The sequence below is a fragment of the Pseudomonas sp. EA_105y_Pfl2_R69 genome, assembly GCF_963970915.1.
Lineage (GTDB): Bacteria > Pseudomonadota > Gammaproteobacteria > Pseudomonadales > Pseudomonadaceae > Aquipseudomonas.
Genome location: NZ_CAXAOO010000002.1, coordinates 168,584 through 225,725 on the forward strand (window position 1 = coordinate 168,584; position 57,142 = coordinate 225,725).

47 protein-coding genes and 1 pseudogene (1 of these 48 only partly in view) are annotated in these 57,142 nt (G+C 63.6%); 28 read left to right on the forward strand and 20 right to left on the reverse strand.

Annotated features, from left to right (window positions below; all coding sequences use genetic code 11):
• The 4 genes from AACY13_RS06675 to AACY13_RS06690 all read left to right on the forward strand — a co-directional run.
• A protein-coding gene (locus AACY13_RS06675) for a D-hexose-6-phosphate mutarotase (protein ID WP_445262537.1) crosses the window boundary here: on the forward strand, nucleotides 1-161 show its end. The gene continues 745 nt to the left of window position 1, outside the view; 161 of the gene's 906 nt are visible here — the last part of the coding sequence; the start codon falls outside the window, past its left edge; it ends in the stop codon at nucleotides 159-161.
• A 277-nt stretch (nucleotides 162-438) separates the two neighbouring features.
• Complete coding sequence (pyk, locus tag AACY13_RS06680) at nucleotides 439-1,887, forward strand: pyruvate kinase (RefSeq protein WP_339460248.1); 1,449 nt, start codon at nucleotides 439-441, stop codon at nucleotides 1,885-1,887.
• A gap of 14 nt (nucleotides 1,888-1,901) precedes the next feature.
• Nucleotides 1,902-3,359, forward strand: a complete 1,458-nt coding sequence (gene eno, locus AACY13_RS06685; protein ID WP_445262538.1) for a phosphopyruvate hydratase — start codon at nucleotides 1,902-1,904, stop codon at nucleotides 3,357-3,359.
• Complete coding sequence (locus AACY13_RS06690; protein WP_339460250.1) at nucleotides 3,346-4,971, forward strand: NADP-dependent glyceraldehyde-3-phosphate dehydrogenase; 1,626 nt, start codon at nucleotides 3,346-3,348, stop codon at nucleotides 4,969-4,971. The genes eno and AACY13_RS06690 overlap by 14 nt, the downstream gene beginning before the upstream one ends.
• A gap of 301 nt (nucleotides 4,972-5,272) precedes the next feature.
• Here AACY13_RS06690 and AACY13_RS06695 read toward each other — a convergent pair whose 3' ends face one another.
• Complete coding sequence (locus AACY13_RS06695) at nucleotides 5,273-6,133, reverse strand: MurR/RpiR family transcriptional regulator (RefSeq protein WP_274087690.1); 861 nt, start codon at nucleotides 6,131-6,133, stop codon at nucleotides 5,273-5,275.
• A gap of 191 nt (nucleotides 6,134-6,324) precedes the next feature.
• Here AACY13_RS06695 and zwf point away from each other — a divergent pair, with 191 nt between their 5' ends.
• The 4 genes from zwf to AACY13_RS06715 are packed head-to-tail and all read left to right on the forward strand — an operon-like array spanning nucleotide 6,325 to nucleotide 10,048.
• On the forward strand, nucleotides 6,325-7,794 hold the full coding sequence (gene zwf / locus AACY13_RS06700; protein ID WP_339460252.1) for a glucose-6-phosphate dehydrogenase: 1,470 nt from the start codon (nucleotides 6,325-6,327) through the stop codon (nucleotides 7,792-7,794).
• Nucleotides 7,781-8,494, forward strand: a complete 714-nt coding sequence (pgl, locus tag AACY13_RS06705) for a 6-phosphogluconolactonase (RefSeq protein WP_339460253.1) — start codon at nucleotides 7,781-7,783, stop codon at nucleotides 8,492-8,494. Before zwf ends, pgl begins: the two co-directional genes overlap by 14 nt.
• Before the next feature lie 19 nt (nucleotides 8,495-8,513).
• The gene (locus AACY13_RS06710; RefSeq protein WP_339460255.1) at nucleotides 8,514-9,191 is read left to right on the forward strand and encodes a bifunctional 4-hydroxy-2-oxoglutarate aldolase/2-dehydro-3-deoxy-phosphogluconate aldolase; all 678 of its coding nucleotides are present in this window, start codon (nucleotides 8,514-8,516) and stop codon (nucleotides 9,189-9,191) included.
• A 32-nt stretch (nucleotides 9,192-9,223) separates the two neighbouring features.
• The gene (locus AACY13_RS06715) at nucleotides 9,224-10,048 is read left to right on the forward strand and encodes an aldo/keto reductase (RefSeq protein WP_339460948.1); all 825 of its coding nucleotides are present in this window, start codon (nucleotides 9,224-9,226) and stop codon (nucleotides 10,046-10,048) included.
• Between the two features lie 256 nt (nucleotides 10,049-10,304).
• Here AACY13_RS06715 and malE (AACY13_RS06720) read toward each other — a convergent pair whose 3' ends face one another.
• The 3 genes from malE (AACY13_RS06720) to AACY13_RS06730 form a co-directional block, all read right to left on the reverse strand.
• Nucleotides 10,305-11,537 (reverse strand): maltose/maltodextrin ABC transporter substrate-binding protein MalE, encoded by a 1,233-nt coding sequence (malE, locus tag AACY13_RS06720; RefSeq protein WP_339460256.1) that lies wholly within the window; start codon nucleotides 11,535-11,537, stop codon nucleotides 10,305-10,307.
• A gap of 230 nt (nucleotides 11,538-11,767) precedes the next feature.
• Nucleotides 11,768-12,691, reverse strand: coding sequence for a MalM family protein (locus tag AACY13_RS06725; protein ID WP_339460258.1), 924 nt, complete (start codon nucleotides 12,689-12,691; stop codon nucleotides 11,768-11,770).
• A 125-nt stretch (nucleotides 12,692-12,816) separates the two neighbouring features.
• The gene (locus tag AACY13_RS06730; RefSeq protein ID WP_339460259.1) at nucleotides 12,817-14,091 is read right to left on the reverse strand and encodes a maltoporin; all 1,275 of its coding nucleotides are present in this window, start codon (nucleotides 14,089-14,091) and stop codon (nucleotides 12,817-12,819) included.
• A gap of 457 nt (nucleotides 14,092-14,548) precedes the next feature.
• Between AACY13_RS06730 and AACY13_RS06735 the strand changes: the two genes are divergently transcribed.
• From AACY13_RS06735 to AACY13_RS06745, 4 genes and pseudogenes are all read left to right on the forward strand, one after another.
• The gene (locus AACY13_RS06735) at nucleotides 14,549-16,216 is read left to right on the forward strand and encodes a glucan 1,4-alpha-maltotetraohydrolase domain-containing protein (protein ID WP_339460261.1); all 1,668 of its coding nucleotides are present in this window, start codon (nucleotides 14,549-14,551) and stop codon (nucleotides 16,214-16,216) included.
• 1,086 nt (nucleotides 16,217-17,302) lie between these two features.
• Nucleotides 17,303-17,458: pseudogene (locus AACY13_RS22635) on the forward strand (HAMP domain-containing protein); the annotation flags it as partial.
• 24 nt (nucleotides 17,459-17,482) lie between these two features.
• On the forward strand, nucleotides 17,483-18,313 hold the full coding sequence (locus tag AACY13_RS22640) for a methyl-accepting chemotaxis protein (RefSeq protein ID WP_445262552.1): 831 nt from the start codon (nucleotides 17,483-17,485) through the stop codon (nucleotides 18,311-18,313).
• A 118-nt stretch (nucleotides 18,314-18,431) separates the two neighbouring features.
• Nucleotides 18,432-18,965, forward strand: coding sequence for an REP-associated tyrosine transposase (locus AACY13_RS06745; RefSeq protein ID WP_339460265.1), 534 nt, complete (start codon nucleotides 18,432-18,434; stop codon nucleotides 18,963-18,965).
• An 84-nt stretch (nucleotides 18,966-19,049) separates the two neighbouring features.
• On the opposite strand, the gene AACY13_RS06750 is transcribed toward AACY13_RS06745, so the two are convergent.
• Both AACY13_RS06750 and AACY13_RS06755 read right to left on the reverse strand, forming a co-directional pair.
• Complete coding sequence (locus AACY13_RS06750) at nucleotides 19,050-20,129, reverse strand: hypothetical protein (RefSeq protein ID WP_339460267.1); 1,080 nt, start codon at nucleotides 20,127-20,129, stop codon at nucleotides 19,050-19,052.
• Between the two features lie 54 nt (nucleotides 20,130-20,183).
• The gene (locus AACY13_RS06755) at nucleotides 20,184-22,244 is read right to left on the reverse strand and encodes an alpha-amylase (protein ID WP_339460269.1); all 2,061 of its coding nucleotides are present in this window, start codon (nucleotides 22,242-22,244) and stop codon (nucleotides 20,184-20,186) included.
• Between the two features lie 255 nt (nucleotides 22,245-22,499).
• On the opposite strand from AACY13_RS06755, the gene malE (AACY13_RS06760) reads away from it, so the two are divergent.
• The 6 genes from malE (AACY13_RS06760) (at nucleotide 22,500) to malK (ending at nucleotide 32,393) form a co-directional block, all read left to right on the forward strand.
• A complete protein-coding gene (gene malE, locus AACY13_RS06760; protein ID WP_339460270.1) occupies nucleotides 22,500-23,684 on the forward strand; it encodes a maltose/maltodextrin ABC transporter substrate-binding protein MalE in 1,185 nt (394 codons plus the stop codon).
• Nucleotides 23,685-23,784: 100 nt separating this feature from the next.
• Entirely contained in the window at nucleotides 23,785-25,308 is a 1,524-nt protein-coding gene (gene malF / locus AACY13_RS06765) for a maltose ABC transporter permease MalF (protein WP_445262539.1), read from the forward strand.
• An 11-nt stretch (nucleotides 25,309-25,319) separates the two neighbouring features.
• Nucleotides 25,320-26,210, forward strand: a complete 891-nt coding sequence (malG, locus tag AACY13_RS06770) for a maltose ABC transporter permease MalG (RefSeq protein WP_339460272.1) — start codon at nucleotides 25,320-25,322, stop codon at nucleotides 26,208-26,210.
• 299 nt (nucleotides 26,211-26,509) lie between these two features.
• Nucleotides 26,510-29,254, forward strand: coding sequence for an HTH-type transcriptional regulator MalT (malT, locus tag AACY13_RS06775; protein WP_339460274.1), 2,745 nt, complete (start codon nucleotides 26,510-26,512; stop codon nucleotides 29,252-29,254).
• A gap of 250 nt (nucleotides 29,255-29,504) precedes the next feature.
• A complete protein-coding gene (locus AACY13_RS06780) occupies nucleotides 29,505-31,133 on the forward strand; it encodes an alpha-glucosidase (RefSeq protein ID WP_339460275.1) in 1,629 nt (542 codons plus the stop codon).
• Nucleotides 31,134-31,277: 144 nt separating this feature from the next.
• A complete protein-coding gene (gene malK / locus AACY13_RS06785; RefSeq protein ID WP_339460276.1) occupies nucleotides 31,278-32,393 on the forward strand; it encodes a maltose/maltodextrin ABC transporter ATP-binding protein MalK in 1,116 nt (371 codons plus the stop codon).
• A 93-nt stretch (nucleotides 32,394-32,486) separates the two neighbouring features.
• Here the strand turns inward: malK and AACY13_RS06790 are convergent, their stop codons facing one another.
• The 6 genes from AACY13_RS06790 to AACY13_RS06815 all read right to left on the reverse strand — a co-directional run bounded on the left by AACY13_RS06790 (nucleotide 32,487) and on the right by AACY13_RS06815 (nucleotide 38,599).
• Nucleotides 32,487-32,975 (reverse strand): GlcG/HbpS family heme-binding protein, encoded by a 489-nt coding sequence (locus AACY13_RS06790; protein WP_339460278.1) that lies wholly within the window; start codon nucleotides 32,973-32,975, stop codon nucleotides 32,487-32,489.
• Nucleotides 32,976-33,073: 98 nt separating this feature from the next.
• Nucleotides 33,074-33,700 (reverse strand): response regulator transcription factor, encoded by a 627-nt coding sequence (locus AACY13_RS06795; protein WP_339460279.1) that lies wholly within the window; start codon nucleotides 33,698-33,700, stop codon nucleotides 33,074-33,076.
• Nucleotides 33,697-35,148, reverse strand: a complete 1,452-nt coding sequence (locus AACY13_RS06800) for a sensor histidine kinase (protein ID WP_339460280.1) — start codon at nucleotides 35,146-35,148, stop codon at nucleotides 33,697-33,699. Before AACY13_RS06800 ends, AACY13_RS06795 begins: the two co-directional genes overlap by 4 nt.
• Nucleotides 35,149-35,577: 429 nt before the next feature.
• Entirely contained in the window at nucleotides 35,578-36,579 is a 1,002-nt protein-coding gene (locus tag AACY13_RS06805; protein ID WP_339460282.1) for a lysylphosphatidylglycerol synthase domain-containing protein, read from the reverse strand.
• Nucleotides 36,576-37,802: a cardiolipin synthase ClsB gene (clsB, locus tag AACY13_RS06810; RefSeq protein WP_339460284.1), complete on the reverse strand. Its 1,227-nt coding sequence runs from the start codon at nucleotides 37,800-37,802 to the stop codon at nucleotides 36,576-36,578. Before clsB ends, AACY13_RS06805 begins: the two co-directional genes overlap by 4 nt.
• Entirely contained in the window at nucleotides 37,799-38,599 is an 801-nt protein-coding gene (locus AACY13_RS06815; RefSeq protein WP_339460285.1) for an endonuclease/exonuclease/phosphatase family protein, read from the reverse strand. The genes clsB and AACY13_RS06815 overlap by 4 nt, the downstream gene beginning before the upstream one ends.
• A 371-nt stretch (nucleotides 38,600-38,970) precedes the next feature.
• Here AACY13_RS06815 and AACY13_RS06820 point away from each other — a divergent pair, with 371 nt between their 5' ends.
• The 3 genes from AACY13_RS06820 to AACY13_RS06830 all read left to right on the forward strand — a co-directional run bounded on the left by AACY13_RS06820 (nucleotide 38,971) and on the right by AACY13_RS06830 (nucleotide 42,099).
• The gene (locus AACY13_RS06820; protein WP_339460286.1) at nucleotides 38,971-39,606 is read left to right on the forward strand and encodes a glutathione S-transferase; all 636 of its coding nucleotides are present in this window, start codon (nucleotides 38,971-38,973) and stop codon (nucleotides 39,604-39,606) included.
• 349 nt (nucleotides 39,607-39,955) lie between these two features.
• A complete protein-coding gene (locus tag AACY13_RS06825; protein ID WP_339460287.1) occupies nucleotides 39,956-41,005 on the forward strand; it encodes an NAD(P)-dependent alcohol dehydrogenase in 1,050 nt (349 codons plus the stop codon).
• 65 nt (nucleotides 41,006-41,070) lie between these two features.
• Nucleotides 41,071-42,099, forward strand: coding sequence for an alpha/beta hydrolase (locus AACY13_RS06830; RefSeq protein ID WP_339460288.1), 1,029 nt, complete (start codon nucleotides 41,071-41,073; stop codon nucleotides 42,097-42,099).
• An 83-nt stretch (nucleotides 42,100-42,182) separates the two neighbouring features.
• On the opposite strand, the gene AACY13_RS06835 is transcribed toward AACY13_RS06830, so the two are convergent.
• Genes AACY13_RS06835 through AACY13_RS06845 form a run of 3 tightly spaced genes read right to left on the reverse strand, consistent with a single transcriptional unit; the run spans nucleotide 42,183 to nucleotide 44,731 of the window.
• Nucleotides 42,183-42,746 (reverse strand): nucleotidyltransferase family protein, encoded by a 564-nt coding sequence (locus AACY13_RS06835; protein WP_339460290.1) that lies wholly within the window; start codon nucleotides 42,744-42,746, stop codon nucleotides 42,183-42,185.
• Between the two features lie 7 nt (nucleotides 42,747-42,753).
• Nucleotides 42,754-43,761, reverse strand: a complete 1,008-nt coding sequence (locus tag AACY13_RS06840; protein ID WP_339460291.1) for a GTP 3',8-cyclase MoaA — start codon at nucleotides 43,759-43,761, stop codon at nucleotides 42,754-42,756.
• Nucleotides 43,751-44,731 carry an XdhC family protein gene (locus AACY13_RS06845; RefSeq protein ID WP_339460292.1) on the reverse strand — a complete coding sequence of 327 codons (981 nt, stop codon included), beginning with the start codon at nucleotides 44,729-44,731 and terminating at the stop codon, nucleotides 43,751-43,753. The genes AACY13_RS06840 and AACY13_RS06845 overlap by 11 nt, the downstream gene beginning before the upstream one ends.
• Nucleotides 44,732-45,344: 613 nt before the next feature.
• On the opposite strand from AACY13_RS06845, the gene AACY13_RS06850 reads away from it, so the two are divergent.
• From AACY13_RS06850 to AACY13_RS06870, 5 genes are all read left to right on the forward strand, one after another.
• Nucleotides 45,345-45,791, forward strand: coding sequence for a (2Fe-2S)-binding protein (locus tag AACY13_RS06850; RefSeq protein ID WP_339460294.1), 447 nt, complete (start codon nucleotides 45,345-45,347; stop codon nucleotides 45,789-45,791).
• Nucleotides 45,792-45,795: 4 nt separating this feature from the next.
• The gene (locus AACY13_RS06855; protein WP_445262540.1) at nucleotides 45,796-48,036 is read left to right on the forward strand and encodes a molybdopterin cofactor-binding domain-containing protein; all 2,241 of its coding nucleotides are present in this window, start codon (nucleotides 45,796-45,798) and stop codon (nucleotides 48,034-48,036) included.
• Between the two features lie 91 nt (nucleotides 48,037-48,127).
• Nucleotides 48,128-48,559, forward strand: coding sequence for a (R)-mandelonitrile lyase (locus AACY13_RS06860; RefSeq protein WP_339460952.1), 432 nt, complete (start codon nucleotides 48,128-48,130; stop codon nucleotides 48,557-48,559).
• Nucleotides 48,560-48,583: 24 nt separating this feature from the next.
• Entirely contained in the window at nucleotides 48,584-49,399 is an 816-nt protein-coding gene (locus AACY13_RS06865; protein ID WP_339460296.1) for a carboxymuconolactone decarboxylase family protein, read from the forward strand.
• 77 nt (nucleotides 49,400-49,476) lie between these two features.
• Nucleotides 49,477-49,890, forward strand: coding sequence for a cyclophilin-like fold protein (locus AACY13_RS06870; protein WP_339460297.1), 414 nt, complete (start codon nucleotides 49,477-49,479; stop codon nucleotides 49,888-49,890).
• Nucleotides 49,891-50,091: 201 nt separating this feature from the next.
• Here the strand turns inward: AACY13_RS06870 and AACY13_RS06875 are convergent, their stop codons facing one another.
• The 3 genes from AACY13_RS06875 to AACY13_RS06885 form a co-directional block, all read right to left on the reverse strand.
• The gene (locus tag AACY13_RS06875; protein ID WP_339460298.1) at nucleotides 50,092-51,285 is read right to left on the reverse strand and encodes an MFS transporter; all 1,194 of its coding nucleotides are present in this window, start codon (nucleotides 51,283-51,285) and stop codon (nucleotides 50,092-50,094) included.
• Between the two features lie 323 nt (nucleotides 51,286-51,608).
• Entirely contained in the window at nucleotides 51,609-52,502 is an 894-nt protein-coding gene (locus AACY13_RS06880; protein ID WP_339460300.1) for a LysR family transcriptional regulator, read from the reverse strand.
• A 110-nt stretch (nucleotides 52,503-52,612) separates the two neighbouring features.
• The gene (locus AACY13_RS06885; protein ID WP_339460302.1) at nucleotides 52,613-52,966 is read right to left on the reverse strand and encodes a cyclophilin-like fold protein; all 354 of its coding nucleotides are present in this window, start codon (nucleotides 52,964-52,966) and stop codon (nucleotides 52,613-52,615) included.
• Between the two features lie 440 nt (nucleotides 52,967-53,406).
• On the opposite strand from AACY13_RS06885, the gene AACY13_RS06890 reads away from it, so the two are divergent.
• Complete coding sequence (locus AACY13_RS06890) at nucleotides 53,407-54,078, forward strand: NADPH-dependent F420 reductase (protein ID WP_445262541.1); 672 nt, start codon at nucleotides 53,407-53,409, stop codon at nucleotides 54,076-54,078.
• Nucleotides 54,079-54,084: 6 nt separating this feature from the next.
• On the opposite strand, the gene AACY13_RS06895 is transcribed toward AACY13_RS06890, so the two are convergent.
• Nucleotides 54,085-54,993, reverse strand: coding sequence for a LysR family transcriptional regulator (locus AACY13_RS06895; RefSeq protein WP_445262542.1), 909 nt, complete (start codon nucleotides 54,991-54,993; stop codon nucleotides 54,085-54,087).
• Nucleotides 54,994-55,241: 248 nt separating this feature from the next.
• Between AACY13_RS06895 and AACY13_RS06900 the strand changes: the two genes are divergently transcribed.
• A complete protein-coding gene (locus AACY13_RS06900) occupies nucleotides 55,242-56,360 on the forward strand; it encodes an MBL fold metallo-hydrolase (RefSeq protein WP_339460303.1) in 1,119 nt (372 codons plus the stop codon).
• A gap of 264 nt (nucleotides 56,361-56,624) precedes the next feature.
• Here AACY13_RS06900 and AACY13_RS06905 read toward each other — a convergent pair whose 3' ends face one another.
• A complete protein-coding gene (locus AACY13_RS06905; RefSeq protein ID WP_339460305.1) occupies nucleotides 56,625-57,104 on the reverse strand; it encodes a VOC family protein in 480 nt (159 codons plus the stop codon).
• Nucleotides 57,105-57,142 lie beyond the last annotated feature (38 nt).

Here is a 57,142-nt window from a genome sequence, read left to right on the forward strand (position 1 = left end):
ACAGCGTGGTCTGGCATCCCGGCAGCCGCCCCCTGACCGATGTCGGCTGGAGCGAGGCGCTGGGCTTTCTCAGTGTCCAGGCCGCCTGTTGCGCCGCCGACAGCCTGACCCTGCAGCCCGGGCAAGAGGCGCTGCTGGAGCTGAGCGCGCAACTGGTCTGACGGCCCGCTAGCCCCGGCGCTGCGACTGTTTATCCCTTCGACAAGGCCCCGTCCGGCGTGGGGGGTGAGTTTTTGCGTATTGACTCGTCAGGGCAAGGTTAAATGTTGTTTTTATTACAACATTTTGCCTTGATGTATCTGTTTTATCAGAGTAAAAATAGCGCAATTGCTTAAAGCAACAAGCTTTTCGCCCGCCAGCACGGGTTTTCAGGCTGGTGGGTGGGGTTTGTCGCTTGTCCTGTCGTTATCCAACATCCGCCCTCGAGGAACCTGAGTTATGCGCCGAAGAACGAAAATCGTGGCCACCCTGGGCCCGGCTACCGAAAGCCCTGAGGCGATCGAGGCCCTGGTGCAGGCGGGGGTGGATGTGGTGCGCTTGAACTTCTCCCACGGCAGCGCCGCCGAGCACATCGCCCGGGCCGCGCTGGTACGGGAGATGGCGCGCAAGCACGGGCGTTTCGTCGCGGTGCTGGCGGACCTGCAGGGGCCGAAGATTCGTATCGCCCGCTTCGCCCGGGGCAAGGTGCAGCTGCTCAAGGGGCAGTCCTTCTGCCTCGATGCGCGGCTGGACAAGAATGCCGGCGACGAGCAGGCGGTGGGCATCGATTACGCGGCCCTGGTCGACGACAGTCGCCCGGGCGATATCCTGCTGCTGGACGACGGCCGTATCGAGCTCGAGGTGCGGACGGTGGAGGGCAATCGCCTGCGCTGCGAGGTGCTGGTGGGCGGGCCGCTGTCCAACAACAAGGGCATCAACCGCAAGGGCGGCGGCCTGTCGGCGGCGGCCCTGACCGAGAAGGACTGCGAGGACATCAAGACCGCCGCGGCCATGCAGGTCGATTACCTGGCGGTGTCCTTTCCGCGCGATGCCGAGGATATCCATCAGGCCCGTCGCCTGCTGCGCGAGGCAGGTGGCGAGGCCGGTCTGATCGCCAAGATCGAGCGGGCGGAAACGGTCAATGACCTGCAGATTCTGGATGCCATCATCCTGGCGTCCGAAGGGGTGATGGTGGCCCGTGGCGATCTCGGCGTGGAGATCGGCGATGCCGAGCTGGTGGCGGTGCAGAAGCTGATTATCGAGCGCGCCCGCAGTTGCAATCGGCTGGTGATCACCGCCACGCAGATGATGGAGTCGATGATCAGCCAGTCGATGCCGACTCGTGCCGAGGTGTTCGATGTGGCCAACGCCGTGCTCGATGGCACCGATGCGGTGATGCTCTCGGCCGAGACTGCCGCCGGGGCCTATCCGGTGGAGACCGTGCAGGCCATGCGCCGGGTCATAGTCGGGGCGGAGAAGCATCCCCTGGCTCATCGCTCCAAGCATCGCATGGATGAGCAGTTTCAGCGGATCGACGAGTCGATCGCCATGGCCGCCATGTACACCGCCAATCACCTGCACGGGGTCAAGGCGATCATCTGCATGACCGAGAGCGGCGACACGCCGCGACTGATGTCGCGGATCCGTTCGCACCTGCCGATCTACGCCTTCTCGCGCAACCCGCGCACGCAGAACCGTGTGGCGCTGTTTCGCGGGGTGCAGACCATTCCGTTCGACAGCGACAGCTATCCGATCGCCGAGGTCAACGGCCGCGCGGTCGACGAGCTGCTGCGCCGCGGCGTGGTGGTCGAGGGCGATCACGTATTGATTTCCCGTGGCGATCACGCCAATGCCCAAGGTGGCACCAACTGCCTGCGGGTGATCCGCGTGGGCGACAGCATTTGTTAAGCGAGGAGGCATTCATGAACGATTCCAGCAATCCTGGCGCGCCGCAGTGGCCGCGGGACTTCGATTTCCGCGAGTCCCATGCCGAACAGCGCGAGCTGCTCGCAGGTACGGCCGGCGCAGTGCAGCCAGGCGGCTTTCCAGGGGCGACCCGGGCCGTGGGCGAGAGCCTGATCCGGCAGGTCAGTGCCCGGGAAATTCTCGATTCGCGGGGCAATCCGACCGTCGAGGCGGTGGTGACGCTGGGCGGTGGCGCAGTGGGCGTCGCCAGCGTGCCCTCGGGGGCCTCCACCGGCAGTCGCGAGGCGCTGGAGTTGCGTGACGGCGGCGAGCGCTACAAGGGCAAGGGCGTGCTGCGCGCGGTGGCCAATGTCAACGGTGCGATCCGCGACGCCGTGCTGGGCCTCGATGCGCTGCAGCAAGGTGCGGTCGACGCAGCGATGATCGAACTGGACGGCAGCGAGAGCAAAAGCGCTCTGGGGGCCAATGCGATTCTCGCGGTCTCCCTGGCCTGCGCCAAGGCCGCCGCCGCTGTGCAGAACCTGCCGCTGTACGAGCACCTGGCGGCGCTGTATGGCCAGCCCGGGCGCTTCAGCCTGCCGCTGCCGATGATGAATATCCTCAATGGCGGTGAGCACGCCGACAATAACGTCGATATCCAGGAGTTTATGATCCAGCCGGTGGGGGCTACCTCGTTCGGCGAGGCGCTGCGCATGGGTGCGGAGGTGTTCCATAGCCTCAAGCAGGTGCTGCGCGAGCGCGGCCTGAACACGGCGGTGGGCGATGAAGGTGGTTTCGCCCCCTCGCTGGCCAGTAACGAAGAGGCGCTGGTGGTGATCGAGGAAGCGGTGCTGCGCGCCGGCTACCGCCTCGGCCAGGATTTTGTCCTGGCGCTGGATTGCGCGGCCTCGGAGTTCTACCGCGACGGCCGCTATGTGCTGGCCGGGGAGAACAAGTCCTTCGATTCCCGCGGCTTCGCCGATTACCTGGCGGGGTTGTGTGAGCGTTACCCGATCAGCTCCATCGAGGACGGCATGGACGAAAGCGACTGGGAGGGCTGGGCCTACCTGACCGAGCGCCTGGGGCGGCAGGTGCAGCTGGTCGGTGATGATCTGTTCGTCACCAACAGCAAGATCCTCCAGGAGGGGATCGAGCGCGGCATCGGCAATGCGATCCTGATCAAGTTCAATCAGATCGGCAGCCTCAGCGAAACCTTCGCCGCTATTCGCATGGCCCAGGATGCGGGCTACCGGGCGGTGATCTCCCATCGCTCCGGGGAAACCGAAGACACCACCATTGCCGATCTGGCAGTGGCCACCTGCGCCGGGCAGATCAAGACTGGCTCCTTGTGCCGCTCCGACCGGGTGGGCAAGTACAACCAGTTGTTGCGCATCGAAGAGGCCCTGCAGGGGCGCGCTGCCTACTGCGCCGATGCCGTATCCCTTGAGAGGAGTGAACGCCATGACTGCGCCTAAACGTCTCGATACGCTATTCCCCACCCTGGCCGAGATTCCCGAGGCCTACCGCCCCGACGCGCCCATCGAGCAGCGCGAGTACCTGGTCGATGGCCAGTTGCGCAGCTGGGATGGCCCCTTGGCGGCGGTGCGCAGCCCGGTATTCCTGGCGAGCGAGGAGGGCGATAAGCAGGTGATTCTCGGCAGCACGCCGCGCCTGGATGCCGAGGCGGCGCTGGCGGCCCTGGATGCCGCGGTGCGCGCCTATGCCAATGGCCAGGGGCAGTGGCCGAATATGCGCGTGGCCGAGCGCATCCAGCATGTGGAGGCCTTTCTCGGGCGCATGCGCGAGCAGCGCGGCGCGGTGGTCAAGCTGCTGATGTGGGAGATTGGCAAGAACCTCAAGGACTCGGAGAAGGAGTTCGATCGCACCTGCGATTACATCGTCGACACCATCGAGGCGCTGAAGGAACTGGATCGCCGCAGCAGCCGCTTCGAGCTGGAGCAGGACTGCCTCGGCCAGATCCGCCGCGTGCCCCTGGGTGTGACCCTGTGCATGGGGCCGTACAACTACCCGCTGAACGAGACCTTCACCACCCTGATCCCGGCGTTGATCATGGGCAATACCGTGGTGTTCAAGCCGGCGAAATTCGGCGTGCTGCTGATCCGTCCGCTGCTGGAGGCATTCCGCGACAGCTTTCCGGTCGGGGTGATCAATGTGATCTACGGCAGCGGCCGCGAGACCGTCAGCGCCTTGATGGCCAGTGGCAAGGTCGACGTGTTCGCCTTTATAGGCACCCACAAGGGGGCCAGCGACCTGAAGAAGTTGCACCCGCGTCCGCACCGCCTGCGCGCAGCCCTGGGCCTGGATGCGAAGAACCCGGGCATCGTGCTGCCCCAGGTCGATCTGGATAACGCGGTGAGCGAAGCGGTCACTGGCGCACTGTCGTTCAACGGCCAGCGCTGCACGGCGCTGAAGATCCTCTTCGTGCATGAGGATGTGGTCGACAGCTTTCTCGACAAGTTCGCCGCCAAGGTCGCCGCGCTCAGGCCGGGCATGCCGTGGGAGCCGGGCGTGAGCCTGACGCCGCTGCCGGAGCCGGGCAAGAGTGAGTTCCTCGGCGGCCTGCTGGCCGATGCGGTGGCCAAGGGCGCGCGGGTGGTCAATGCCGGCGGCGGCGAGTCGCGTGAGTCGTTCTTCTACCCGGCGCTGCTCTATCCGGTGAATGCGCAGATGCGCGTCTATCAGGAGGAGCAGTTCGGTCCGCTGGTGCCGGTGGTGCCTTACCGCGACCTGCAGACGGTGATCGACTATGTGCTCGACTCCGACTTCGGTCAGCAGCTGAGCATCTTCGGTAACGATTCGGCCCAGGTCGGTCGGCTGGTGGATGCCTTCGCCAATCAGGTGGGGCGGATCAATATCAACAGTCAGTGCCAGCGCGGCCCGGACAGCTTTCCCTTCAACGGGCGCAAGAACTCGGCCGAGGGCACCCTGTCGGTGCATGACGCGCTGCGGGTATTTTCCATCCGCACCCTGGTGGCGACCAAGTTCCAGGAAAGCAACAAGGCATTGGTCAGCGAGATCATCCGCAACCGCGAATCGAGCTTTCTGACCACCGATTACATCTTCTAACCTGTTGCGCCAAACCGGCCCGTAGGGTGTGCCGTGCGCACCAGGCAGGCCGGTTTTCGGTGGTGCGTGCGGGCGCTTAGAGCGTGTTTACGATCTCGCGAGCTAGAGCCATACAAGGCGCTACGTTAGTAACAGCCTCCGGCTGGTCAAGCAGGCGAGGAAGCGGAGTTTACTGGTGTAAATGAGCATTACTCGTTTCACTCGCCCTTCGGGCCGCGCTGAAGCGCGTTAGCCGCAAGCGGCTTACCGAGCCTGTTTTTAACGCAGTAGGGCCGACGCGCAGCAGATCGTAAGCAGGTCCTTAGATAGGCTCTTCGTCGGCCGGATAGCGGCTGGCGTTGAGGCTTTCCTTGATCTTGCGCAGATGCGGCTGGAAGTCCACGCCGCGGCGCAGGGTCATGCCGGTGGCCAGCACGTCGAGCACGGTGAGCTGGATGATCCGCGAGGTCATCGGCATATAGATGTCGGTGTCCTCCGGCAGCGGGATGTCCAGGCTCAGAGTGCTGGCCTGGGCCAGGGGCGAGCCGGCGGCCGTGAGGCCGAGCACCGATGCGCCGTTTTCCCGGGCCAGGCGCGCCACTTCGACCAGCTCGCGGGTGCGTCCGGTGTAGGAGATGATCACGAACAGGTCGCCGGTGTGGGCCACCGAGGCCAGCATGCGCTGCATCAGCACGTCGGAATGGGCGGTGACCGCGAGGTTGAAGCGGAAGAACTTGTGCTGCGCATCCAGGGCTACCGAGGCCGAGGCACCGAGGCCGAAGAAGTGGATCTGCCGGGCCTGGATCAGCAGGTCGACGGCACGGCTGATCAGCTGCGGGTCGATGGTCTGGCAGGCGCTGTCAAGGGAGGCGATGGCGCTGCCGAAGATCTTGCGGGTATAGGCTTCCGGGGCGTCGTCGGCTTCCACCGCGCGGCTGACATAGGCCGCACCGCTGGCCAGGCTCTGCGCCAGTTGCATCTTCAGTTCCGGGTAGCCGCTGACGCCGAAGGAGCGGCAGAAGCGGTTGACCGTGGGTTCGCTGACCAGGGCGGCCTGGGCCAGCGCGGCAATGCTCAGGCGGGTGGCCTGTTGCGGGTTGAGCAGGATCACCTCGGCGACCTTGCGTTCGGCCTTGTTCAGGCTGTCGAGTCGGCCCTGGATCTGCTCCAGTAGATTGCGCACGCGATCCATGTTGATTCCTTAACCTGCACTGAATTTGCTGGCCTATCGTACTGATGGGGCCAGGCGACGACCACTGCAAAGTGGATTTTGTGAAAATGTTGTTTTTATTACTACATTCAGCCTTGATTAATCCGGTGCAACCGAGTATTTCTAGCCGTACTTCATAGAAGATTGATAAAAGAACATACATCATGCCTTCGATAATCGTTGAACCCTGTACTTTTGCCTTATTCGGTGCGCTCGGTGACCTGGCCCTGCGCAAGTTGTTTCCGGCGCTCTATCAGCTCGATCGGGCCGGGCTGCTGCACGCCGATACGCAGATTCTCGCCCTGGCCCGCGACGCCGGCGATGCGCAGCTGTATCTGCAGCAGATCGAGCAGCACCTGCGCCGCCATGTGCCGGCCGCCGAGGTGGACGCCGCCGTGCTGCAACGCTTCCAGGCGCGCCTGAGCTACCTGAGCATGGATTTCCTCGAGGCCGATGACTACCTGCTGCTGGCCGAACAGGTCGGCAGCAGCGAGCGGCTGATCGCCTATTTCGCCACTCCGGCCTCGGTCTACGGCGGCATCTGCGCCAACCTGGCGGCGGTCGGCCTGGCCGAGCGCACCCGCGCCGTGCTGGAAAAGCCCATCGGTCACGACCTGGAGTCCTCGCGGGCGGTCAACGATGCGGTGGCGCAGTATTTCCCGGAAACCCGCATCTATCGCATCGACCATTACCTGGGCAAGGAGACGGTGCAGAACCTGATCGCCCTGCGTTTCGCCAACAGCCTGTTCGAAACCCAGTGGAACCAGAACCACATCTCCCACGTGGAAATCACCGTGGCGGAGAAGGTCGGTATCGAAGGCCGCTGGGGTTACTTCGACCAGGCCGGGCAGCTGCGCGACATGATCCAGAATCACCTGCTGCAGCTGCTCTGCCTGATAGCCATGGACCCGCCCAGCGACCTCTCCGCCGACAGCATTCGCGACGAGAAGGTCAAGGTGCTCAGGGCCCTGGCCCCGATCACCGGCGAACAGCTCAGCCAGCAGGTGGTGCGCGGCCAGTACGTGGCCGGCAGCAGCGATGGCAAGGCGGTACCGGGCTATCTGGAAGAAGAGAATTCCAACACCCGCAGCGACACCGAGACCTTCGTCGCCCTGCGTGCCGATATCCGCAACTGGCGCTGGGCCGGCGTGCCGTTCTACCTGCGCACCGGCAAGCGCATGGCGGAAAAGATGTCGCAGATCGTTATCCATTTCAAAGTGCCGCCGCACTACATCTTCGATCCGGAGCAGCGCCAGCTGATCGGCAACAAGCTGATCATCCGCCTGCAGCCGGACGAGGGCATCGCCCTGCAGGTGATGACCAAGGACCAGGGGCTGGACAAGGGCATGCAGTTGCGCAGCGGCCCGCTGCAACTGAATTTCTCCGACACCTACCGCAGCGCCCGGGTACCCGACGCCTACGAGCGGCTGCTGCTGGAAGTGATGCGCGGCAACCAGAACCTGTTCGTGCGCAAGGATGAAATCGAGCACGCCTGGCAGTGGTGCGACCAGCTGATCGCCGGCTGGAAGCGCCAGGGCGATGCGCCCAAACCCTATGCCGCCGGCACCTGGGGCCCCATGGGCTCGATTGCCCTGATCACCCGCGATGGTAGGAGCTGGTATGGCGATCTCTGATCTCGAACTGCCGCCGGGGGTGGTTGCCCACCGCCATGCCGATCCCCGGGCCCTGGCCGAGGCGCAGGCCGTGGCCGTGGCCGCGGCATTGCGGCTAGCCATTGAACAGCGCGGCCAGGCGACCCTGGTGGTGTCCGGCGGGCGCAGCCCGATTGCCTTTTTCGAGGCCCTGGCGCAGCAGCCGCTGCACTGGCAGCAGGTGCTGATCAGCCTGGCGGACGAACGCTGGGTGCCGATCAATCACGCCAGCAGCAACGAGGCGCTGGTGCGCCGTCATCTGCTCCGCGGCGCGGCCGCCGAAGCGCGTTTTCTCAGCCTGTACCGGGTGGCGAGCAGCCTGGAGCAGGCCGCCGAACTGGCCGATGCGGCCTTGGCCGAGCTGCCGCCGATCGATGTGCTGGTGCTCGGCATGGGCGACGACGGCCATACCGCCTCGCTGTTCCCGGCCAGCCCCAATCTGGACCTGGCGCTGCAGGCCGATTGCCCGCGCCGGGTGTTGCCGATGCAGGCCCCCAGTGCGCCGGCCCAGCGCCTGAGCCTGACCCTGCCGCTGCTGGCGGCGGCGCGTCTGCCGCTGCTGGCAATTCAGGGCCCGGACAAGCTGGCCACGCTGCGTGCGGCCCTGGCCGGAGACGATGTGGCAGATATGCCGATCCGCGCCTTGCTGCATTCCCCCCTTGAGATTTACTGGTGCCCCTAGGGCCGAAGGACCAGCCGATATGACTAACAACGAAAATACCCCGCAGGCCCGCATGGCCGAGAAGATCGCTCAGATCGACAGCATCTGCGCCCGGGCGCGGATCATGCCGGTGATCACCATCGCCCGCGAGGCGGATATCCTGCCGCTGGCCGATGCCCTGGCTGCCGGTGGCCTGACGGTACTGGAAGTGACCCTGCGCTCCGAGCACGGCCTCAACGCCATCCGCCTGCTGCGCGAGCAGCGCCCCGAGCTGTGCGTCGGTGCCGGCACCGTGCTGGATCTGTCGATGCTGGATGCGGCGCTCGAGGCCGGTGCGCAGTTTATCGTCACCCCGGGTTCGACCCGGGAACTGCTCCAGGCCAGCCTGGAAAGCCCGGTGCCGCTGCTGCCCGGCGTCAGCAGTGCCTCCGACATCATGCTCGGTTATGCCCTGGGCTACCGCCGCTTCAAGCTGTTCCCCGCGGAAGTCTGCGGCGGCAGCGCGGCGCTCAAGGCCCTGGGCGGTCCCTTTGCCGGGGTGAAGTTCTGTCCCACCGGCGGCATCAACCCGGGCAATGTGCAGCGCTATATGGCCCTGGCCAACGTGATGTGCGTCGGCGGTACCTGGATGTTCGACAGCGAGTGGGTGAAGAACGGCGACTGGGCGCGCATTCAGCAATGCAGCAGCGACGCCCTGCAGTTGCTGGAAAGCCTGTGACCCAGGCACTGCGGCAACCCTTGCTGCTGGGCATGATGCGCCTGCTCGACTACCCCGAGCTGGCCGCGCCCCAGGCCTTGCTGGGGTTTGTCGAACGCTGCGTGGAGCGTGGCCTGAACGGCTTCGATCACGCCAATATCTACGGCCTGGGCGAGTGCGAAACGCGTTTCGGCGCGGCCCTGAGGCTGCGCCCGCAGCTGCGCCAGGGCCTCGAACTGATCAGCAAGGCCGATATCGTGCCGGCCAGCCAGGACCTGTCGTGTTGGCGGGTCAAGCACTACAACAGCGCGGCGAGCTATCTGACCCAAGCGGTGGAGGCCTCGATGCAACGCCTGGGCGTCGAGCGTCTGGACGGCTTTCTGCTGCATCGACCCGACCCGCTGTTGCAGGTCGAGGAGGTGACGCGCGCGCTGCAGGGCATGCTGGCCAGCGGCAAGGTGGGCTGGATCGGCCTGTCCAATGCCGAGCCCCTGCACTGGCAGGTGCTGGCCAGGGAACTGCCGCTGCGCTGCAACCAGATCGAGCTATCGCTGCTGGCCCAGCAGCCGGCCTGGGATGGCCAGTTGCAGGCCATGCAGGCCGCCGGATTGCAGGTGCTGGCCTGGTCGCCGCTGGCCGGCGGGCAGTTTGCGCCGGCCTTGCAGCAGGCCCTGGGCGAAGTCGCCACGGCCCTGCAGGCGACCCCGACCCAGGTCGCCCTGGCCTGGTTGCGCCGTCTGCCCGGCAGCCCGCTACCGATTCTCGGCAGCCTGCGCCAAACGCGTATCGACGAGGCATTGGCCGGTATAGGGCTGCAGCTGGATGCGCCGACCTGGTTCTACCTGGCCGAAGCTGCACGGGGCATCAAGGCTCCCTGAGTTCGCAAGCGATAGGGTCTCCATCTGTGCGCGCAGCGCACCCTACGAACGGCGGATCGCCGCGCGTACCACCGGCTGCAATGCATATTCAACTCCCTCTCCCCTCAGGGGGAGAGGGACGGGGTGAGGGGAAAAGTCGGCAGCCGATATCTGTAGGGTGCGCCGTGCGCACCGCGGGTAACGGTTTTCTTATGGATGAACGGGCTTTCGCCTCCCGCATTGAAGTCCCTGCCACCGCTTTCAACCCCCACTTACCTCAGAAACCGTCCGCGGACGGGTAGTGCAGGCGGCGTTGGCCCTGCATACGTCCGGCGGCGTGCAGGCGACGGGCGATTTCCGCGAGGGTCTCGGGGATCGGCCGTTGCCCCAGCAGCATGGGTTCCAGGCGCGCCTCGAACAGGCTCCAGAAGCGTTTCATCTCCGGGATGTCCGGCATGATCTCGCCGCGCTCGGCCGCCTGGTAGGTGGCGGCGATCAGCGGGTCGCCCTGCATCTGCGCCATCAGCTCGAGGTTGGCCGGTGCGCCCAGGGGTTTGTCCGCGTCGATCGTACGGAGCCCTTCGGCGCTGCTCAGGTAGTCCTCGAGAAAGCGCTGGGCCTGCGCCTTGTGCCGGCTGTGGCGGTTCAGCGCGGCGGCCTGCACGCCGATAAAGGGCCGTCCCGGCTGTTCGGCGCTGGGGCCGGGAACCGCGGCCAGGGCGATGGGGATCCTGGCGTCGCGCAACTCGTTCCAGGCCCAGGGGCCGTTGACGATCATCGCCACCTCGCCGCGCTTGAAGTCTTCCATCATCGAGCCGTAATCGCTGTCGCGGACCAGCACGCCGCTGTCGAGCAGGGCCTTTATGCGCTGCACGCCGGCAATCGCCGCGGGCCCGGCGATGCCCAGGTCGCCGAGGTCGTAGAGGCCGCGATGCTTGCCGATGCTGTAGGCACCGCCGGCGTTGATAAAGGGCCAGGAGAAATACAGGTTGCGGTAGTCCCAGGCGATGGCGCGCTTGCCTTGGGCGCGCAGCTGGCGATCCAGCGCCGCCAGTTGTTCCAGGTCGCGCGGCGGCTGCGTGACCAGTTGCTGGTTGTAGATCAGGCTGATGGTCTCGACGGCCAGGGGGTAGCCATAGAAGTCGGCACCGACCCGTAGCGCCTCCCAGGCGAAGGCCGGTGCCCGCTGCAGGGCGGCGGCAGTGGGGGCGAGGGGCTGCAGCAGGCCGGCGTTGATCCAGGAACCGAGGCGGTCATGGGCGAAGATCACGATGTCCGGCCCCTGGGCGGTAGCACCGAGGCGGTCGAAGCGGCTGGCCAGGTCGTCCGGGGCCAGCACCTTGACCGGCATGCCGGTGTCGCGGGTGAAGCGTTCGCCGACCCGGCGCAGGCCGTCGTGGCCCTTGTCCGGATTGATCCAGATGGTCAGCGTGCCTTTCTCGAAGCCATGGACGCCGGGGGGCAGGGCGGGCAGAAGCAGCAGGAGTGCGAGGATTATTGTTGTTTTCATCCTGAGGGTCTCGTGTGGGGGATGGGGTGTCTCGTGTGGCAGGTGAAAGATTTTTAACGTCGCCTAGCGGCGGTTAGCAGGGTGGCCGCCAGGGGTGGCAGGCCATAAAAAATTGCCTGGAGCAATTTTTAACGTCGCGCAGCGACGGCCCGAAGGGTGGCCGCCAGGGATGGCAGGCCATAAAAAAAGCGGCCAGAGGCCGCCCGAAAACATCCCTGGAGGGATTGATGTCACTTGATCTGGATACGCTCGAGCAGGTGGGCCTTGGCGCTGTCGTCGCCGACCCGGGCGGCTTCATCGGCCAGGCGCAGGGCGCGTTCCAGGTCCTGGCCGGCCAGGGCGGCGTCGATGCCCTGGCGATAGTAAGCCTGGGTCTCCGGCAGCACCGCAGGCGCTGGGGTGCTGGGCAGGCGGTTGCCCATTTCCATGCCGATGCTGCGCGGCGGCACATAGCTGTTGGCCTGCTGGCTGGCGCTGCCGTCTTCGATCAGGACCATCTTGATCACCCCCACCGGGGCATGCCGGGCGACCGGATCGGGAATATTTGGCGGCTCATTGCCGTGGGCCTTGGCATGGGCCTTGGCCGGGTGTTGCAGAACGGTCTGACCGGCCAGCTGACGCTCGCTGGTGAACAGGATCAGGTACTGCTCGTTGCCGGGGTTGTCGTGATAGAGGCGGTCGATACGCAGGCGCGCATCCAGGCTGTCGCCCTTGAGGCCGGCGGCCGGTTCGTAGACGAAATCCTCGCTGCCGAGCAGGCGGGTCAGGCGGAACTGGCTGTCGAGCAGCATGGCGCTGGGGGCCAGCACGGTGTTGCCGGCCTGGCTGTACAGGCGGATTTCGAACGAGCGGCTGTCGCTCGGCAGGGCGAAGGCACGCAGAAAGCTCTTGCCGCTCTGGAATTCGAAGGCCGGGGCGCTGGGGTCGATGACCACGTCGTCGGAAAAATTGGCCGGGATCGGCATATAGGGCAGTTGTTGCAGGCTGCTGCAGCAGGGTTTGGCAGCGGCCAGCGCACGCTGGCCATCCTGCTGGGAGGTCTGCAGCGGTGCGGGCGTCTGGGTCAGTACGTCGATGCGGCGCAGCGGTTCGCCAGCGCAGCCGGTCAGCAGCAGGCCGAGCAGGGCAAGGCCGGTGAGTCGATGATACGGCATGTGTTATTCCTCTTATTGTTCACGCCTGTAAAAGGGCCCCGGCCTGTTGCAGGTCCGGGGCAAATAACCACAGGAGCAGCGTTACAACTTCGTTCGGGGCCCGGATGCAACGGGCCCCGATTGGCTTACCACCAGGCTTCGGCCTGTACGCCAAAGGTCAGGCCGTTGTCGTCGCCGGGCTCGATGGATTCGCTGGCGGCGTTGTAGCGGCCACCGTCCCACATGGCGTAGGTGGCGAAGGCGCGGATTTGCGGACGGGCCCAGAAGCTGCGGCCGGCGGACCATTGCTGGGCCAGGGTGATCTTCTTCAGGTCGCGGGATTTTTCACCATCGGCCTGGGGGTCGACGTAGTCGTAGCCGAACTCCAGGGCGGTGCTCATGGTGTCGTTCCACTTGTACACCGGGCGCACGCCGAAGGAGCTCCAGGCCTGCCCGGAGTCGTTGTCGAAGTCTTTGTCTTCGTGGATCTGCACGTACATCATTTCGATGTTGTCGGAGAGGCTGACCACACCCTGGTTGACCAGGCGGATCATGCTGCCGTCGCTGTTGCCGGTGCTATTGCGCCCGGTGCTGCCGACGATGCCGTCGGTGCCGTACTGCAGGGCCAGCTTGTTGAAGCCGCCGAACCAGTTGCCCTGGACATGCTCGACGGTGACCAGGTGGCCTTTCTGGTCGGTATAGCCAGGGTCTTTTTCCTGGATATCGGAGAGGTTGGCCTTGCCGTAGTTGTAACCGAACTCCAGCTTGCCGTCGGTATTGAACTCGATGTCGTTGAGGCGAAAGTCCAGGGTGTCGTTGGCCACGTTGGTGCCGGTGCCCGCGCCGTTATAGGTCCAGTCGCCGTCGGTGTTGCGCATCCAGGCCACGTGCGCCTTGGCGAAGCCCAGGTCGATGTCCTCTATGCCGGCACCCGGCCCGGAAACGTCCCAGTAGTAGTAATCGTTGATATGCACGTCATGGCGCTTGTAGTAGCGCTTGCCGGCCCACAGGGTGGCACCTGGCAGGGTGTCGGGCAGGAAGTTCTTGGCCTGCACGTTGAACTGGCGTATCGAGCTGGTGCCGTTGGCGTAGGGGTTGCTGTCGCTGTCGGTGGCTTCCCAGTCGTTGGCCTGGTCGGACTTGTAGGCAATCATGCTGTCGACGTAGAAGCTCTGCTCGCCTTCCTTCCACACTTCCTTGCCCAGGCCGATCTCGGCGTAGGTTTCGCATTCGTTGCCCAGACGGTACTTGGCCGATGCGCCGGCCGCCTGGAAGCAGGCCTGGTCGCCGCCGCCGGCAGTCGCGCCGATGCCGGAACGCAGGTAGCCATGAAAGTCCACGGCCAGGGCCGGGCTGGCCAGCAGCATGGCGGCGAGCAGGGCGCTGGGACGAAACAGCTGTGCAGGTTGGATCTTGTTCATCGTGGGACCTTTTTTTGTTTTTGGATTCAGGGCTGCCGGAGCCTTGCGCACTGCCCGTTCGGGCATTTGCCAGCGGGGCAGGCGAGCTCGTTGGCGTGCCGACACTCGCCCCGCAGGCTCGACCGCACCGGGAAAATACCGAGGGCGGCGGCTGGGCTAAGCGTCATGGATCGGCTACTGCGCCACATCCTCCCCGGCAGTTTTTTTCAAGGCTGAGTGCCCGGGGCGTAGCGCCGGGCAGGCGGGTAGGGGTGGATGAGGTGGCGGCTACGCCTGCCAGCTACGCCGTAAAAAAATCCCCAGGGGAGGTATGGCGCTGGCGCGCCCCCCGCCAAGCTGGCGCGGCGGAGAGGTTGTGAAAAAACTCCCGCCTACTGCGAACGTCCCCAGGCGTCCGCCCGCGCAACACATCCCCTGTAGTCGGATGCTCTCTACAACAACAAAATGGAGCTCTACGATGAAACGATACCTGCGACTTGCCGGGCTGGTCCTGGCATTGACGCCCCTGGCGTACCCCTACGGCAGCCTGCTCGAGGCGGCCGAAGCCGCGGGCAAATCGCCCAATGGCGTGCGCTACCACGGCGGCGACGAAATCATCCTGCAAGGCTTTCACTGGAACGTCGTGCGCACCGCCCCCAACAACTGGTACAGCACCCTCGCCGGCATGGCACCGAGCATCGCCGCGGACGGCTTCAGCGCCATCTGGATGCCGGTACCCTGGCGCGACTTCTCCAGCTGGAGCGATTCCAGCAACGGCACCTCGGGCGGTGGCGAGGGCTACTTCTGGCACGACTTCAACAAGAACGGCCGCTACGGCAGCGACAGCCAGCTCAAGCAGGCCGCCAATGCGCTGAACGGTGCCGGGGTCAAACCGATCTACGACGTGGTGCCCAACCACATGAACCGCGGCTATCCGAACAAGGAAATCAACCTGCCGGCGGGCCAGGGCCTGTGGCGCAACGATTGCTCTGATCCCGGCAACTACGCCAACGACTGCGACGACGGCGACCGCTTTGTCGGCGGCGATGCCGACCTCAACACCGGCCACCCGCAGAACCTGGCGATGTTCCAGCAGGAGTTCGCCAACTTGCGCAACAACTACGGCGGCGCGGGGCTGCGCTTCGATTTCGTTCGCGGCTACGCTGGCGAACGGGTCGACAGCTGGATGGACCAGGCCCACGACGACGGCTTCTGCGTCGGCGAGCTGTGGAAGGCTCCGGGCGAGTACCCGAGCTGGGACTGGCGCAACGGCGCGAGCTGGCAGCAGATCCTCAAGGACTGGTCGGACCGGGCCCAGTGCACCATCTTCGACTTCGCCCTCAAGGAGCGCATGCAGAACGGCAGCGTCAGCGACTGGCGCAATGGCCTGAACGGCAACCCCGACCCGCGCTGGCGCGAGGTGGCGGTGACCTTCGTCGACAACCATGACACCGGCTATTCGCCTGGCCAGAACGGCGGCCAGCACCACTGGCCGTTGCCCGATCACCTGCTCAAGCGGGCCTATGCCTATATCCTCTCCAGCCCCGGCACACCGGTGGTCTACTGGTCGCACATGTACGACTGGGGCTACGGCGACTTTATCCGCCAGCTGATCCAGATCCGCCGTACGGCGGGGATCAAGGCCGACTCGGCGATCGAGTTCCACACGGGTTTCAGCGGCCTGGTGGCGACCGTCAGCGGCAGTGATCAGCAGTTGCTGATCGCCCTCGACTCCAACCTGGGTTCCCCCGGCCAGGTGGCCAGCGGCAACTTCACCCAGGCGCTGACCAGCGACAACGGTCAGGTGCGCATCTGGCGCACGGACAGCGCTGGCGATGGCGGTGGCGATCTGGTCAGCGTGAATTTTCGCTGCGACAACGGCACCACCCAGTGGGGCGACAGCGTCTACGCGGTGGGCAATGTCAGCCAGCTGGGCAACTGGAGCGCGGCAGCGGCCGTGCGCCTGACCGATACCAGCGCCTACCCGACCTGGAAGGGCAGCATCAGCCTGCCGGCCCAGCAACAGGTGGAGTGGAAGTGCATCATCCGCAACGAGAGCAATCCGACCCAGGTCAAGACCTGGCAAGCCGGTGCCAACAACAGCCTGACCGTCAGCGCTGGAGCCAGCACCTCGGGCAGCTTCTGAGCCTGCCGGGCCGCCGGGGTAACCCGCCGGCCCGGCCTTTATCGATTGGAGAGAAGGATGTTGTCCTCCATTACCAACAGGTTCGCCGCGCCCGAGTTCGGCTTCCTGTCCCGGCTCTACCTACTTATCGCGGCACTGGCGCTGTTGCTGGTGTTGTTGGGCGGCAGCAGCCTGGCCGCCATCGCCGACCTGCAGGGCAACAGTGAGCGCCTCGCGCACACCGCTGCGCGGCTGCAGGCCAGCCAGAACTTTTTCAGCGCCCTGCAGGGCCTGACCCAGAATATTTCCAATGCCCTCGGTGCCGAGCGCGCCGAGGATCTCGAGGCGTTCGCCGCCGAGCACCGGCAGCGCGCCGAGCAGGTCGCCACGCGCCTAGAGCGCATGCACGACAGTGACAGCAGCCCGGACCAGCCGGCCCTGGCGCTGCTGGTGCAGCTGCTGCCGCAGCTGGATGCGCAGAGCCTGGCGCTGCTGCAGGCGCAGCGCCAGTTGCTGGAGCGGGTCGACAAGACTGCGGTGGCGCTGCGCGACCTGCAGTTGCAGCTGTCGCGCTTCAAGCAGGACCTGCTCCGGGTGCAGGCCGACACCAAGGACGACTACGTTGCCTACTCGCTCAAGCAGTTCATCATTCCCCTGGAACAGGTCGAGGCCCTGGTCTTCGATGCCGTCGGCAGCGCATCGTCGCAGCGCCTGGCGCAGGCCGAGGTCAAGGTCCGGGAGCGCCTGCCGAACCTGCACAAGAAGTTGGCCAGCGTGCTCGACGACCTCAAGCCGCATCAGGACAGCCGCACCGACTACGCCCACACCTACCTGGGCGAATTTGCCGAGATCGAGCGCAACATCCTCCTCGACGGCCAGGGCACCCTGGCCCAATACGCCGGCTGGCTCGCCGACAAGCAGCGCAACCTCGAGCGCAAGGGCCTACTGCAGGGGTTGCAGGGGCAGATGGGCGAGCAGGTCGAGCGGCTGATCGAGGCGGGCGAGGGGGACGCCCAGGCCCAGCTTGAGCAGGCGCGGGCGACCTATCGCAGCGGTTTCGACCGCCTGCTGTGGCTGGCCGCGCTGTCGCTCGGCATCGCCCTGAGCATGGGCCTGTGGCTCAGCCGCACCATGCGTCGGGCTTTGGGTGCGGTTTCCGGTGCGTTGAACCGGCTGGCCGAGGGTGACCTGCGCGGCCAGTGCGATTATCGCCGCGCGGATGAGTTCGGCCGGGTCGCGGCGGACGTCAACCGGGTCGCCGGCAACCTGCGTGATGCCCTGGCCCGGTTGGGCCGTGCTGCCAACCAACAGGACGCCATCGCCCGCAGCAATACCGGTTCCTGCGCCGAGGCGCGTCAGGGCCTGGAGCAGCAGCGCTCGAGCATCGGTGCGCTGGCGACCAGCCTGACCCAGCTGGAGTCAAGCTTCGCCGAGGTCGCCCGGCATGCCGAAGACACGGCCGAACGGGTTGGCAACGTCGAGGATCGTGTCAGCGACGGCAGCCGCATCATGACCGGCACCATCGGCAGCACCCGCGAACTGGCCGAGCAGCTGCAGGGCAGCGTGGACGAAATCGCCAAGGTCGAAGCCTTCAGTGCCCAGATCGGGCAGATCCTCGAGGTGATTCGCGGCATCGCCGAGCAGACCAACCTGCTCGCCCTGAACGCCGCGATCGAGGCCGCCCGCGCCGGCGAACAGGGCCGAGGCTTTGCCGTGGTCGCCGATGAGGTGCGCAACTTGGCCCTGCGCACGGCCAGCTCGACCGGGGAGATCCAGTCGCGTATCGAGCGTCTGGTCCAGGGTATCCAGCTGGCGGTGCAGTCGGTGGAGCTGAGCCGCCAGCGCATGCAGGCCAACCTCGTCCAGGTCGGTCAGGCCGACGGCGTGATGCAACAGATTCGCGAGCAGGTCGGTGATATCGCCGGCATGTCGCGACAGATCAGCCAGGCCACCGCCCAGCAGCAACAGGCGGCCGAGGAGGTGACGCGCAGCATGCATGCCATTCACTCGGTGGCCGAGTGCAATATGCAGCGCCTCGTCGGCATCAGCGAAACCAGCGTGCGCCAGGCGGCAATGGTCGCCGAACAGCAGGCGCTGTGCGGCCGTTACCTGACCTGAGGTGCAACGCCCGGTGCGCACGGCGCACCCTACGGCATCCGGCGCGATCCATATGGAGGGTGCGCCGTGCGCACCATGGCCTATCCTTGCGGGGCGATCAACGTCGAGGAGACAGGGAATGTCCGACTACCGCCGTGCCCGGGATCCGGGTGCCTGCTATTTCTTTACCCTGACGACCGAGCAGCGCCAGCCCGTGCTGACCCAGCCGAGGCTGCGCGAAGCCCTGCACCTGGCCATCGTCCAGGTGCGTCAGCGTTATCCCTTCACTATTGCCGGCTGGGTGTTATTGCCCGATCACCTGCATTGCCTGTGGCAGCTGCCCGCGGGCGATGCCGACTTCGGCCTGCGCTGGTCGCTGATCAAACGCCTTACCAGCCCGGCGCTGCCCCGCGCGCCGGGGGCGATCAGCCTGAGCCGCTGCCTGCGCCGCGAGTCCAGGCTATGGCAACGGCGCTTCTGGGAGCACCGTATTCGCGACGAGGAGGATTGCCGCCGGCACCTGGATTACCTGCACTGGAACCCGGTGCGCCATGGCCTGGTCGAGCGGGTGGCCGACTGGCCCTGGTCGAGCTATCACCGTCTGGTGCGCGAAGGCGTTTACCCGGCGGATTGGGGCGGAACCGGGGACGCGGAGGGCGCGTTCGGCGAATGACCGCGCAAGTCGCGGTGCGCGACGCGCACCCTACGCAATGCGCTGTCGGGGTGGCTTCCGTAGGGTGCGCTGCGCGCACCGGGGTTAACCGCCGACCTGCCAGGCCATGGCCTGTTGCCGTGCCTGTTCAAGTTGTTGTCGCCAGGCCGCCACAGGCCTGCCTTGCAGCAGGTCCAGGCGTTGCAAGTCCCTAGCCTGAGCGTCGAGGCAATCGGTCAGCCAATCCAGGCGTTGCAGGGTCAGGGGCGTGCAGGTCTGGCCTTGCAGGTCGTCGTCCAGGTCGCTCCAGTGTGAGCGCCAGGCTTCGCGCAGGTAGAGGCGGGCGAGGTCGTGGCGCAGGGCCTGCTGCCAGTCGCCGATAATGCCATCCAGCCAGGTCAATACGTCGCTGCTTGCCCCGCGCCGGGCCAGGGTCTGGCGCAGGTGTTGGTAGCACTCCAGGGCGATGCGTTTTTCCAGCGCCAGGGCGCTGAGGGCGGCGGCGCTACCCTGGCGCTGTTCCAGGTCGAGCAGGTAGGCGTAGTAGCTGCGGGTTTCGAAGCGTTCGGCAGCGTGGCATTGCGGGGTCAGCAGGCCGTTGCTGTTGCAGGCGCGCAAGGGGTCGAAGCGGTACATATAGCCGAAATCGAACAGGCGGATCCGGCCGTCGTCGAGCAGGTTGCCCGGGCACAGGTCCCAGTCGAAGAAGCCCAGTTGCAGCAGCGCCGAGAGGCTGGCGAACAGCTGCAGCAGACGGCGCTCGTCCCACTCCTGAACGGCCTCGCCGGCGATCCAGGGCGACAGCAGCAGGCCCTGGCGGTAGCTGGCGTACTGGGTGGCGACTATCCCGCTCAATGCTGCGCCCCAGGCCGGCTGCTGTTTCAGGGCCTGTAGCTCGGCGCGGCGCTGCACCTCGTTGAGAAAGGAGGTCTGGCCGTTGAGGTTCTGCACCTTGCATTGCGCCCGCGCGCGCTTGAGGGTCCAGAGCCTGCCGCCAGCCTCGATCTGGTAGACCTCGGCGGTCAGGCCGCTGGCGAAGTGGCGACGCACCCAGGGGCTGGCGGCGGTGGTGGCCAGCAGTTGTTCGATGGGCAGCGGACAGTCGGCGGCCTGGCCGACCTGGATGTCGGCGTGGCTGTTGGCGAAGGTCAGTTGGGCTTGTTGGCGTTGTTGTTCCGGGGTCATGGTAATACCGAGTAGAAAGTGGTGCGCACGGCGCACCCTACGGGTTGTGGTGCATCACGGGCCTTGGACGATCACCACCTTGTCCTCGCCGAGGCGACGGACGAAGGCGTAGGGCTGGCTGGACAGCCGTTGGTGGCTGCCGGCCCCGATGGCCGGGTGGCGCGCGCGGAACTGGCCGAGGATGCGCCAGTGCTCGAGCAGGGCAGCGATGGGCGGCTGCTGGTGCGCCGCCCAGTTCATCGGCGAGCGGGTGCCCTGCTGTGGGTCGGAGCCGCTGGGGCCGAGGGGGCGGGCGCTTTCGTCGCCGTAGTAGATCTGCACCGCGCCGGGGCTGAGCAGCAGGGCCGCGGCCAGACCCTGCTGGCGCGCCAGGTCGTTGTTCTGTTCGGCGAAGAACAGCGAGGTGTCGTGGGAGGAGGCGTAGCTCATAAAATTGTGCCCGGGATCGTTCTGCAGCAGTCCGGCGTATTCGTCGTAGCCGCGATCGGCCTGGCTCAGGCAGTCGCTGGCCTTGGCCGCCAGCTCGCCCTGGAAGGCGAAGTTGATCAGGGCGTCGAAGCCGTTGTTCTGGTAGACGTTGCTCTGCGGGCCGTGGCCGAACACTTCGCCGACCATCCAGAACGGGCTGCCGCTCATGGGATCAAGGGGGTTGGCGGCCGACCACTCGGCACGGGCCTGGTCGGCCGCCCGGCGCAGCGCCGCCCAGGTGTCCAGCTCGACATGCTTGACGGTGTCGGCGCGAAAGCCGTCGACGCCGAATTCGCGCACCCAGAAGGTCAGCCATTCCACCAGGTAGTCGCGCACCCGATAGCCCTCACGCGGCACCGCGCGGGTGTCGGCCTTGCGCAGCAGAAAGGGCGGCAGTGCCACGGCCTGTTCGCTCTCGGTCTTGAAGTCGGGCAGAAACGCCAGCGAGCCCTTGAGCGGATCGACCAGCACGCTGGGCGGCTGATCGTAGTCGGCGATGCCGGCGCGCAGCCAGTCCTTGCCCCACCACTGGTTCCAGTCCGGATGCTGGTAGTCGAGCAGGTTGTGGTAGGCGTGCAGGTTCTCGTAGCTCGAAGGTTGCCAGTCGCTCCAGCGCGGCGGCAGGTATTGGCTCATGCCGCCCCGCAGGGCACCGAGGCCGAATTCCTGCATATCGGCCAGGGTCGAGTAGCCGGGGTGGTTGAGCACCACATCGAACAGCACGCGGATGCCGCGGGCGTGGGCTTGGGCGATCAGTTCGCGCAGCTCGTTCTCGCTGCCCATATTGGCGTCCAGGCGGGTGAAATCCAGGGCGTAGTAGCCGTGATAGGCGTAGTGACGAAAGTCGCCCTGGTCGCCGCCGCCGACCCAACCGTGGATCTGCTCATAGGGCGCGCTGAGCCACAGGGCGTTGACGCCCAGCTGCTGCAGGTAGTCGAGCTGGCCGGTGAGGCCCTTGAGGTCGCCGCCGTGGAAGGTGCCGATTTCCTGCTCGCCGTCGGGCTGGCGACCGTAGCTGCGGTCGTTGCTCGGGTCGCCGTTGGCGAAGCGGTCGGTGAGGGCGAAATACACCGTGGCGTTGCGCCAGTCGTGGGCCGGCTTGGTTTGCGCCGCGGCGGCTTCGAGCAACAGCAGGCCGCCGCTGTGGGGAGCCGGAGTCATCCGCACCTGGCCGTCTTCGACCGTCGCCAGTTGCCCGCTATAGGCATCGCGCAGCTGCTGGCCGTCGGCAAATACCCGGCTGACGTCGACGCCCAGGGCCTGGCCCTGCCAAGCTGTACAGGCCACCTGGCGGGTGGCCTGCGCTTTGACCGGGAGCAGGCGCAGGTGGGCGTCGTCGCCGTCCTGGAACAGCAGGCGATAGCGTCCGGCCGTCGGCACCTGCAAGCTCAGGTGGCTGTCGGCCTGCCAGGCCTGACGCTGATAGAGCGCCAGGGCCTGCGCCGGCTCGGCACTGGCGGGGCCACGCAAAGCCAACAGGCCTGGCTGCAGTTCCAGTTCGCTGCTGTAACGCTGTCCGGCCTCGCTTTGCCAGCGCAGTGGCAGGGGCTGTTGCTCGAGCCAGGCCTGCAGCTGCGGGGCAGCCAGGGCGAGAGGACTGAGCAGGGCGATAAGCAGGCTGGCGAGCAGCAGTGACGAGCGGCGCATAAACTTCTCCCGGTGCGGTTGAGCCGCCATTGGAGTCGCTTTTTGCCGCCTGCGGCAGGCGGGGACAGGGCCGGCGCGCATACTTTTTTTCGCCTGCGGCTGGCAGACTACGCCCCCGTCTCTACGCCCTCGCGAGCTGCACCGGGGGAGGATGTGGCGCCTGTGTTTCTGCCCGAGGATGCAAGGGCTGCGCGACTATCCACCGGCCTGCAGCGGTTGTGGATCAACAATAAGAAGCCACGAGGACTCTCACCTATGAAGAAGAAATTGCTTACTGCTGCCATCGGCCTGGCCGTCACCCTGGGCCTGCCGCTAGCGGCCCAGGCGGCCATCGAAGAAGGCAAGCTGGTTATCTGGATCAACGGCGACAAGGGCTACAAGGGCCTGGCCCAGGTTGGCGAGAAGTTCACCGCCGACACCGGGATCAAGGTCGAGGTGGCGCATCCCGACAGCGCCACCGACAAGTTCCAGCAGGCCGCCGCCACCGGCAACGGCCCGGATATCTTTATCTGGGCCCACGATCGCCTCGGCGAGTGGGCGCAGAGCGGGCTGATCGCACCGATCAACCCGAGTGCCAAGAACAAGGCCGAGATCGAGGACTTCGCCTGGGACGCGGTGACCTACCAGGGCAAGCTGTGGGGCTACCCCATGGCGGTCGAAGCCACCGGCCTGATCTACAACAAGGCGCTGGTGCCGACCCCGCCGAAAACCTTCGACGAGGTGCTGGCGCTCAACGTCGAGCTGGCCAAAGACGGCAAGCGCGCAATTCTCTGGGACTACAACAACACCTACTTCACCTGGCCACTGCTGGCGGCCAACGGCGGTTATGCCTTCGCCGAAGTGGACGGCGGTTACGACGTCAGCCAGACCGGGGTCAATAGCGCCGGAGCCAAGCAGGGTGCGGCCGTGCTCAAGCAACTGATCGATGCCGGAGTGATGCCCAAGGGCGCGGATTACAGTGCGGCCGAGGCAGCCTTCAACAAAGGCGAGTCGGCGATGTTTATCAGCGGGCCCTGGGCCTGGTCGAATATCCAGAAGAGCGGTATCGACTTCGGCGTCGCGCCGATCCCCGCCGTGGGCGAGGCCGCCAGCCGGCCGTTCACCGGCGTGATGGCCGCGACCCTGAACGCCGCCAGCCCCAACCAGGCCCTGGCCGTGGAGTTCCTCGAGAGCTACCTGCTACAGGTCGAGGGGCTGAAGACGGTCAATGCCGATGTGCCCCTGGGCGCGGTGCCGAACAAGGCCTATATGGCCGAGCTGGCCAAGGATCCGTTGATCAAGGCCACCTTCGACAACGCCGCCATGGGCCGGCCGATGCCCAATGTCCCGGAAATGGGCAGCTTCTGGTCGGCCATGGCCCCGGCGCTGACCAATATCACCTCCGGTCGCCAGACCGTGGACGCTGCGCTGGATGACGCTGCCAAGCGTATCGCCAAGTGACAACCGGCGGTTGCCGACGTGGAACGTCGGCAACCGCCTTGCTTGAGGCTATAACAAGATGTCAGCCCTGGAATTTCCAATCGCACCGGTCAGCCCTGCCATGACCCGACCCTCCGCTTTTGCCCGCCTGCGTCAGCCCCTGCGCTGGTCTGTCTGGGGGCTGTTCAACGCCCTGGCGCTGTACCTGGTGGTGGCGCTCTACGCCCAGCAGCAGGTCGCCTTCGCCCTGCTCGGGTTGGTGGTCACCGGTATCGCCAGTTACGTGTTTATCAGCAAGAAAGCCTATGCCCACCGCTATATCTACCCGGCGGTGGCGGGCATGCTGGTGTTCGTGATCTTTCCGCTGCTGTACACGGTGGGCATCGGCTTTACCAATTACAGCGCGACCAACCTGCTGAGTTTCGAGCAGGTGCAGCGCTATCACCTCAATCAGACCTACCTGGCCGGCGAGCGCTTCGCCTTCAGCCTGCATCCCGATGAGACCGGCGCGCTGCGCCTGCGGGTGGACCAGGGCGAGCAGGGCGTATTCGTCTCGCCGCCGCTGCAGGGCGATCCGCTGCTCAGCGAACCGCTGGAGCTGCTGCCGGAAAGTGCCGTGAGCCTGGCCGAAGCCTTGCCGTTGCGCGAGGTGATCCAGCGCCGTGGCGAACTGGAACAGTGGGTGTTGCGCGGTACCGAGGGCGAGCTGCTGCGCCTCTATGGCCTGCGCGAGGTGGCGGCGGTCAAGCCGCTGTACCGCCTGCTGGAAAACGGCGACCTGCTCAATACCCGCAGCAGTGAACGCCTGGAAGTGGATCGCAGCAGCGGTTTCTATGTCGACAGCCACGGCAGCAAGGTAGCCCCCGGTTTCACCGTGTACGCCGGCTGGAGCAACTTCGCCCGGGTGCTGAGCGAGCCGAGCATCCGCGACCCCTTCCTCGAGATCTTCGTCTGGACCGTGGCCTTCGCCGGCCTCACCGTGCTCTTCACCCTGGCCCTGGGTCTGGTCCTGGCCAGCCTGCTGCAGTGGGACCTGGTGCGTGGCAAGGCGTTCTACCGGGTCATGCTGATCCTGCCCTATGCGGTGCCGGCCTTTATCTCGATCCTGGTGTTTCGCGGCCTGTTCAACCAGAACTTCGGCGAGATCAACCTGATGCTCGACAGCCTGTTCGGCGTGCGCCCGGACTGGTTCAGCGACCCGACCCTGGCGCGCAGCATGATCCTGCTGGTCAACACCTGGCTCGGCTACCCCTACATGCTGCTGCTGTGCATGGGCCTGCTGCAGGCCATTCCGCGCGACCTCTACGAGGCCTCCGCGATGGACGGCGCGACGCCCCTGGACAACCTGCTGAAGATCACCCTGCCGCTGCTGATCAAGCCGCTGGCACCGCTGCTGATCGCCAGCTTCGCCTTCAACTTCAACAACTTCGTGCTGATTACCCTGCTGACCCGCGGCGGTCCGGACATCATCGGCGCGACCACCCCGGCCGGCACCACCGACCTGCTGGTGAGCTACACCTACCGCATCGCCTTCCAGGATTCCGGGCAGAACTTCGCCCTGGCGGCGGCCATCGCCACCCTGATCTTCCTGGTGGTCGGCGGCATGGCCTGGCTCAACCTGAAACTGTCGAAAGTCAAAGTCTGAGGAATCCGTCCATGGCAATGGTGCAACCCAAATCCGTGAAATACCGCCTGTGGCTGACCCACGCCGGGCTGCTCGGGTTTATCGCCCTGATCGTGTTTCCGCTGCTGATGGTGGTGTCGATCAGTTTCCGCGAGGGCAATTTCGCCACCGGCAGCCTGCTGCCGGACCAGCCGACCCTGGAGCACTGGTCCCTGGCCCTGGGCATTCCCTACACCCTGGACAACGGCACGGTGCTCAACCCGCCGTTCCCGGTGCTGACCTGGCTGTGGAACTCGCTGAAGATCGCCCTGATCAGCTCGCTGCTGATCCTTATGCTGTCGACCACCAGCGCCTACGCCTTCGCGCGCATGCGCTTCGCCGGCAAGGGACCGATCCTCAAGGGCATGCTGATCTTCCAGATGTTCCCGCCGGTGCTGTCGCTGGTGGCCATCTATGCCCTGTTCGACCAGCTCGGCAAGCATGCCGGCTGGCTCGGGGTGAACAGCCACGGCGCGGTAATCGTCGCCTCGCTGGGCGGCATGGCCCTGCATATCTGGACCATCAAGGGCTACTTCGAGAGCATCGACGCCTCCCTGGAGGAGGCCGCCATCGTCGACGGCGCGACCACCTGGCAGGCCTTCGTGCATATCCTCCTGCCGATGAGCGTGCCGATTCTCGCCGTGGTGTTTATCCTCGCCTTTATCACCAGCATCACCGAATACCCGATCGCCTCGGTGCTGCTGATGGACGTGGACAAGCTGACCCTGTCGGTCGGTGCCCAGCAGTACCTCTACGAGCAGAACTACCTGTGGGGCGACTTCGCCGCCGCCGCGGTGCTCTCCGGCCTGCCGATCACCGCGGTATTCCTCTACTGCCAGAAGTGGATAGTCGGTGGCCTGACCGCGGGTGGGGTGAAAGGGTAGGGTGCGCACGGTGTACGGTTTGAACCTGTTTCGTAGGGTGCGCCGTGCGCACCATCGGGATTGGCATCGTGGCCATGCTTGCACTCGGATTATGGTGTCGCGGCTCTAATTGGTGCGCACGGCGCACCCTACGGGTTGTGGCCTCACGGTCATTGGTGCGCACGGTGTACGGGCTTGACCCACCGGCATGGCTTCTATCTGGGCATGCCGTTTTTTGCCGTTTATAACGCAGGCTTGAGCCTGCAATTTGCGTAAGATTCGCACTACCCGATACAAAGACAATTAACGGGAGTGATTGTATGAATGCTGTATCAGCTCAACCACTGCCGCTGATTCCGGCCAAGCTCTGTGCGCCGGCCCTGCATCCCGGGCTGCTCGCCCGACCGCGTTTCGACGAGTGGCTGCAACGCCTGCCCCAGGTGCGCCTGGCCGTGCTGCAGGCCCCCAGCGGTTTCGGCAAGACGGTACTGGCCAGCCAGTGGGCGGCGGCCTTCGCCGGCGCGGTGGCCTGGGTCAACCTGGATGACAAGGACAATAACCCGCGGCAGTTCGGCCGCTACCTGCTCAATGCCCTGCATGCCCGCCTCGACGGTGGCTGTGCGCAAAGCCTGGCCCGCGCCGAGCGGGGCGAGGAAGACCTCGACGGTCTGCTCACCCGCCTGCTCGCCGAGTTGCCGGCCGAACACCCATCGCTGCTGCTGGTACTCGACGAGTTCGAGGTGCTGCGCAACCCTGAGCTGATCGCCGCGCTGCGCTTCTTTCTGCGCAACAGCCCGGCGTGGCTGACCCTGCTGGTGTGCAGCCGCGGTCTGCCGGAGCTTGGTGTCGCCGAGCTGCGGGTCAAGCGCCAGCTGCTGGCGCTGGATGCCGGCCTGCTGGCCTTCGAGCACGACGAAGTGCAGCAACTGCTGGCGCTGGGCCTGCCGATCGCGATCAACCGCGAGCAGGTCGAGCGCCTCAACCGGCGTATCGGCGGCTGGCCCTGCGCCCTGCAACTGGCCCAGCAGGAGGTGCAGACCGGGCGCGGCATGGACCTGTTTCTCGAGAGCCTGCAGCTCGGCCATCCCTATATCCGCGATTACCTGCGCGAGCAGGTGCTCGATGGGCTGGACGCGCCGACCCAGGAATTCCTCCAGGCCACCTGCCTGCTCGAGCGCTTCAGCGCGGCCCTGGCCGACCGTCTGACCGAGAGCTGCAACGGCCGTGAGATGCTCGAGGCGCTGGAGCGTGCGGGCCTGTTTATCCAGCCCGTCGACAGCCTGCGCCAGTGGTTCGCCTACCACCCGCTGTTCGCCTGCTTTCTGCAGAACGAGCTGAGCACCCATCAGCCGCAGCGCGTCGCCGAACTGCACCTGCGCGCCGCCGAGGCGCTGCTGGAGGAGAAGATGCCGGAGGAGGCGGCGCGCCACGCGGTACTGGCCCGTGACCCGCAGCGCATCACCCAGGTGCTGCAGAGTCACGGCCGCCAGTTCTATCGCCAGGGCCGCCTGGCCCTGCTGCAGCGTTGCCTGGCGGTGTTGCCGGAAAGCGCCATCGCCGAGTCGCCGCTGTTCACCCTGCTGCAGGCCTGGGCCTCGCAGAACCAGTATCAGAGCGATCAGGTCGAGCGCTGGCTGCAGGCCGGCGAAGCGGCGCAGAAGGACCTGCATACCCCGGAGCAGTGGCAGCGCATCGAGGCCGATTTCAAGGCGGTGCGGGCCCAGGTGGCGATCAACCAGGGCGATCTGCAGCAGGCCGTGGTCTTCGCCCGCGAGGCCCTGGCCTTCGAACCGCTGACCATGCGCACCTCGCGGGTGGCGGCGATGTCGGTGCTGGCCGAGGTGCACTTCGTCCAGGGCGAGCTGCAACAGGCCCAGCAGCAGCATGAGGAAACCGTGCGCCGCGCCCAGCAGATCGATGCCACCCACCCGGTGCTGTGGAGCCTCGGCCAGTTGTCGGAGATCGCCATCGCCCAGGGCCATCTGCAGAAGGCCTACAACCTGCAGGAGCGGGCGCTGCAGTACATCGAGCAGGAACAGCTGCCGGTGACCCCGATCATGGAATTTATCCACCGCGTGCGCGGCCAGGTGCTGCTCGAATGGCACCACCTGGACGCGGTGGAACAGTGCGCCCTGCAGGGCCTGGAGATCCTCGATGCGGTGGGCGACCACTGGTTTCTGCAGTGCTATGTGCTGCTCGCCCGGGTTGCCCACGCCCGCGGCCAGCAGAGCGTGTGCGCCGACTATATCGGCAAGATCCAGAGCCTGCTGGCCGGCGACAACTACCATATCGACTGGCTGGCCAATGCCCATGCGGTGATGCTCACCTACTGGGACTCGACCCAGGACAAGGACAGCATCCAGCAGTGGCTGAGTACCGCACCGCCGCTCAAACCCGGGGCCAACCACTTCGCCCAGGGCAATGCGCGCAACCATGTGCGCGCCTACCTGGCGTTGAATCAGGGCGAGCGTGCGCTGCCGATCCTGCGCCAGCTGCAGGTCGACGCCGAGCGCCACCAGCTGGTGATGGACCAGAACCGCAACCATATTCTCCAGGCCCAGCTGTTCTGGCAGCGCGAGGAGCGTCAGGCGGCCCTCGACCACCTGCACCAGGCCCTGCGCCTGGCCAGCAGCACCGGGGTGATCGGCAGCTTCCTGCGCCTGGGCAAGCCGCTGATCGGCATGCTCAAGGCGCTGCAGCACGAACGCCAGCTCGACGAGCTGGAAAGCCAGCGCGCCGACCGCCTGATCCAGCTGGCCCAGCAGCAGCGCGACTTCAGCCGGGCGATCCGCATCACCCTCGACGAGGCGGTGATCCAGGACATCATCAACCGCCCCGACGTGCCCGAGCTGATCCGCCATTCGCCGCTGACCCGGCGCGAATGGCAGGTGCTCAGCCTGATCCACGCCGGGCTGTCCAACGAGCAGATCTCCGAGCACCTGAATGTCGCCCCGACCACCATCAAGACCCATATCCGCAGCCTCTACCAGAAGCTCAATATCACCCAGCGCAGCGAGGCGGTGCAGCTGGCACGCAGTTTGTTGAGCAAGATTCAGGGCGAGTAGGGCGGGGTACGCCTGCGCGATTTCCCCCGCCCCCGGTGCGCGTGGCCTGGGCGGCCCCGCGCACCCTACGCGGTCCGCTGTGTAGGGTGCGCCGCGCGCACCAGGGCCCACCGCGCATGATCGTTGGCAAAAACTCCTCCCCCTAGGCGCATGCAAGCTACGCCCGCGAAAAGCCCGGCGGGGAGGATGTTACGGATGCCGCCCTTGCCTAGAGTGAAGCCGTCATTACGAACTTATAAGGCTTTGATGTATGGCTGTTATCCGCAAGGACTGGTGGCGCGGTGGCGTCATCTATCAGGTTTACCCGCGCAGTTTCTTCGACAGCAACGACGACGGTGTCGGCGATCTGCCCGGCGTGCTGCTCAAGCTCGACTACATCGCCAGCCTGAATGTCGATGCCATCTGGCTGTCGCCGTTCTTCACCTCGCCGATGAAGGATTTCGGTTACGACGTCAGCGACTACCGCGGGGTCGATCCGCTGTTCGGTACCCTGGAGGACTTCCAGACGCTGGTCGCCGCCGCCCACGAGCGCGGCCTGCGCGTCATCATCGATCAGGTGCTCAACCACTGCTCGGATCAGCATGAGTGGTTCAAGGAGAGCCGCAGCAGCCGTAACAACGCCAAGGCCGACTGGTTCGTCTGGGCCGAACCCAACCCGGACGGCACGCCGCCGAACAACTGGCTGTCGGTGTTCGGCGGTTCCGCCTGGAGCTGGGACGGCCGGCGCAAGCAGTATTACCTGCACAACTTCCTGGCCAGCCAGCCGGACCTGAACTTCCATTGCGAGGCGGTGCAGCAGCAGTTGCTCGAGGACATGCGCTTCTGGCTCGAACTGGGGGTCGACGGCTTCCGCCTGGATGCCGCCAACTTCTACTTCCATGACCTGCAGCTGCGTAACAATCCGCCGAACCCGGATATCCGCGAAGGCGGCATCGGCGTGCGCGCCGACAACCCTTACGCCTACCAGCGCCACCTGTACGACAAGACCCAGCCGGAAAACCTCGCCTTCCTGCGCCGCCTGCGCGCGCTGATGGATGCTTTTCCAGGCACGGCCACGGTGGCGGAGATCGGCTGCGACAACTCCCTGCGCACCATGGCCGCCTACACTGGCGGCGGCAACACCCTGCACATGGCCTATTCCTTCGACCTGCTGACCGCGCAGTGCAGCCCGGCCTTTATCCGCCACACGGTGGAGAATATCGAGCGTGAACTGGGTGACGGCTGGCCCTGCTGGTCGGTGGGCAACCACGACGTGGTGCGGGTGATCAGCCGCTGGGCGCTGGCCGGCGAGGAAAGCCCGGCGCGCGCGCGCATGCTGATGGCCCTGCTGTTGTCGTTGCGCGGCAGCGTCTGCCTGTACCAGGGCGAGGAGCTGGGCCTGGGCGAAGCCGAGCTGGCCTATGAAGACCTGGTCGATCCCTATGGCATCCGCTTCTGGCCGGACTTCAAGGGCCGCGACGGCTGCCGCACGCCAATGCCCTGGACCCGCGAGGGCGATTATGCCGGCTTCTCCGCGCAGCAGCCCTGGCTGCCGCTGGCCGAGCGCCATCGAGCGCTGGCGGTGGATGTGCAGGAGCAGGATGCGCAGTCGATGCTCAACAGCTACCGGCAGTTTCTTGCCTGGCGTCAGCAGCAGCCGTTGTTGATCGAAGGCGAGATCGCCATGCGCTATCACGACGACGGCCTGCTGGTGTTCGAGCGACGCCTGGGCGAGCAAGCCTGGCTGTGCCTGTTCAATATGAGTGCCGCGCCGCGCCGTTACGACCTGCCGCTGATGGTCGAGCCGCTCGACGGCGTACCGGCCAGCACTGCCGAGTTCCTCGGCAGCTGGGTAAACTTGCCGGCCCACGGTTTCGGTTTCGCCCGCCTGCTGGGGTGACGGCGATTGCTTTTGTAGGAGCCAGGGGGACGCCTAGTCCTGGCTGGCGATGTTTTTGATCTGCAAGGATCGCCAGCAAGCTGGCTCCTACGAGTTCCGGCTTGGTCGATTCTATTCGGCCCGGCCCTGTTGGAGAGAAATCATATGGCTAGTCTCACCCTGCGCAATATCTGCAAGAGCTACGACGGCACCGCGATTACCCGCGATATCAACCTGGACATCGAGGACGGCGAGTTCGTGGTCTTCGTCGGTCCGTCCGGTTGCGGCAAGTCGACCCTGCTGCGGCTGATCGCCGGACTCGAGGACATCAGCTCCGGCGATCTGCTGATCGACGGCCAGCGGGTCAACGAGCTGCCGCCGATGGACAGGTCGGTGGGCATGGTGTTCCAGTCCTACGCGCTTTATCCGCATATGACGGTCGCCGAGAACATGGCCTTCGGCCTCAAGCTGGCCAAGGTCGACAAGGGCGCGATCCAGCGCAAGGTCGAGGAAGTATCGCGCATTCTGCAGCTCGACCAGTTGCTCGAGCGCCGGCCCAAGGACCTCTCCGGTGGCCAGCGTCAGCGCGTGGCCATCGGCCGCACCCTGGTGCGCGAGCCCAAGGTGTTCCTGTTCGACGAGCCGCTGTCGAACCTCGACGCCTCCCTGCGGGTGCAGATGCGCATCGAGATCTCGCGCCTGCACCAGCGCCTCAAGGCCACCATGGTCTACGTCACCCACGACCAGGTCGAAGCCATGACCATGGCCGACAAGATCGTGGTGCTCAACGCCGGGGAGATCGTCCAGATCGGCCAACCGCTGCAGCTCTACCATTATCCGCAGAGCCAGTTCGTCGCCGGCTTCCTCGGCTCGCCGCAGATGAACTTCCTCAAGGTCAGGGCGCTCAGGGCCAGCAGCGAGGCGGTGGAGATCGAGATGCCCGGCGGCTACCGCATGCCGGTGCTGGTCGACGGCAGCGCCGTGGAAATCGGCGAGGAGCTGACCTTGGGCGTGCGTCCGGAGCACTTCGTGGCTCCCGAACAGGCCGATTTTGCCTTCCACGGCGAGGTCGCCGTGGCCGAGCGTCTGGGCGACCACAACCTGATCTACCTGACCCTGGAGGGGGTCGGTGAGATGGTTACGGTGCGCGGCGACGGCAACCTGCGGGTCGCGGTCGGGCAGACCTTCGCCGCCGGCCTGATGGCCAGCAAATGCCACCTGTTCCGCGCCAACGGCCAGGCCTGCCCACGGCATTACCGCGAGCCGGCGATCTACGGCTGAGAGGGGAGCTGCAGCAGAACCCAGCACTTTCTGTCGGCAGTACAACGCAGCCTGTCGGAGTCGTTGGACAGGCTGCGCTAAGACCGCAATCTCTTACTTGAACAGTGCAGCGTTGGCGGCCAGAACTTCGTCGGCGCACTGTGCGTCCAGGTGGCCGCCAGGGGCACCGGCCACGCCGATCGCGCCGATCACGCTATCGCCGGCCTTGACGGGTACGCCACCGCCCAGCAGTAGGAAGCCCGGGATATCGGTCAGGTTGGCAGCCCCTGGGTTCTTCTGCGCGTTTTCCATGATGGTCAGGGTCGGCGTCTTGGCAGAGGCGGCGGTGAAGGCCTTGGCGCGGCTGGCTTCGATGCTGTGCGGGCCTGCGTTGTCAGCGCGTGCGAAGGCTTTGAGCAGGCCGGCGCGGTCCACCACTGCGGCACTGACGTTGTAGCCCTTGGCCTGGCAGGCCGCGACTGTGGCGACCGCCAGTTTCTGGGCGTCGGCGCTGGAGAGGTTGTTTTCTTGCAGTACGGCGGCATTGGCGGCACCGGCGCAAGTCAGGGCGCAGAACAGGGCGGCGAGCGAGTAACGAGGCATGGCTATGTCCTTTTCGTGAATCGAGTTGAGGAGTAGCCAGTGTGAGCAGTGCGCATCTTTCAGGGTATTCGCCCGACTACGCCCGGGACTCCGTAGTACTACGGAGGTGGCGCGTCCAGCAGGCCGGCGTACTGGCGGATAAGCTGCGCCAGCGAGTCGGCTGCGAGTTTGTCGAAGACGTTGGCCCGATAGGTCTCCACGGTGCGCGGCGATAGATTGAGTTCGCGGGCAATTTCCTTATTGCTCATGCCCTGGACGATACGCACCAGGACCTCGTGCTCGCGCCCGGAGAGTCGCGCCAACCGCTCGGCGGCGGCCTGGGTCACTGCCTGGCGTTCACGGCTGGCGACATGGCTGCGCACGGCTGCCTGAACGGCATCCAAGAAGACGTCAGCGTCTACTGGCTTCTGCAGGAACTCCATGGCCCCGCCCTTGAAGGCGCGGCGGCACAGGTCGACGTTGGCGTGACCGGTGAGCATCACCACCGGCAGGTCGGAAATCTCCGCCAGTCTGGCCAGCACGTCCAGCCCGCCGATACCCGGCATGCGGATGTCCAGCACCACGCAGCCGATCGAGTGTGGCGACAACGACGCGAGGAAGGCTTGGGGATCGCCATGCCCCTCGCTGAGCAACCCGACGCTGCGCAGCAACAGCGCAAGGCCATCGCGTACGGCTTCATCATCATCGACCAGGTAAACCAGCGGGGAGTGTGCGGGCAGGCTCATACGTCGGCTCCGGCGAGGGGCAGGTGCAGCGTGAAGCAGGCACCCACAGGGTCGAGATTGTCCGCCGTGAGGCGGCCGTCCATGGCACCGGCAAGGGTTTCGCACAGCGCCAGGCCCAGTCCCATGCCTTGCGCGCGGGTGGTGTAGAAGGGTTCGAACAGCCGCGGCAAGGCCTCGCCAGGGATGCCGGGGCCGTTGTCGCTGACGCTGAATTGATAGCCCGCGCCGTCGCAGCCGCCGCTCAGGGCGATGCTGCGGGGCGGCGGCACATCGGCCAGCGCGTCGGCTGCGTTCTGTACCAGGTTATGCAGGATCTGCTCGAGCGCCACCCGATCTCCCAGCGGGCTGGCACCGGGGCTTGCATTGCGCCAGCTCAGGCGGATGCCGCGGCGTGTCAGCTCCCTTTCACGCAGGAACAACAACGAAGCCGCCAAGGCATCCGGATCCACCGCCACGCGTGGCGAGGGCGCGCTGGGCTGCACCAGCTCGCGCATGCGGCTGATGATGTCCGCCGCCCGGCGGGCCTGGCCGGCGCTGGCGAGCAATGCCTGGCGCACTGCGGGCCGCTCCTCCTCGTCATCCAACAGGCGTTCGGCGGCACGCACCTGCGCGAGGATGGCCGTCAGCGGCTGGTTCAATTCGTGGGCGATGCCTGCGGCCATTTCTCCCAGGGTGTTCAGACGTGTCATCGCCGCCAGACGCATCTCTTCCTGGCGTCGTCGCGCCTCGGCGCGCGAGTGCCGCCAGGCCGCGCTGCTGGCGGCCAGCAGATAGCTGGCTAACGCCCAGGCCAGCCACTCGGTCCAGGGCCAGTCGCTGGGCGTGAGTCGGTACCAGCTGTGCACGGGGAACGGTTGGCTGAGCGCCCCCAAGGTTTTTTGCAGGCTCATGTCCCAGCCCATTGAGCCAACCGCGGACTGGCGCGCCAGCAGCGTCAATGGTTCGGCCCCCACATCCAATGTCAGGGTGCCAAGTGTGGGGGGGAAGTCGGCAGCGGCTATCAATAGCCGGGCGTCCAGCAACAGGCTCCAGTTCGATGGGGAGACCAGCCAGTAGCGTGACTGGTCCAGTGCGAGGGTGACGGGCCGCCCCACCTGGCGGGCCTGTTCGACCGCGGCCAGCATGCCGGGTGGCGAGGCGCTGCTGCCCACCCAAGTCCCATCGCGCAGGTAGCCAAGGCCCTGCAGCTGCGGCATGGCCGGCTGCAGGCTGAGCAGCAGCTGTTCGGGACTGGGCGGATGCTCTAGCGCGGCCAGCGTGGCCAGCACCGCCTCGTGCTGCACGACCTTCTGGCTGAGCATGCGCTGCGCGATGCTGGTGCTCTGGAAGAAGCGCTCGTAGCGCTCGGCATGCTCCTGCCAGCCGATCCAGGTCGCAACGGGGCAGAACAGAACCAACCAGAGAGTCAGGGTGCGGATGTTCGTCAGGGGCTTCACGGCGAATATCATGCCTGCCACCTCGGACTCCAGCCATCCGTAGGGCTACGGAGGGCTGGAGCAGTCAGCTGGCGGAACAGGTGTGAGGGAGAAAGAGCATGCATCCGTTCGGCCTGATCGCGGGAGGTGGGGCGGTACGGTCAGCTTCAGTTCAGCGGGTATGCGAGTCAAGCTGATGCGGCCTTTGTCCGCACGGACGCCAGGTTTGCTTGCAGCCGTCCTGCTGTCAGGCCGTGCATGGGCGCGGCGTAGCCTACGGATTTCGGTTTGGTGCTTGGTTTCGATGATCCGCAAGGGACTTCTCTATGCCTACCCCGTCGTCTTTATCCAGGGTCTGATCGGTACCCTGCGCCGGGTGTTGTCGCCGCACCGGCTGGCACGTGCTGGCCTGGGGCAGGGACGTCTACCCATGGGCGTACCCCGCTCGGCGCACGGCCTTGCTCAAGGCTTGTCGAGTGTCGCCTGCTTGTGCTGGTTGCTCTGCCGCATGCGTTTGGCCTGTATTTCGAGCAGCGCATAGCCAAGCCCGGCCAGCGCCAGCGGCAGCAGGTAATAGACCACCCGGTAACCGATCAACCCCGCCAGTAGCACGCCGATCGAGGCCTGCTGCTGCAGCAGGGCGATAAACACCACCTCCATTACGCCGAGCCCGGCCGGGATATGGGTGATTACCCCGGCGAAGGCGCTGACCAGCAGGGCACCCAGCACGGCCGGGTAGCCGAGTTGGGCCGGCAGCAGGATGTTCAGCACCAGGGCCATCAGCGCCCAGTTGCTGGCACCGAGGGCGACCTGCAGCAGGCCCATGCCCAGCGAGGGCAGATAGATTTCGTGGCCGCGGATCGTCCAGTAGCGCCGGCGCGAGAAGGCACAGAGCAGCAGATAGCCCAGCAGCAGGACCAGCAGCCCGCCACCGAGCAGGCGCAAGCCGGGGATGCCGAGCTCCCAGCCCGCCGGCGGCACGATCAGGCCGAAGGCCAGGACCACCCCGAGCAGGCCGCTGTAACCCAGCCAGTTGGTCATCAGGCTGAGGGTGAGGACCTTGGTGATCTCGGACGGACGCAGGCCAAGCTGCGAGTAGAGGCGAAAGCGCAGGCCGATACTGCCGATCCAGGCACCGAGATTGAGGCCGAACGCGTAACAGACGAAGGTGACCGGCAGGACCTGCCGGAGCGGCAGGTGATGGCGGGTATAGGCGCGGCCGATCAGGTCGAAGCCGCTGTACAGCGCGTAGCTGGCGAAGGCGGTGGCCGCGGCCAGGAGCAAGGTGCTGGTGCGGTAGCCGCGCAGCGCCGCGAGCAGTTCCTGCCAGTCCAGGCGGCGGGTGAGGGCGACCAACAGGCCCAGCACCAGGATAAAGAACCCCAGGCCCAGCAGGCGTTTGCCGAGCGCCCGCCAGTCGCGTCTGGCGCTAGATACGGGGGCCTGGCGGCGTTGCTTGCTCATTGGCGTTCGCGCCGCAGGGTGTCGTTGCGCGCCGCCTTGGCCGGCCCATGGGGCTGCAGCAGGGCGAGCTTCGGGGTGTGCGCCGGCAGCCAGCCGATCCAGGCCGGAAAGTGGCGCAGCAAGTGGAAACCGAGGAACACCAGCGGCATCCGCCAGAAGGTCCAGCGCGCCAACTGCGCCTGACTGATCGCCTGGCAATGCTCGCTGGCCAATGCCTGCAGGTGCTCGAACAACTGCCGATTGAAGGTGCGGTCGCGGATGATCAGGTTGGCCTCCAGGTTCAGCGACAGGCTCAGCGGATCTAGATTGCTGGAACCGACGGTGGCCCACTGGTCATCGACCAGAGCCACCTTGCCGTGCAGCGGCCGGCTGTCGTACTCGAGGATGCGTACGCCGCCGCGCAGCAGGTAGTCGTAGAGGATCCGGGCACTGAAGCGGGCGATTGGCATGTCCGGCTGGCCCTGCAGGATCAGCTCGACCCTGACCCCGCGCAGCGCCGCGCGGCGAATCTCGCGCAGCAGCCGGTAGCCGGGAAAGAAGTAAGCGTTGGCGATCAGCAGGCGCTGGCGCGCGCTGCGGATGGCCAGCAGATACTGCCGCTCGATGTCGTTGCGGTGTTTGCGGTTGTCGCGGATGGTCAACTGCGCCTGGCCCGCGGCCTGGCTATCTGGCTTGGTTCTGGCCCAGCGCGGCCCGCCGCGGCGCAGGCGCTCGGGCGGCACCAGCATGGCCTGGACGTATTGCTGGATATCCTGCACCACCGGGCCTTCGACCTCGACGGCGTAATCCTGTTTGGCCTCTGGGCCGTAATCGGCCAGGTGATCGGCGGAAAAGTTGATCCCGCCGACGAAGGCCTGGCGGCCATCGATCACTACCAGTTTGCGGTGCATGCGGCGGAACAGGTTGGTGCGCATGCCCAGCAGGCGCGGTTGTGGGTCGAACATGTGCACGCGCACGCCGACCTCGCACAGGGCCGTGACGAACGCGCCGCTGAGGTCGGCGGAGCCATAGCCATCCACCGTCAATTCGACGCTGACCCCGCGTTCGGCGGCGGCAATCAGTTCGGCCTGCAGCTGGCTGCCGACCTTGTCCTCGAAGAGGATAAAGGTCTCGATCAGCACCTCCCGTTCGGCCGTGCGGATGGCCGCGAACACCCGCGGAAAAAACGCCTCGCCGTTGATCAGCAGGTTCAGGCGGTTGCCTGCGCGCCAGGGAAACCTCATAGGCGGATCTCCACCGCCAGCGGCAGGTGGTCGGACAGGTGCGACCAGGGCCGGGTCGAGAGTATCCGCGGCTCATGGCTGCTGGCGTTGCGCACGTAGATGCGGTCCAGGCGCAGCAACGGCCAGCGTGCCGGAAAACTCCGGGCGAACCTGCCATGGGCCCGCTCGAATACTTCGTGCAACCCAACCTCGCTCGCCAGCAGGCGCGTGGCGCGCAGCCGCCAGTCGTTGAAGTCCCCGGCCACCACCACCGGCACCTTGGCTGGCAAGCTGTCGAGCAACTCGCAGAGCAGCTGCAGCTGCTGCTGGCGGTGCTGCTCGCGCAGCCCCAGGTGCACGCAGATGGCATGCAGCTGGCGTTGCGCGGGCAACTGCAGGACGCAGTGGAGCAGGCCGCGGCACTCCGGCCCGGCGATCGAGATGTCGATGTTGCGCTCGCTGACGATGGGGAACTTCGACAGCAGGGCGTTGCCGTGGTCGCCGTCCGGGTAGACCGCATTGCGGCCATAGGCGAAGTCGTTCCACATGCTGTCGGCGAGAAACTCGTACTGCGGCGTCGGCGGCCAGTTGTGCAAGCGCCGCGAGTGGCGTGCATGGGCCCCCTGCACCTCTTGCAGGAACACCACTTCCGCCGAGACCTTGCGCACCGCATCGCGCAGCTCATGGAGGATGAAGCGGCGGTTGAACAGGGCGAAGCCCTTGTGCGTGTTCACCGTCAGGATCCGCAGGCTGTGCACCGGCTCGGCGTGTTCCAGGGGTTGTCCGCCACTGCTTGGCCTTGCGCTATCGGTTTTCACATCTCTGCTCCTGGTTGCGCGTCCGGCGGGCGCTCCGTTCGAACAGCAACAGCGTCCGCTCGCCGGCCTGGCCATCGCGCCACTGCTCGATGCTCATCTGCTCGCCGCTGGGCACCTGTCAGGCCACGTCCTTGCCCCCAGTGCTTCATTGTAGGTGCCGGTCGGCCAGCCCGCTCGGCTCATCAGACCTTGGACGTGTTGTACCCGCGTCAGCGGCCAGGCCGGCCCACGGCATTACCGCGAGCCGGCGATCTACGGCCGAGACCAGCGGGCCTGCAGACCGCGTGTGCCAGGGCAAAGCGCAGTGGTGCGCAAGGCATACCTTGCGCGCTAAGCTGCGGCGCTAGCGTAATTGTGCGCAAGGAGCCGCCATGCAATTGATCGGAATGCTCGACTCGCCCTACGTCCGCCGTGTGGCGATCTCCCTGCAGTTGCTTGAGCTGCGCTTCGAACACCGGGCTCTCTCGGTGTTCAGTACCTTCGCTGAGTTCCAGCGGATCAACCCGCTGGTCAAGGCACCGACGCTGATCTGCGACGACAGCACCGTGCTGATGGAATCCGGGTTGATTCTCGACTACGCCGAAACCCTGGCCGCGCCCCGAAGCCTGATGCCAAGTGGGCTGGCGGAAAGAGTGCGGGCGCTGCGCATCATCGGCCTGGCGCTGGCTGCCTGCGAGAAAAGCGTGCAGGTGGTCTACGAGCACAATTTGCGACCGCAGGAGAAACGCCACCAGCCCTGGCTGGACAGGGTGGTCGGCCAGCTGCGAGCGGCCTGCCAGGCGCTGCAGGATGAGTGGGCGGGGCGGGTGCCCGAGCTGAGCGAGGCGACTATCGACCAGGCCGCAGTGACCACGGCGGTGGCCTGGCAGTTCGCCGTGCAGATGCTGCCCGAGCTGATCGAGCCGGCGCAGTATCCGGCGTTGGCCGAGCTCTCGGCCCGCGCCGAGCGCCTGCCGTCCTTTCGCGCCGCCCCCCATGGCCTCGGCACCTGCAGCGCCTCGGTCTGATCGGCGCGATGGACGAGGTGCTGCTTAGATACGGTGCTGCTTGCTGTTCGGGGTGGCAGCCACCGTGTATCGATCTGGCCGAGCGCTGAACATTGCGCTCAGCGCAGACAGGCAGAATCGGCCAAAAGCAGTCACTCGCTAGAGCTGGATCGTATTCATCATGAATATGCAAACCCCGCATATTTTAAGGGTGCAATAAGCGTCGTAGCAGTAGAGCACCAATTTTGATTAATCAATCAGGCGCATAGAAGCATCCGATTACCCCACCTTACTGCATGCGGCGGGCTGTCATAAATTAACTGCATATCCCTTCTCTGGGACATGGCGCATTTATGAACAGGAGCACCACATGACTGTAAAAGCCTACGGCACCCTCGCCGGCGACAAGCTCCTTGAACCGATAGAGATCAGTCGTCGTGCAACGGGCGCTCACGATGTGCAAATCGACATTGCCTATTGCGGCATCTGCCACTCAGATCTGCACCAGGCTCGCGGAGAATGGGCGGGCACCCAGTTCCCCTGCGTTCCCGGCCACGAAATCGTCGGCCGGGTGGCGGCCGTTGGTGCACACGTCTCTAGCTTTAAGCCAGGCGATCTTGTCGGGATTGGCTGTATCGTCGACAGCTGCAAGCACTGCGAGGAGTGCGAAGTCGGCCTGGAAAACTACTGTGACGATATGGTCGGCACCTACAACTTCCCGACTGCAGATGAGCCGGGCTACACCCTTGGCGGTTATTCGCAGCAGATCGTCGTGCATGAACGTTACGTGCTACGCATCCGCCACTCCGAAGAGCAGCTAGCCGCAGTGGCCCCGCTACTGTGCGCGGGAATCACAACGTATTCACCGCTGCGCCACTGGCAGGCAGGCCCGGGCAAGAAGGTGGGTATCGTCGGAATCGGGGGCTTGGGTCACATGGGCATCAAGCTGGCCCATGCGATGGGTGCCCATGTGGTTGCGTTCACGACATCCGAGTCCAAGCGCGAAGCCGCCAAGGCTCTGGGTGCCGACGAGGTCGTGGTGTCACGCAACATCGATGAGATGGCGGCTCATATCAAGAGCTTCGACCTGATCGTCAATACCGTGGCGGCTCCACACAACCTGGACGCTTTCTTAACCCTGCTTAAGCGCGACGCCACCATGACTATGGTCGGTGCGCCAGCCTCGCCGCACTCATCACCAAACGTGCTGAACATGATCATGAAGCGTCGCTCAATTGCCGGCTCCATGATCGGCGGCATTGCCGAGACCCAGGAAATGCTGGATTTCTGCGCCGAGCACAACATCGTCTCGGATATTGAGTTGATCCGGGCAGAACAAATCAACGCGTCCTATGAGCGGATGCTCAACAGCGACGTCAAGTACCGCTTCGTAATCGACATTGCCACTCTGGCGACCTGATCCCATAGGGTGTCCCAGAATCTATGGGCCGCCTGCCACGCAAATACGTGAATAAGGAATAACCAATGAAAAAGCTCTTTTTGTTACTCGGATTTTTAGTCAGCTCATTCTCAGTAGTAGGTGCAGATATGTCTAATGGCGCTAATAATTTTTATACCAGCGATAAGGTGGCCGTGCAGAAGGTCACCTTTAAAAATCAATATAAAATGACCGTCGCAGGGAATCTTTTCATTCCCAATGACCTGGATCGCAGTGCGAAAAACCCTGCGATAGTTGTCGGCCACCCGATGGGGGCGGTGAAGGAGCAAAGTGCGAACCTGTATGCCACGAAAATGGCTGAACAGGGCTTCGTGACCCTGTCTATCGATTTACCCTTCTGGGGTGAGAGCGAAGGCCAGCCGCGCAACGCAGTGCTGCCCGACCTCTATGCAGAGAGCTTTAGCGCTGGGGTAGATTTCCTGCGTACTCAGTCTTTTGTCGACAGAGAGCGGATTGGTGCATTAGGTATCTGTGGTAGTGGCAGCTTCGTGATCAGCGCGGCCAAAATTGACCCTCGAATGAAGGCAATTGCTACCGTCAGCATGTACGACATGGGCGCAGCCAACCGCAATGCGTTGAATCACTCGCAGACACTCGAACAGCGCAAGCAGATCATTGCCGCGGCAGCCGAGCAGCGTGACGTGGAGTTCGCCGGCGGTGCTGTCCAATACACGGGCGGCACCGTGCATGAACTGACTGCAGACACTCACCCCATTCAGCGTGAGTTCTATGATTTCTACCGCACCGCGCGTGGCGAGTACACCCCTGAGGGCGGCTCGGCGCAGACCACCACCCAGCCGACGCTGACCAGCAACGTCAAGTTCATGAATTTCTATCCATTCAACGATATCGAGACAATCTCTCCTCGTCCCATGCTGTTCATCACCGGCGAAAACGCCCACTCCAGAGAGTTCAGCGAGGAGGCCTTCAAGCTTGCCGGTCAACCCAAGGAGTTAGTGGTCGTTCCTAACGCCGGCCACGTGGATCTTTATGATCGCGTCAACCTGATCCCGTTTGACAAGCTGACTGCATTCTTTCGTGCAGGGCTGAAGTAACTCCCAGCCACGCAGAACAGGCTGATATACAAAAACCGGTCTGAGCGCGCGACGCTCAGACCGGTTTTTTATTTTCAGTGTCTTTATTCAACAAACCCAGGGGTATCAATGTCTCGCAGGATGCCGAGGTCATTCAGCTGCAAGCGGCGAATCGCCTGCGGATACGCTTGAAGCACGGGTTTGGCCCCCACGTCTCCACTCAGCCCCTGCAAGTCAGGCCAGAATCTACGACCGAATATCACCGGGTGTCCTGGCTGCCCTTGGAAGGTTGGTACGACGATATGGTCTGGCGATGCCAGAGCGAGCAGATAACCCAGGCTATCTGCGCTGATCCATGGCATATCGCCAAGGATGATAGCCACTGCATCCGCCCTCGACCGTTCACTGATGGCCCGCATAGCGCTGGCCAAACTGTGGCCCATGCCGAGTGCGGCGGACTCGCTGCGCACCACCCTCACACGCTCAGCCACACCCAGTGCGGCGCTATCGTCTTCAGGGCGCAGCACCACCCAGACGTCTTCAAGCTGCGAGCAGGGCAAGACCAGGCTCGCGCCGAGCAATGTCTGCCCGGAACGGAGTCGAGCGCAGCGCTTGTCGCTGCCGAAGCGGCGCGAAAACCCTGCCGCGAGCACCAGCCCGGCAACCACCTGGCTCCTATCCACCGATTACCCTCATGATCATCACGTCGCCGGAAAAGCGCTCCGCCTGTTTGTCTGCCAGCGCACGCCGGGACAGTTCACCAATGGCTGCCAGCGCCTCTTCTCTGGGCAGTTCAAGTACATCGCCCAAATAGTGGCTGCGGCTGGACGACAGGCAGCCATGCAGCCAGCCCGTTGAGCTAAGGCGTGCGCGCGTGCAGCCGCCGCAGAACGGTGCGCTCTCGTTGGCGATGATGCCGAAGCTGCCAAGGCCGGCAATCTCGAAGCGCTGCGCGGTGGCATCCGCCGCACTGGGCGCAGCCTTGAACGCGTAGCGCTCGGCAATATTTTCAAGGATCTCGCGCATACCGAAGAACTGCTGCGTAAACATCTGGCCGTCACGAGCTAAGTGACCCATGCGCATCAATTCGATAAAGCGCAACTGCATACCGCGCCCCAGGCAGTAGTCGAGCATCGGCAGGATCTGTTCGTGGTTATGCCCACGCAGGGGCACCATGTTGATCTTCACCTGTAATCCGGCTTCGAGGGCCTGGTCAATGCCCCTGAGCACCTCGGTCAACTCACCGCCGCGGGCAATACGGCGGAATGCCAGGGCATCCAGAGAGTCCAGCGAGATATTGATGCGCTTGATCCCAGCATCCAGCAGTACCGGTAGCTTGCGCGACAACAGCTGACCATTGCTGGTGAGCGACACATCCTCGAACTCGAAACGCCCAAGCGCCGCCATGAAGTCATCGAACTGCGGGCTGATCAGCGGCTCGCCGCCGGTAACCCGCAAGGTGCGCAGGTCGTTGACTTGTTTGAGGTACTCCACCGCCAGCAGCAGCTTGGCCAGCGGCAGAGCATTTTTATCCGGATGCAGACGATTGCCATCAGGCACGCAATAGACACAGGCGTAGTTGCAGGCACTGGTCAGACTTACGCGCAGGTTGCGCAGACGACGCCCTTGAGAGTCGACGATCTGGCTGCGTTCGAGGCTCTGCGCTACAGGCTCAGAGTTCATCGCGCGGCCGAGCCCGGTATACACGGACAATATCGGCCATTGCTGCCAACGCGATTTCGGCCGGTGTCTTGCTACCCAAAGCCAAGCCGATGGGCATGTGCAAACGAGCAATGTCAGCCTCGCTCAAACCGCCGGAACGGCGCAGGCGTTCGGCCCTCACTGCAGAGGTGCGTTGCGAGCCCATGACGCCGATATAAAAAGCTGGCGTACGTACGGCCTCGATCATGGCGAGGTCATCGATACGCGGATCGTGAGTCAGTGCCACCACTGCCGTGGCCCGATGGCAACCATCGGCAGCGATGAATTGCGAAGGCAGCTCCTTGCGCACCTCGACGCCGGACACGTCGAAACGGCTATGCGCCTCCTCGCGCGGATCACAGACGATGACCTCGAAACCCAGAGTGCGGGCGAACTGTGCGCAAATCACAGAAACCGGGGAGATGCCGGCAATGATCAAGCGTGCGGCCGGACCGACGCGAATCTGCAGTGAATACCCATCCGCCGCCTCGCTCACGCGCGGCCCCAGGCCATCGTCCGCGTGCAACTGTGTTTGGCCGTCGCGCAAATCGACGTGACGGATCAGGTGGCGCTGCCCCAAGAGCGTGGCGCGCAGGCTTTCCAACTGATCCCAGGTGGCCGCTGCCGCAGGTAGGCACTCGATCAGAACCTTGAGTATGCCGCCACAGGGCAGTGCAATTCGTGAGCCCTGTGGCCCAGTGGGATCGCCATAGCGCAGCGTAGTAACCGTACAGTCGAACTCACCAGCCTGCAGCCGTTCGAGAAAGTCTTCCTCGACACAGCCGCCCGACAGCGAGCCAACATGCAGTCCATCACGGCGTGCAGCTAATAGCGAGCCGGGTTCACGCGGCGAGGAGCCGAACGTGCCCAGTACCGTACACAGCCATACCGTTTGCCCTGCGCGAGACCAGGCCAACGCCTGCTCGATAACCTGTAAATCCAGATGCTGCATAGTCAAGCGATCCAATTCTGCTCAATGAGCATCTGCTAAAAAACTGGTGGTTTGATGCACACGCAGCGCAATAACGCAGTGCGTCGCTCACCAGACCAAAACAGCTGAAACAACAGCCATTGCTAAGCAAACTTGTATCGAGGCTAACACCCTGATCACTGAGCGAATAAGTGGTCAGCAGTGCATGGGTGTATGAGCCAAATTGATTAATCCTTTGACGCCACGCCAAACACCGGGTCTACCGTTCCGAGTATCTCGGATAGGCATCGCATCTACAGATTTTGAAACACTCTGCGCCGGCCACCAGTTGCCCATGAATGCGTGGTTGCTCGCGCAAACATTGACCGCCACGGTAATCACCACCTCGATCCTATGTGCGCGCGACACACCATCAATACGGGCGCCGACCATGCTTGGCACTGTTCAGATAAGCCACCCGGAGCTAACTCTGGACAGAGCGATTCATCGATTAATTAATACAGTGCATAAGTCCATGCAGTTTTCTACCTACCTAGGTCGGCATTTGCTCGTCTAGGTTGGGAACTAATACACACGAACATCACATTGCTTGGCGCGTACGCCAAGAAACCCAAACCATTCGAGGAGTAGACCCATGGAGCTGATGATTAATGGGACAAAGCGCCAGATAGATTCCGCCCCAGATACGCCATTACTCTGGGTCATTCGCGAAGAGCTGGGCCTGACCGGCACCAAGTACGGCTGCGGCGCAGCCCAATGCGGAGCCTGCACCGTTCTGGCAGACGGGCGCCCCTTGCGCTCCTGCATCATGCCGGTCAGCGCCGTGCTCAATCAGGCCATCACAACCATCGAGGTTATCGAAGAAGACCCTGTGGGAAAGCGCGTGGTTGATGCCTGGGTCAAGCTTCAGGTGCCGCAGTGCGGTTACTGTCAGTCCGGCCAAGTGCTCACTGCCACGGCACTGCTGAAACAGAACGCCAAGCCTAGCGAAGCAGAAGTCGCATCCTCGATGCTCAACCTTTGTCGTTGCGGAACCTACAACGCGATCGCCGATGCGATGCAGCAACTGGCCAAAGGTTAAGGAGATGACACCCATGCACATGTCCTCGATGACCGACAGTCTGCCTACAGACGGCAAACCGCTGAACTTGTCCCGCCGCCGCTTCCTGGGTGGCTCAATGGGCGCGCTGGTACTGGGCGTACTACTGCCGGGTGAGGTACTGCGGGCTGCTCAGAGCGCGACTGCCGAGAACAAACCCGGCACCCGCATTCCCGCCTTTCTGGAAATCCGCCCTGACGGCACAGCACTGCTGCGCTGCCCTTTCGTTGAAGGCGGCCAAGGTATCTACACGGCATTCGCACAGATTGTCGGCGAAGAGCTGGATATCGCCCCCGAGCGTTTTTCTGTGGAATGCGCACCACCTGGTGCTGACTACCTGATGGTCAATGGCAACCGCTTCACAGGCGGAAGTTTTTCGGTGCGCTCCAGCTATGACGCGATGCGCCGCCTCGGTGCATCGGCACGCCATATGTTGCTGCAGGTCGCCGCCGCCAAGCTAAACGTGCCAATTGACAGCCTCAGCACACAGCCGGGGAGCGTGTTGCATTCGGCCTCAGGTCGCAGCTTTGGCTATGGCGAACTGGCCGCAGTCGCCGCGGCACTGCCGGCTCCTGAAAATGTATCACTGCGTGCCAAGGAAGATTTTCGCTGGATTGGTAAGTCCGTACCTCGCCTCGATGCTCACGACAAAGCTACCGGCAGGGTGCAGTACAACATCGATACCCAGGTCGAAGGCATGCTGCTAGCAGCTGTGCAACACGCCCCTCGCATGGGTGGCGAGCCAGGCGCTATCGCCAACGAGGCGGAGGTCAAAGCCATGCCCGGCGTGCACTCGATCCACCGGCTTCCTGGCGCAGTGGCGGTGGTCGCCCAGCGCTGGTGGCAAGCCCGCAGGGCCGTGGAGTCGTTGAAGGTAAGCTGGAGCGAAGCAGCCCCGGGTACCCCGCATGCTATGCCGGCAGATTTTTCCTCTGCTGGTATGCGCGATGCGCTCGCTGCCAAGCCCGGTCCAGGCGTTGCTGCCGAAGACATCGGCGACACGGCTAAAGCCCTTGAGAATGCCAGCCAGGTCATCGAGGCGACCTACGATGCGCCCTACCTGGCCCACGGCCAACTGGAGCCACCATCGGCCATTGCCCGCTGGAATGCAGATGGCACTCTAGAGCTGTGGCTGCCTAACCAAGCGCCGGAGCTGTTCCAACAGAGCGCAGCTAAAGCCGCCGGTATGGCTCCAGAGAAAGTCATTATTCACTCTCCGCCGCTAGGTGGTTTCTTCGGCAGACACTTCTTGTACGGCACGGCGAATCCCTTCCCTCAGGCCATTCAATTGGCCAAGGCGGTTGGTCGTCCGGTGAAGCTGATTTGGAGCCGCGAAGAGGAGTTTCTCCGCGATGCGTTTCGTCCCATGGGCCTGGCACGCTTGCGTGCGGGAATCGATGCAAATGGTCTGCCGGTTGCTTTGTATGCCGAGGCTGTAGGGGAAAGCCCTACCGAGCGCTGGTTCGGTCATCAGCCCGACAAAGCCAACGGCGCGGCGGTTGAAGGTATTGCCGACAAGCACTATGCGATCCCCAATCGACGGGTCGCACAGGTCTATCTTGAGCATCCGCCGACCATCGGTTTCTGGCGCTCGGTCGGGCACTCAATGAACGACTTCTTCTATGAGTCGTTCTTCGATGAAGTGGCCGATGCTGGCAAGCAAGACCCGTACGAGCTGCGCCTGCGTCTGCTGGCTGACAAACCACGGCACAAGGCCCTGCTGCAAGCAGTCGCTGAGCTATCGGGCGGTTGGAAGCGCGGCCCCTTCACGGCGAGCGACGGCAGCAAGCGCGCCCGTGGTGTGGCTATGGCCTCGCCCTTTGGCAGCGAAGTGGCCACCATCGCCGAGGTTTCTATCCAGGGCGGCTCAGTCGTAGTGCATGACGTCTGGGTGGCCTTTGATCCCGGCAGCGTCGTCAACCCGGCGATTGTCGAGGCTCAAGTGGCATCCGCCGTAGCCCTGGGGCTTTCCTCCACCTTGCTGGAAGAAGTCGTGTACGAGAACGGCATGCCCCAAGCGCGCAACTTCGGTGCCTACGCGATCCTGCCGCCTAACCGTATGCCTCGTGTACATGTGCGCATAGTCGAGAGTGGTGCTCCAATGGGTGGCGTTGGCGAACCGGGCTTACCGGGCGTTCCACCAGCGGTAGTCAATGCGGTAGCGGTACTCACCGGGCAACGCGTGCGCAGCCTGCCGCTGTCCAAGACGCGCTTTGCCGATGCCTGATCGCGCCCCCGACATCGCCTTATTGACCCACTGCATGAGAGAAAAATTGATGCCTCTAAAAAAGCCTATTCAGAGCACTCTGCTGCTCGCAATGCTTTGCACTGGTAACGCTTTTGCCGATGGAATCAAGGTAATCGCCAATGGCGCTCAACCCAGTGTAACGGGCTCCAGCGACTACTTCTCCGGTGCGGTAGTGGTCGACCCGTTAATGGCTCCTGCTGGTGACTACAGTGGGGTCACTGGCGCTAATGTCATGTTCGCCCCCGGCGCACGCTCAGCCTGGCATACCCACCCACGCGGGCAGACGCTGATCGTCACCTCCGGCACCGGCTGGATACAGGAGTGGGGTAAGGACAAGCACGTGATCAAACCTGGCGATGTCATTCAAATCGTGCCTGGTGTCAAACACTGGCATGGCGCAACCAGCACCCAGAGCATGCGTCATATCGCCATTCAGGAGTTGCTCGACGGCAAGAACGTCGAATGGCTGGAGCAGGTCAGCGACGCTCAGTACGCGAAATGACCGCAAACATAGATGGAGTTTGATATGCGGATTCTGCAACAGCCACTGCGATCAGCTGCCGTAGCGACGCTGTCGCTATTGGCATCGGTTTGCGCTCAGGCCGCAGACCTGGCTCAGCCGCAAGCCGGGTTCGCCAATCCTGGCGCGCCTACACTGGCGCAAGTACGAGCCGTAGCACCAGCGCTTGAGCACTACACAGGCAATACCCTGCTGGGCGACCTCTGGCACCGCCCGCAGCTTTCGCCGCGCGACCGCAGTATTGTCACCCTGGCGGCCCTGATTGCGCGGAATCAACAGGCGGAAATGGCCTATCACTTCGACCTAGCACTCAACAATGGCGTTATGCCGAGCGAGATTTCCGAGCTCATCACTCACCTGGCGTTCTACTCGGGCTGGGGTAATGCCATGGCAGCCGTGGCAATCGCCAGCGGCGTGTTCGAGCGGCATGGCGTGAAGGCCGAGCAGTTACCCCAGGTCGAGGTCGAGCCACTGCCTCTTGATGAAGAGGCCGAAGCACGGCGCGAGACCCTGGTCAGGGAAAACTTCGGCGAGACCGCCCCCGGCGTCGTTCAGTTCACCACCGATACCCTGTTCCACGACCTCTGGCTAAGGCCGGGTCTGGCACCGCGCGATCGCAGCCTGGTGACGGTAAGCGCGCTGATCGCTTCCGGTCAGGTGGCGCAGATTCCCTTTCACCTGAACAAGGCTATGGATAATGGCATGACCCAGACCCAGGCCTCGGAAGTGCTCACCCACCTGGCGTTCTATGCCGGCTGGCCGAACGTGTTTTCGGCGTTGCCGGTAGCCAAGGAAGTGTTCGCAAAACGGGCAGCAGATTAACTGCTGTTAAGCCGATGTCGACGAATACTCGGCAGCCTTGGCGCAGTGCCTGGCTGCTGCATATAAGGAGAACCGATATGCTCCGTGCTTTTTTAACCGTCAGTACGCTGGCTCTTACAGTTACAGCAGGAGCCGCCTTGGCTCAGGAGAAGATTTCGATCAGCTCAGAATGGGGCAATGTGACAGCCACGTTGGACGACAACAAAACCACACGGGCGCTTTTAAAGCAGCTGCCAGTCACGATAGAGATGCGTGACCACCTGCGACAAGAGAAGACGGGGGATCTTCCGGCTGGCCTGCCGCAGTCCTCTCGCCAGCAGGATTTCTCCGTAGGCACCTTGGGGCTATGGGGGCCAGACCACTTTGTCATCTACTACCGTAGCGGTCGCGTCCCCCTGCCTGGAATCGTGATACTTGGAAAGGTCGAGGGCGATGTGTCGATATTCGACAGGCCTGGCCCGATTAAGGTGCTGGTAGAGCGAGCGAAGTAAGGCGTGGGGTGTCTTATTGATGCGAAACCGTTACGGTCATCACAACCTTTCTTATGCCGATTTCACACGTCGGCTTCGCTATTTTTTCTATGACGGGGGCGATGTTTACTGCGGTATCGCAGTCGGTGGGCGCTAGGGCATTCGGCCGCAGTTGACGAACACCCCGTTTACTCTTGCGCAGCATCTACCCTACGCCCGCGATCAGGCAGAGACAGCCCGCTGCAGCCGCGTTCCGTTACCCACCACCATTGCCGACAGCATCAACAACCCCGCACCGCCAACCAAGGGTGCCGCAACGCTCAGATGATCCAGCAAGCTGCCGCCCAATGCACCGCCGAGCATGATCGCCAGCTGGATAGCAGCCACCATCAAGCCTCCGCCACTTTCAGGTTCATCGCTGATTTCCTGCGCCAGCCAGGTAGACCAACAGACCGGTATCGCGGCGTTCAAGGCCCCCCAGCCTGCCATCATGGCAGCAGCAGCCCAGAACGCATGGCCCAGTTCCATTAGTCCAAGGGTCACGGCAGCCAGAGCCAGTGGCAACCAGCGCAGCAACGGATAGAGGTAGCGCCTTTGCAGCATCGCACTGGCGCTGTAGGTACCCAGGAAACTGGCCAATCCCAGGCCCAAGAGCAAAACCGACAACTGACTTGCACCAACGCCTGTTTCCGCCTCAAGAAAAGGCCGCAAGTAGGTGAAGGTCGCAAAAGCACCCGCAAACGTCAGCATCACCGCCGCCATACCAAAGGCGACACTCCGGCGCTTGAGCAAGCCGAATAATCTGGTAAGTGGGATCGCCGCCTGAGCGGGCATGGAAGGTAGGCTCTTGGCTTGCCACAGCAGATTGATCAGTACGAACGGCACCAAGCCAAAAAACACCACTCGCCAGCCAAACAAGCCCCCAAGATAGGCCCCCATTGGAGCAGCGAAGGCGGTCGCCACTGCATTACCCATATAGATCATGCCCAACGCCTTTGGAACATCCTCTGCAGGCACCAAACGAATCACCGTCGCCGTGGACAAGGCCCAAAAGCCGCCAATTGCCAAGCCCAGTAGCGCGCGTGCAATCATCAGCCAGACAAAGCTCGGTGCCAGGGCGATCAATACCAGCGACACCAACATCAACAACGTCATCGACAGCAGCACATTACGCCGATCAAAACGGCTGGCGATGGGGGCGATACACAGACTGGCAATAACGGCGAACAGACCAGAAATGGAAATCGCCTGACCAGCCATGCCTTGCGTGGACTGCAGGTCGCTGGCAATCGGCGTCAGCAGGCTCACCGGCATAAACTCGGAGGCGATCAGCATCGCCACACAGAGTGCCATGGAGCCTACTGCGCTCCACATCTGCAACCTAGCCGAAGCAGGCATGACATCTGAAATCGACATGGGAGTTCCTCTGAAAATCGAAGCGCAGCGCCGCTTGCCCGGACAAAAGGGCAAACGCCAGGTTGTGGCGCAAGGAGAGTGGGTAAAGAGAATCCTGGCATGGCGAAGAGCGAGGCGACCTGCCTCAACACCATGGCCTTGGTGCATATGATAAAAGCTAGAGACTTGCTAAAAACGCAACAAACCTAAAAGGTAGCATGAGCCCAATTAATCAATAGGACCCACAGAAAACTACCTGAGGACTCAGGCTAGGAGGGCAAAGAGAAGTAGCCAGCCCCGGCGTAGGCTGGCTTAACGGCTAATGCGTGGCGATGAAAAAGCACTTACTCAGTATGCCGCAGCGCCTCTATAAGTACCGTCATCGCACGCGATGCTTCTCGCTCGCTCGAATAGATCAGGTGGTAGCCGGGAAAGGTTTGCCACCAATCTTGTAACACCGGCAACAGCCGGCCAGCATCCAAATGTGCCCGGGCCAGATTCTCCGGCACATAGGCCAGACCGAAGCCAGAGACTGCTGCCTGCACGATTTGATTGATGCCGTTGAACACCAGTGTTCCACCCACCTTGGCGTTCACTTCCCGCTTACCTTTCTTCAACTCCCAGGCATAAAGCCCGCCGCGAGTGGGTAGGCGCAGGTTGATGCAATCGTGATCAACTAAATCCTGCGGCTTGCTTGGCATTTCGCGAGATGCGAGGTACTCGGGAGCGCCAACAACGGCAAAGCCCAGATCCGCTCCGATGCAGATTGCTTCGGTATCCTTCGCCAGTACGTCACCAAGACGCACGCCGAAGTCATAGCGCTCGGTCACAATGTCGGTCAGCCCGTAGTCGACGATAATTTCGACCTTGATCTGTGGGTAGGCCGGCAGAATCTTGGCAAGTTTTGGCCATAGCAGGGTATCGATAGCATGATCCGTGGCAGTAATGCGGATGGTTCCGGCCGGCATGTCGCTCAACTCGACCACCGCTGCCAGCTCCGACTCGATCTCCATGAGCCTTGGTTCCACCGCACGCAGCAGGCGTTCGCCTGCCTCGGTGACCGATACACTGCGCGTCGTACGCGTTAGCAGGCGCAGCCCGACTCGTGCTTCAAGCCCGCGGATGGTGTGGCTGAGCATCGATTGCGACATACCTAGCTGAGCGGCAGCTCGGGTAAAACTACGCTCTCGTGCAACGGCAATCAGCGCCACTAGGTCGCTGTAATTTTCTTTCGGCACTTATGAGCTTCCTGCATCGGTCAGACAGCACTTTAGCAACCCACGCTAACGGCCGCAGCATTGGTTCTACCAGCCTTACGCATTCGTCCTGTGGACACGCAGGCCAACAGTCAGCGACCGGAGAGACTGATGGTGGCCTTGAGCTGCCCAGGAAGACGCAGCAGCTCAACGCCCGAATCAAGCATGCCTAGCTTCACCAGACCACTGGAGTAGCGAAAGTCCTTATGGAAGATGGCGAGATTTCCCCATGGCGCGTAATAAGCCAGATAGCCAACTTTTGGGGTAATACCGGCAGGCGCGCCTTGCGTCGACAAGCGCCGTGGTAGATCGCTGATCTTCTCCGTCGAAGCGTAATCCTCAAGAGTCAACGAGAGTGGCAGCAGAGCAGCGAAATCCCGAGCAGTCTCAGTGTCCTCAAGGGTTGCTGTGAGCGTGGTACCTTCAACTTCAATTGTGATCTGCATTGGAAACTCACGATGATCTGTCGGTCGAACGGAGGGGGCCATTCAGCAAGCACTGCTGGGGCGATTCATTCATCACCGACATGAGAAGTGTAATCGCCCCCACGACTTGAGTAATTTGGCCTGCTGGGTTGCACCTGACATCCTTCGCTAACCATTCGCTAGCAGAACGCAAGCCAAGGTTTCATGCATCCAGTTTCAGCGAATCGAGCTATGCAACAGATTCATTAAACAACGCACAGCATTACCACCCCCAGCAGCAGAAACGCACGTCAGCAGCCTATTATCGATACAGCGAATAGCCGGATGCGTACTCAGGTACATCACTCCGCCTTTGTTAAAAATAGTTAGGCTGGCTGATCTGAATCTACATTCCGTCTCAGCTCGTATGATCAACCCAGATCTGACCGCGGAGCGGCCAACAACACAAAAGGAATCAGTTGATGAAGATAGGCATCCTCGGCTCAGGACGCATGGGTGGCAATCTGGGCACCTTGTTTGCCCGGCTCGGTCATGACGTCACCTTCAGCTATTCGCGCAGTACCCAGCGTCTCGATCAGCTTGCGCAGAATGCCGGCGCAGGCGCACGAGCAGCTACACCGAGCGAAGCTGTTACGGACGCAGATGTGATACTGCTCGCCGTGCATTGGACGCAGGTGGAACACGTGCTTGGCCAGAGCGGCACCTTGGCGGGGAAAGTCGTAATCAGCTGTTGTAACCCACTCAATGCGGAAGACACCGAGCTGGTGATCGGCCACACCATTTCGGGGGCGGAAACGCTCGCCGCCAGACTACCCGATGCGCACATCGTGGCGGCGTTTCAGGCCACGCCAAGTGAAGTGATGTTCGACGTCTTCGCCGCAAGAGATAGCGCTCTGCGCCCGAGCCTGATCTTCTGTGGCGACGATGCCGCCAGTAAGACCATCGCTGCCGACCTGATCAGTGCTATCGGTTTCGATCCGGTAGATGTGGGTGCTTTGCGCATTGCACGCTACATCGAACCGTTCGCTATGCTCTCTGGCGTTCTGGCCTACGAAACCGACCAGGGGCCGGAGTGGGCCTATCGCTTTGCCAGGTTTGATCGGCTGTTCGGCTTGTCGTCGAGTTCGCGCTAGACCCTCCTACTGCTCGTGGCGCAAGGCAGCGATCAGCAGAGCCATTGCTCCCGAAGGTTGGCGGCGGCTGGGGTAATACAGATGAAAACCCGACCACAATGGACATGACTCTTGCAGGCACTGAACAAAGTGCCCGGTACGGATATAAGGCTCCGCCATTTCCTCGGGCACGTAGGCCAGTCCCAGGCCCGCCACAGCGGCATCAAGAACCTCGAAGATGCTGCTGTAAACCAGCTGACCGTCGACACGCACATTGATCTCGCGGCCATCCTGCTCAAACTCCCAGGCCCAGAGGCCACCATGAGTCGGCAAGCGGATATTGATGCAGTTATGCTGCACCAGATCTCCCGGTGTCTTAGGCACCTCACGCCCGGCAAAATAGCGTTTGGTGCCTACCACTGCGAAGCGAATATCTGGACTGATGCGTACTGCGATCATGTCCTGGGCAACCAGCTCCCCTAACCTCACACCCGCGTCATAGCGCTGCGCAGCCAGATCGACAAGTTGATTGTCGGCGACCAACTCGACCTTGATAGCCGGGTATTTGGGGAGAAATTTCTTCAACTTGGGGGAGAGAACTGTACGGATGGCGTGATCCGACGCGGTGATCCGCACCGTACCGGACGGGCTGTCACGCAGTTCCATGAGTGCTGCCAATTCGGCGTCAATCCCATCGAACTGCGGAGCGATATTACGCAGCAGCCGCTCCCCGGCAACCGTAGGACTGACCGTGCGAGAGTTACGCGCTAGCAGGCGCACCCCAAGGCTGGCTTCGAGTGACCTCACGGCGTGGCTTACCGCTGACTGGGACAAGCCCAGGCGGGCAGCGCCACGGGTGAAGCTACGCTCGCGCGCAACTGCGATGAACACCACCAGCCCGCTGAAATGGTCACGCAGATCATAATCCTGAATCATCTATGAACACCCTGCATATGTAGCCGAGAACCATACCACTGACTGCCGGGTTGCACAGTACAGCAGCCCGGCTGGATGGATGGAAGTTCGCGGCAATCATCTATCAAGCTGATGCATAGACCCATTCGAATTACCCACCTTACCTGCCATTGAGCGGATGGCCAGAATGGACAGCTCTTCGCTGCCACAGGTAAATGCCCCGCGCATGTTCTGGCTGCCGTACACCCTAAATATCACGCAGGTCATTAATGAAAACTCGCTGGTCTCGTATACCGTTGATGTTCGCTGCAGCAGCCATAAGTCTCGCAATCAGCGGCTATGCCTTTTTTCAGCATCCGCTTTTCGGCCAGCACCCCGAAGGGAATCGCCTTTCCCTGGTCGAGCAGTCAACGAATTATCGAAATGGCATTTTCCACAACCAGACCGATAGCCCGCTGCACACGTCAGATAGCTCGGAGCTTTCCATCCTCATAGATAGCCTTGTCAGCGAGCGAGGGCAGCCGAGACCGGAGGGCGTGATTCCAAGCACAAAGACCGACCTCAAGGCGCTGGATGTAAATGAGGATATGGTGATTTGGCTCGGCCATTCATCCTACTTCGTGCAACTGGACGGCAAGCGAATCCTACTCGACCCTGTGTTCAGCGCAAATGCTGCCCCCATACCGATGGCCAATCGGGCTTTCGCAGGCACCAGTATCTACACTGCGGAGGACATGCCGGACATAGATTTTCTGCTGATTACGCACGACCACTACGATCACTTGGACTACCCGACCATCACCGCGTTGCAGTCAAAAGTCGGGCAGGTTGTGACCGGACTCGGCGTCGGAACTCACTTCGAAGCCTGGGGCTATCCTACGGATCGCATTAGTGAGCTCGACTGGTATGACGCCGTTTCTCTGGAAGGGCTGAGTATCTACGCAACCCCGGCCCGTCACTTTTCCGGACGCACGTTTGATCGCAATCGCTCGCTCTGGGTAGGCTTTGCGCTAACCACTGTTTCAAGCCGAATCTTTTTCAGCGGCGATTCAGGGTATGCCCAGCATTTCACAGAGGTGGGTAATCGCTACGGTCCGTTCAATTGGGTAGCGTTGGACGCAGGGCAATATGACCCCCGCTGGGCAAACGTGCATATGAATCCCGAGGAGGCTGCACAGGCAGCTGAAGATCTTCGCGCCGCAGCATTCACCCCAGGGCACGTTGGCAGATTCTCGCTAGCCCCCCATGACTGGAACGATCCGTTCATTCGTATAACTACCGCTAGCAAAGGACGTAGCTACGAGCTGTGGACGCCCACCATCGGTAGCCCAATCCATCTCGATGGTCGCGGCCAGAAATATGCCCCTTGGTGGGAGACAACCAACTGACGTTATCCGATTTCAATCGGAAACGACTATCACCACTGCACTCGCCCTTAATGGAAAGTCGTGACTCATTCCAAGATGGAACCGAGTCCTGTCAAACACCTAATCGCACCCAGCTGATGCAAGCTCAACAAAGGGCCGCTTTTGGCCGACTCCGGCCCGTCACGATGGGCCACAACGGCTCCCAATCCACCGATCTGCAAGCACCCGGAGCGCGCCCGGGCAGCCTTTCGGCGTACCCGAACATATGGCTCCAAGCATCGGCGTTCAGGGCTTTAGCGCCGCCTCGATCTTTGCAATGTCGATCTTCGTCATGTCCATCATGGCTTCGAACGCACGCTTGGCTGCCGCTCGATCTGGGCTGCTTATGGCGGCGGTCAGGATACGTGGGGTGATCTGCCAGGAGACGCCCCATTTGTCCTTGCACCAGCCACATGCGCTTGCCTGGCCGCCATTGTCGATGATCGCGTGCCACAGGCGGTCCGTTTCGGCCTGATCATCGGTCGCGACCTGGAACGAGAACGCCTCGTTGTGTTGGAACGCAGGACCTCCATTCAACCCGAGGCAGGGGATACCCATTAGCCTGAATTCGACCGTCAGTACATCGCCCAGCTTGCCGGCGGGGTAGTCGCCAGGGGCGTGGTGGACGGCCACCACTGTGCTGTCCGGGAAGGTCTCTGCATAGAAGGTCGCCGCCTCCAGTGCGGTGCTGTCATACCAGAGGCAGATCGTGTTTTTGCCAGTCATCCTGAGTCTCCACGAGTGGGGCTGACTTCGGAGTTTAG

Bases quoted from the DNA above. Each gene is read 5' to 3' on its own strand.
- AACY13_RS06790 (WP_339460278.1), bottom strand. From the start codon at position 32,975: ATGCCTCGTTACTCGCTCGCCGCCCTGTTCTGCGCCCTGACTTGCGCC.
- malG (WP_339460272.1), top strand. From the start codon at position 25,320: ATGGCAATGGTGCAACCCAAATCCGTGAAATACCGCCTGTGGCTGACC.
- malE (WP_339460270.1), top strand. From the start codon at position 22,500: ATGAAGAAGAAATTGCTTACTGCTGCCATCGGCCTGGCCGTCACCCTG.
- AACY13_RS06715 (WP_339460948.1), top strand. From the start codon at position 9,224: ATGATGCGCCTGCTCGACTACCCCGAGCTGGCCGCGCCCCAGGCCTTG.
- AACY13_RS06805 (WP_339460282.1), bottom strand. From the start codon at position 36,579: ATGAGCAAGCAACGCCGCCAGGCCCCCGTATCTAGCGCCAGACGCGAC.
- AACY13_RS06860 (WP_339460952.1), top strand. From the start codon at position 48,128: ATGCTTTGCACTGGTAACGCTTTTGCCGATGGAATCAAGGTAATCGCC.
- AACY13_RS06730 (WP_339460259.1), bottom strand. From the start codon at position 14,091: ATGAACAAGATCCAACCTGCACAGCTGTTTCGTCCCAGCGCCCTGCTC.
- AACY13_RS06830 (WP_339460288.1), top strand. From the start codon at position 41,071: ATGAAAAAGCTCTTTTTGTTACTCGGATTTTTAGTCAGCTCATTCTCA.
- AACY13_RS06840 (WP_339460291.1), bottom strand. From the start codon at position 43,761: ATGAACTCTGAGCCTGTAGCGCAGAGCCTCGAACGCAGCCAGATCGTC.
- AACY13_RS06800 (WP_339460280.1), bottom strand. From the start codon at position 35,148: ATGATATTCGCCGTGAAGCCCCTGACGAACATCCGCACCCTGACTCTC.
- AACY13_RS06745 (WP_339460265.1), top strand. From the start codon at position 18,432: ATGTCCGACTACCGCCGTGCCCGGGATCCGGGTGCCTGCTATTTCTTT.
- AACY13_RS06755 (WP_339460269.1), bottom strand. From the start codon at position 22,244: ATGCGCCGCTCGTCACTGCTGCTCGCCAGCCTGCTTATCGCCCTGCTC.
- AACY13_RS06905 (WP_339460305.1), bottom strand. From the start codon at position 57,104: ATGACTGGCAAAAACACGATCTGCCTCTGGTATGACAGCACCGCACTG.
- AACY13_RS06865 (WP_339460296.1), top strand. From the start codon at position 48,584: ATGCGGATTCTGCAACAGCCACTGCGATCAGCTGCCGTAGCGACGCTG.
- malE (WP_339460256.1), bottom strand. From the start codon at position 11,537: ATGAAAACAACAATAATCCTCGCACTCCTGCTGCTTCTGCCCGCCCTG.
- AACY13_RS06900 (WP_339460303.1), top strand. From the start codon at position 55,242: ATGAAAACTCGCTGGTCTCGTATACCGTTGATGTTCGCTGCAGCAGCC.
- AACY13_RS06855 (WP_445262540.1), top strand. From the start codon at position 45,796: ATGACACCCATGCACATGTCCTCGATGACCGACAGTCTGCCTACAGAC.
- AACY13_RS06850 (WP_339460294.1), top strand. From the start codon at position 45,345: ATGGAGCTGATGATTAATGGGACAAAGCGCCAGATAGATTCCGCCCCA.
- AACY13_RS06750 (WP_339460267.1), bottom strand. From the start codon at position 20,129: ATGACCCCGGAACAACAACGCCAACAAGCCCAACTGACCTTCGCCAAC.
- pyk (WP_339460248.1), top strand. From the start codon at position 439: ATGCGCCGAAGAACGAAAATCGTGGCCACCCTGGGCCCGGCTACCGAA.
- AACY13_RS06735 (WP_339460261.1), top strand. From the start codon at position 14,549: ATGAAACGATACCTGCGACTTGCCGGGCTGGTCCTGGCATTGACGCCC.
- AACY13_RS06710 (WP_339460255.1), top strand. From the start codon at position 8,514: ATGACTAACAACGAAAATACCCCGCAGGCCCGCATGGCCGAGAAGATC.
- AACY13_RS06825 (WP_339460287.1), top strand. From the start codon at position 39,956: ATGACTGTAAAAGCCTACGGCACCCTCGCCGGCGACAAGCTCCTTGAA.
- AACY13_RS06780 (WP_339460275.1), top strand. From the start codon at position 29,505: ATGGCTGTTATCCGCAAGGACTGGTGGCGCGGTGGCGTCATCTATCAG.
- AACY13_RS06795 (WP_339460279.1), bottom strand. From the start codon at position 33,700: ATGAGCCTGCCCGCACACTCCCCGCTGGTTTACCTGGTCGATGATGAT.
- pgl (WP_339460253.1), top strand. From the start codon at position 7,781: ATGGCGATCTCTGATCTCGAACTGCCGCCGGGGGTGGTTGCCCACCGC.
- AACY13_RS06885 (WP_339460302.1), bottom strand. From the start codon at position 52,966: ATGCAGATCACAATTGAAGTTGAAGGTACCACGCTCACAGCAACCCTT.
- AACY13_RS06890 (WP_445262541.1), top strand. From the start codon at position 53,407: ATGAAGATAGGCATCCTCGGCTCAGGACGCATGGGTGGCAATCTGGGC.
- malT (WP_339460274.1), top strand. From the start codon at position 26,510: ATGAATGCTGTATCAGCTCAACCACTGCCGCTGATTCCGGCCAAGCTC.
- AACY13_RS06845 (WP_339460292.1), bottom strand. From the start codon at position 44,731: ATGCAGCATCTGGATTTACAGGTTATCGAGCAGGCGTTGGCCTGGTCT.
- clsB (WP_339460284.1), bottom strand. From the start codon at position 37,802: ATGAGGTTTCCCTGGCGCGCAGGCAACCGCCTGAACCTGCTGATCAAC.
- zwf (WP_339460252.1), top strand. From the start codon at position 6,325: ATGCCTTCGATAATCGTTGAACCCTGTACTTTTGCCTTATTCGGTGCG.
- malF (WP_445262539.1), top strand. From the start codon at position 23,785: ATGACCCGACCCTCCGCTTTTGCCCGCCTGCGTCAGCCCCTGCGCTGG.
- AACY13_RS06870 (WP_339460297.1), top strand. From the start codon at position 49,477: ATGCTCCGTGCTTTTTTAACCGTCAGTACGCTGGCTCTTACAGTTACA.
- AACY13_RS06875 (WP_339460298.1), bottom strand. From the start codon at position 51,285: ATGTCGATTTCAGATGTCATGCCTGCTTCGGCTAGGTTGCAGATGTGG.
- AACY13_RS06820 (WP_339460286.1), top strand. From the start codon at position 38,971: ATGCAATTGATCGGAATGCTCGACTCGCCCTACGTCCGCCGTGTGGCG.
- eno (WP_445262538.1), top strand. From the start codon at position 1,902: ATGAACGATTCCAGCAATCCTGGCGCGCCGCAGTGGCCGCGGGACTTC.
- AACY13_RS06725 (WP_339460258.1), bottom strand. From the start codon at position 12,691: ATGCCGTATCATCGACTCACCGGCCTTGCCCTGCTCGGCCTGCTGCTG.
- AACY13_RS06895 (WP_445262542.1), bottom strand. From the start codon at position 54,993: ATGATTCAGGATTATGATCTGCGTGACCATTTCAGCGGGCTGGTGGTG.
- malK (WP_339460276.1), top strand. From the start codon at position 31,278: ATGGCTAGTCTCACCCTGCGCAATATCTGCAAGAGCTACGACGGCACC.
- AACY13_RS06690 (WP_339460250.1), top strand. From the start codon at position 3,346: ATGACTGCGCCTAAACGTCTCGATACGCTATTCCCCACCCTGGCCGAG.